53 protein-coding genes (1 of these 53 cut by a window edge) are annotated in these 56027 nt (G+C 69.3%); 25 read left to right on the top strand and 28 right to left on the bottom strand.

The genetic code is table 11. The annotated features are described in order from the left end of the window. Window positions 1-566, bottom strand: the 5' portion of a protein-coding gene (locus Q9R17_RS08300) for a TerC family protein (protein WP_308157939.1). 391 nt of this gene lie to the left of the window's left edge; 566 of the gene's 957 nt are visible here — the first part of the coding sequence; its start codon is at window positions 564-566; its stop codon lies beyond the left edge, outside the window. Between the two features lie 320 nt (window positions 567-886). Between Q9R17_RS08300 and Q9R17_RS08295 the strand changes: the two genes are divergently transcribed. After that, window positions 887-2056 (top strand): class I SAM-dependent rRNA methyltransferase, encoded by a 1170-nt coding sequence (locus Q9R17_RS08295; protein WP_308157938.1) that lies wholly within the window; start codon window positions 887-889, stop codon window positions 2054-2056. Window positions 2057-2116: 60 nt separating this feature from the next. On the opposite strand, the gene Q9R17_RS08290 is transcribed toward Q9R17_RS08295, so the two are convergent. From Q9R17_RS08290 to Q9R17_RS08270, 5 genes are all read right to left on the bottom strand, one after another. After that, complete coding sequence (locus Q9R17_RS08290) at window positions 2117-3001, bottom strand: hypothetical protein (protein ID WP_308157937.1); 885 nt, start codon at window positions 2999-3001, stop codon at window positions 2117-2119. Continuing rightward, the gene (locus Q9R17_RS08285; RefSeq protein ID WP_308157936.1) at window positions 2998-3828 is read right to left on the bottom strand and encodes a protein klaA; all 831 of its coding nucleotides are present in this window, start codon (window positions 3826-3828) and stop codon (window positions 2998-3000) included. The genes Q9R17_RS08290 and Q9R17_RS08285 overlap by 4 nt, the downstream gene beginning before the upstream one ends. Before the next feature lie 163 nt (window positions 3829-3991). Next, the gene (locus tag Q9R17_RS08280; protein WP_308157935.1) at window positions 3992-5419 is read right to left on the bottom strand and encodes an amino acid permease; all 1428 of its coding nucleotides are present in this window, start codon (window positions 5417-5419) and stop codon (window positions 3992-3994) included. Between the two features lie 167 nt (window positions 5420-5586). Further along, on the bottom strand, window positions 5587-6231 hold the full coding sequence (leuE, locus tag Q9R17_RS08275) for a leucine efflux protein LeuE (protein ID WP_308157934.1): 645 nt from the start codon (window positions 6229-6231) through the stop codon (window positions 5587-5589). Window positions 6232-6296: 65 nt separating this feature from the next. After that, window positions 6297-7220, bottom strand: a complete 924-nt coding sequence (locus Q9R17_RS08270; RefSeq protein ID WP_308157933.1) for a LysR family transcriptional regulator — start codon at window positions 7218-7220, stop codon at window positions 6297-6299. Between the two features lie 95 nt (window positions 7221-7315). Between Q9R17_RS08270 and Q9R17_RS08265 the strand changes: the two genes are divergently transcribed. After that, window positions 7316-8323: a zinc-binding alcohol dehydrogenase family protein gene (locus Q9R17_RS08265; RefSeq protein WP_308157932.1), complete on the top strand. Its 1008-nt coding sequence runs from the start codon at window positions 7316-7318 to the stop codon at window positions 8321-8323. A gap of 25 nt (window positions 8324-8348) precedes the next feature. On the opposite strand, the gene Q9R17_RS08260 is transcribed toward Q9R17_RS08265, so the two are convergent. Beyond that, complete coding sequence (locus Q9R17_RS08260; RefSeq protein ID WP_308157931.1) at window positions 8349-8954, bottom strand: glutathione S-transferase N-terminal domain-containing protein; 606 nt, start codon at window positions 8952-8954, stop codon at window positions 8349-8351. A gap of 57 nt (window positions 8955-9011) precedes the next feature. Between Q9R17_RS08260 and Q9R17_RS08255 the strand changes: the two genes are divergently transcribed. The 3 genes from Q9R17_RS08255 to Q9R17_RS08245 all read left to right on the top strand — a co-directional run bounded on the left by Q9R17_RS08255 (window position 9012) and on the right by Q9R17_RS08245 (window position 11818). Beyond that, a complete protein-coding gene (locus Q9R17_RS08255) occupies window positions 9012-10574 on the top strand; it encodes a DNA recombination protein RmuC (protein WP_308157930.1) in 1563 nt (520 codons plus the stop codon). A 75-nt stretch (window positions 10575-10649) separates the two neighbouring features. Continuing rightward, window positions 10650-11069, top strand: a complete 420-nt coding sequence (locus tag Q9R17_RS08250) for a hypothetical protein (RefSeq protein WP_308157929.1) — start codon at window positions 10650-10652, stop codon at window positions 11067-11069. 203 nt (window positions 11070-11272) lie between these two features. Then, the gene (locus Q9R17_RS08245; RefSeq protein WP_308157928.1) at window positions 11273-11818 is read left to right on the top strand and encodes a glutathione peroxidase; all 546 of its coding nucleotides are present in this window, start codon (window positions 11273-11275) and stop codon (window positions 11816-11818) included. Between the two features lie 88 nt (window positions 11819-11906). Here Q9R17_RS08245 and Q9R17_RS08240 read toward each other — a convergent pair whose 3' ends face one another. From Q9R17_RS08240 to Q9R17_RS08215, 6 genes are all read right to left on the bottom strand, one after another. After that, window positions 11907-12899 carry a VacJ family lipoprotein gene (locus Q9R17_RS08240; RefSeq protein WP_308157927.1) on the bottom strand — a complete coding sequence of 331 codons (993 nt, stop codon included), beginning with the start codon at window positions 12897-12899 and terminating at the stop codon, window positions 11907-11909. Between the two features lies 1 nt (window position 12900). After that, complete coding sequence (locus tag Q9R17_RS08235) at window positions 12901-13215, bottom strand: STAS domain-containing protein (protein ID WP_308157926.1); 315 nt, start codon at window positions 13213-13215, stop codon at window positions 12901-12903. Then, on the bottom strand, window positions 13205-13867 hold the full coding sequence (locus Q9R17_RS08230; RefSeq protein WP_308157925.1) for an ABC transporter substrate-binding protein: 663 nt from the start codon (window positions 13865-13867) through the stop codon (window positions 13205-13207). Before Q9R17_RS08230 ends, Q9R17_RS08235 begins: the two co-directional genes overlap by 11 nt. Beyond that, window positions 13864-14388 (bottom strand): outer membrane lipid asymmetry maintenance protein MlaD, encoded by a 525-nt coding sequence (mlaD, locus tag Q9R17_RS08225; RefSeq protein ID WP_308157924.1) that lies wholly within the window; start codon window positions 14386-14388, stop codon window positions 13864-13866. The genes Q9R17_RS08230 and mlaD overlap by 4 nt, the downstream gene beginning before the upstream one ends. Window positions 14389-14472: 84 nt before the next feature. Next, the gene (locus Q9R17_RS08220) at window positions 14473-15222 is read right to left on the bottom strand and encodes an MlaE family lipid ABC transporter permease subunit (protein WP_308157923.1); all 750 of its coding nucleotides are present in this window, start codon (window positions 15220-15222) and stop codon (window positions 14473-14475) included. Continuing rightward, complete coding sequence (locus tag Q9R17_RS08215; protein WP_308157922.1) at window positions 15222-16010, bottom strand: ATP-binding cassette domain-containing protein; 789 nt, start codon at window positions 16008-16010, stop codon at window positions 15222-15224. The genes Q9R17_RS08220 and Q9R17_RS08215 overlap by 1 nt, the downstream gene beginning before the upstream one ends. A 185-nt stretch (window positions 16011-16195) precedes the next feature. Between Q9R17_RS08215 and recC the strand changes: the two genes are divergently transcribed. The 10 genes from recC (at window position 16196) to Q9R17_RS08165 (ending at window position 29170) form a co-directional block, all read left to right on the top strand. Further along, window positions 16196-19540, top strand: a complete 3345-nt coding sequence (gene recC / locus Q9R17_RS08210) for an exodeoxyribonuclease V subunit gamma (protein ID WP_308157921.1) — start codon at window positions 16196-16198, stop codon at window positions 19538-19540. Then, the gene (recB, locus tag Q9R17_RS08205; protein WP_308157920.1) at window positions 19537-23208 is read left to right on the top strand and encodes an exodeoxyribonuclease V subunit beta; all 3672 of its coding nucleotides are present in this window, start codon (window positions 19537-19539) and stop codon (window positions 23206-23208) included. Before recC ends, recB begins: the two co-directional genes overlap by 4 nt. After that, window positions 23205-25094, top strand: a complete 1890-nt coding sequence (gene recD / locus Q9R17_RS08200; protein WP_308157919.1) for an exodeoxyribonuclease V subunit alpha — start codon at window positions 23205-23207, stop codon at window positions 25092-25094. The genes recB and recD overlap by 4 nt, the downstream gene beginning before the upstream one ends. 351 nt (window positions 25095-25445) lie before the next feature. Beyond that, window positions 25446-26015, top strand: a complete 570-nt coding sequence (locus tag Q9R17_RS08195; protein WP_308157918.1) for an AraC family transcriptional regulator — start codon at window positions 25446-25448, stop codon at window positions 26013-26015. A 128-nt stretch (window positions 26016-26143) separates the two neighbouring features. Beyond that, on the top strand, window positions 26144-26638 hold the full coding sequence (locus Q9R17_RS08190; RefSeq protein WP_308157917.1) for a DUF2589 domain-containing protein: 495 nt from the start codon (window positions 26144-26146) through the stop codon (window positions 26636-26638). 86 nt (window positions 26639-26724) lie between these two features. Next, a complete protein-coding gene (locus Q9R17_RS08185) occupies window positions 26725-27363 on the top strand; it encodes a DUF2589 domain-containing protein (protein WP_064239560.1) in 639 nt (212 codons plus the stop codon). 81 nt (window positions 27364-27444) lie between these two features. After that, entirely contained in the window at window positions 27445-27702 is a 258-nt protein-coding gene (locus Q9R17_RS08180; protein WP_308157916.1) for a hypothetical protein, read from the top strand. After that, window positions 27699-28154 carry a hypothetical protein gene (locus tag Q9R17_RS08175; protein WP_308157915.1) on the top strand — a complete coding sequence of 152 codons (456 nt, stop codon included), beginning with the start codon at window positions 27699-27701 and terminating at the stop codon, window positions 28152-28154. Before Q9R17_RS08180 ends, Q9R17_RS08175 begins: the two co-directional genes overlap by 4 nt. Window positions 28155-28156: 2 nt before the next feature. Further along, on the top strand, window positions 28157-28348 hold the full coding sequence (locus tag Q9R17_RS08170; RefSeq protein WP_308157914.1) for a hypothetical protein: 192 nt from the start codon (window positions 28157-28159) through the stop codon (window positions 28346-28348). 36 nt (window positions 28349-28384) lie between these two features. Continuing rightward, window positions 28385-29170 (top strand): hypothetical protein, encoded by a 786-nt coding sequence (locus Q9R17_RS08165; protein ID WP_308157913.1) that lies wholly within the window; start codon window positions 28385-28387, stop codon window positions 29168-29170. Window positions 29171-29229: 59 nt separating this feature from the next. Here Q9R17_RS08165 and Q9R17_RS08160 read toward each other — a convergent pair whose 3' ends face one another. The 12 genes from Q9R17_RS08160 to Q9R17_RS08105 all read right to left on the bottom strand — a co-directional run bounded on the left by Q9R17_RS08160 (window position 29230) and on the right by Q9R17_RS08105 (window position 39488). Beyond that, window positions 29230-29730 (bottom strand): lysozyme, encoded by a 501-nt coding sequence (locus tag Q9R17_RS08160; protein ID WP_308157912.1) that lies wholly within the window; start codon window positions 29728-29730, stop codon window positions 29230-29232. 76 nt (window positions 29731-29806) lie between these two features. Further along, window positions 29807-30994 (bottom strand): hypothetical protein, encoded by a 1188-nt coding sequence (locus Q9R17_RS08155; RefSeq protein WP_308157911.1) that lies wholly within the window; start codon window positions 30992-30994, stop codon window positions 29807-29809. An 88-nt stretch (window positions 30995-31082) separates the two neighbouring features. Continuing rightward, the gene (locus Q9R17_RS08150) at window positions 31083-31877 is read right to left on the bottom strand and encodes a hypothetical protein (protein WP_308157910.1); all 795 of its coding nucleotides are present in this window, start codon (window positions 31875-31877) and stop codon (window positions 31083-31085) included. Further along, the gene (locus Q9R17_RS08145) at window positions 31874-32941 is read right to left on the bottom strand and encodes a 2OG-Fe dioxygenase family protein (protein WP_308157909.1); all 1068 of its coding nucleotides are present in this window, start codon (window positions 32939-32941) and stop codon (window positions 31874-31876) included. Before Q9R17_RS08145 ends, Q9R17_RS08150 begins: the two co-directional genes overlap by 4 nt. A gap of 102 nt (window positions 32942-33043) precedes the next feature. After that, window positions 33044-33220: a hypothetical protein gene (locus Q9R17_RS08140; protein ID WP_308157908.1), complete on the bottom strand. Its 177-nt coding sequence runs from the start codon at window positions 33218-33220 to the stop codon at window positions 33044-33046. Between the two features lie 31 nt (window positions 33221-33251). Further along, window positions 33252-33686: a hypothetical protein gene (locus Q9R17_RS08135; RefSeq protein WP_308157907.1), complete on the bottom strand. Its 435-nt coding sequence runs from the start codon at window positions 33684-33686 to the stop codon at window positions 33252-33254. 155 nt (window positions 33687-33841) lie between these two features. Continuing rightward, entirely contained in the window at window positions 33842-34240 is a 399-nt protein-coding gene (locus Q9R17_RS08130; protein ID WP_308157906.1) for a hypothetical protein, read from the bottom strand. Between the two features lie 54 nt (window positions 34241-34294). Then, on the bottom strand, window positions 34295-36340 hold the full coding sequence (locus tag Q9R17_RS08125) for an FUSC family protein (protein WP_308157905.1): 2046 nt from the start codon (window positions 36338-36340) through the stop codon (window positions 34295-34297). 3 nt (window positions 36341-36343) lie between these two features. Further along, window positions 36344-37801 carry an efflux transporter outer membrane subunit gene (locus tag Q9R17_RS08120; RefSeq protein ID WP_308157904.1) on the bottom strand — a complete coding sequence of 486 codons (1458 nt, stop codon included), beginning with the start codon at window positions 37799-37801 and terminating at the stop codon, window positions 36344-36346. Further along, window positions 37798-38715 (bottom strand): HlyD family secretion protein, encoded by a 918-nt coding sequence (locus tag Q9R17_RS08115; protein WP_308157903.1) that lies wholly within the window; start codon window positions 38713-38715, stop codon window positions 37798-37800. Before Q9R17_RS08115 ends, Q9R17_RS08120 begins: the two co-directional genes overlap by 4 nt. Further along, window positions 38712-38921 carry a DUF1656 domain-containing protein gene (locus tag Q9R17_RS08110; protein ID WP_308157902.1) on the bottom strand — a complete coding sequence of 70 codons (210 nt, stop codon included), beginning with the start codon at window positions 38919-38921 and terminating at the stop codon, window positions 38712-38714. Before Q9R17_RS08110 ends, Q9R17_RS08115 begins: the two co-directional genes overlap by 4 nt. A gap of 111 nt (window positions 38922-39032) precedes the next feature. Continuing rightward, window positions 39033-39488 carry a MarR family transcriptional regulator gene (locus Q9R17_RS08105; protein WP_308157901.1) on the bottom strand — a complete coding sequence of 152 codons (456 nt, stop codon included), beginning with the start codon at window positions 39486-39488 and terminating at the stop codon, window positions 39033-39035. Between the two features lie 609 nt (window positions 39489-40097). Between Q9R17_RS08105 and folE the strand changes: the two genes are divergently transcribed. The 4 genes from folE (at window position 40098) to Q9R17_RS08085 (ending at window position 46388) form a co-directional block, all read left to right on the top strand. Beyond that, a complete protein-coding gene (gene folE / locus Q9R17_RS08100) occupies window positions 40098-40709 on the top strand; it encodes a GTP cyclohydrolase I FolE (protein WP_308157900.1) in 612 nt (203 codons plus the stop codon). Window positions 40710-40833: 124 nt separating this feature from the next. Beyond that, window positions 40834-42303, top strand: coding sequence for a DUF3375 domain-containing protein (locus Q9R17_RS08095; protein WP_308157899.1), 1470 nt, complete (start codon window positions 40834-40836; stop codon window positions 42301-42303). Beyond that, entirely contained in the window at window positions 42290-42991 is a 702-nt protein-coding gene (locus tag Q9R17_RS08090; RefSeq protein WP_308157898.1) for a DUF4194 domain-containing protein, read from the top strand. The genes Q9R17_RS08095 and Q9R17_RS08090 overlap by 14 nt, the downstream gene beginning before the upstream one ends. 16 nt (window positions 42992-43007) lie before the next feature. Continuing rightward, window positions 43008-46388, top strand: a complete 3381-nt coding sequence (locus Q9R17_RS08085; RefSeq protein ID WP_308157897.1) for an ATP-binding protein — start codon at window positions 43008-43010, stop codon at window positions 46386-46388. A gap of 136 nt (window positions 46389-46524) precedes the next feature. On the opposite strand, the gene Q9R17_RS08080 is transcribed toward Q9R17_RS08085, so the two are convergent. After that, window positions 46525-47304 (bottom strand): TSUP family transporter, encoded by a 780-nt coding sequence (locus tag Q9R17_RS08080; RefSeq protein ID WP_308157896.1) that lies wholly within the window; start codon window positions 47302-47304, stop codon window positions 46525-46527. 75 nt (window positions 47305-47379) lie between these two features. Between Q9R17_RS08080 and Q9R17_RS08075 the strand changes: the two genes are divergently transcribed. Continuing rightward, window positions 47380-47784 (top strand): YchJ family metal-binding protein, encoded by a 405-nt coding sequence (locus Q9R17_RS08075; RefSeq protein WP_308157895.1) that lies wholly within the window; start codon window positions 47380-47382, stop codon window positions 47782-47784. Here Q9R17_RS08075 and Q9R17_RS08070 read toward each other — a convergent pair. Beyond that, on the bottom strand, window positions 47766-49067 hold the full coding sequence (locus tag Q9R17_RS08070) for a GGDEF domain-containing protein (RefSeq protein WP_308157894.1): 1302 nt from the start codon (window positions 49065-49067) through the stop codon (window positions 47766-47768). The two genes, Q9R17_RS08075 and Q9R17_RS08070, sit on opposite strands and share 19 nt — an antisense overlap. Window positions 49068-49208: 141 nt before the next feature. Between Q9R17_RS08070 and egtB the strand changes: the two genes are divergently transcribed. The 5 genes from egtB (at window position 49209) to Q9R17_RS08045 (ending at window position 54277) form a co-directional block, all read left to right on the top strand. Then, window positions 49209-50489, top strand: a complete 1281-nt coding sequence (gene egtB / locus Q9R17_RS08065; protein ID WP_308157893.1) for an ergothioneine biosynthesis protein EgtB — start codon at window positions 49209-49211, stop codon at window positions 50487-50489. Next, on the top strand, window positions 50486-51457 hold the full coding sequence (egtD, locus tag Q9R17_RS08060) for an L-histidine N(alpha)-methyltransferase (RefSeq protein ID WP_308157892.1): 972 nt from the start codon (window positions 50486-50488) through the stop codon (window positions 51455-51457). Before egtB ends, egtD begins: the two co-directional genes overlap by 4 nt. A 95-nt stretch (window positions 51458-51552) precedes the next feature. Then, window positions 51553-52800: a lytic murein transglycosylase gene (locus Q9R17_RS08055; protein ID WP_308157891.1), complete on the top strand. Its 1248-nt coding sequence runs from the start codon at window positions 51553-51555 to the stop codon at window positions 52798-52800. Window positions 52801-52859: 59 nt separating this feature from the next. Further along, a complete protein-coding gene (locus Q9R17_RS08050) occupies window positions 52860-53726 on the top strand; it encodes a D-hexose-6-phosphate mutarotase (protein WP_308157890.1) in 867 nt (288 codons plus the stop codon). Continuing rightward, complete coding sequence (locus Q9R17_RS08045; protein ID WP_308157889.1) at window positions 53723-54277, top strand: DUF2628 domain-containing protein; 555 nt, start codon at window positions 53723-53725, stop codon at window positions 54275-54277. The genes Q9R17_RS08050 and Q9R17_RS08045 overlap by 4 nt, the downstream gene beginning before the upstream one ends. A 24-nt stretch (window positions 54278-54301) precedes the next feature. Here the strand turns inward: Q9R17_RS08045 and Q9R17_RS08040 are convergent, their stop codons facing one another. After that, window positions 54302-55483, bottom strand: a complete 1182-nt coding sequence (locus tag Q9R17_RS08040; RefSeq protein ID WP_308157888.1) for a benzoate/H(+) symporter BenE family transporter — start codon at window positions 55481-55483, stop codon at window positions 54302-54304. Between the last annotated feature and the right edge of the window lie 544 nt (window positions 55484-56027).

Genomic DNA, 56027 nt, shown 5'->3' with positions numbered 1-56027 from the left:
CCTTCATAGCCGGGCAGCAGGCGCAGGTGCCTGCGCATCCAGCGCAGGGCGGGGTTGGTTTCCAGGTCCGGCTCCTGGCCGGCGGCGAACCACATCTTCCAGCCGGTGAACAGCAGGAAGGCGCCGAACACGTACAGCAGCCAGTGGAACTGGGTGATCAGCACGCTGCCGGCGAAGATCATGATCGTACGCAGCACGATCGCACCCAGGATGCCGATGATCAGCACCTTCTGGCGCTGCTCCTCCGGCACCGCGAAGTAGCTCATGATCATCAGGAAGACAAAGATGTTGTCCACCGCCAGGGCCTTCTCGACCAGGTAGCCGGTCAGGAACTCCAGGCCGACCTTGTTGGCCACCACCTGGCCGGCGGTCTCGTTCAGGTAGTACCACAGGCCGGCGTTGAACAGCAGGGCCAGCGCGACCCAGCCGATGGACCACCACAGGGCCTCCTTGAAGGTGACCTTGTGCGGGCCACCGTGGCGCATCAACACCAGGTCGACCAGCAGGGCGATGACCACCACCGCCGCGAAGCCGCCCCACAACCACACGTTACCGATCGTCTGCATTGGGAAATATCCGTTGGAAAGATGAATGCCTCGAGCCGTGACGGCGAGGATCTGCAACGGAGGATCGGGAGGGGATCCAGGGGACAGAGCTTCGCCGGTACGGCGAAGGTCTCGCTCGCAGTCCCGGTCGGCCGGAACTGCCGTTGCACCGGAGCCTGCGGGCTCGAAATGACGGCGACAACGTCTGGGAGCTACTCCCCTTCTGGCCCCGATTCTGCGGCCTGGCCGGGCCGCCGTCAAATGCAGGCACGCGCGCTGCCTGCCATGGGGGCAAGGCCCCTGCGGGGATCTGACCCCGGCCCCCGGTTTACAATAGGTGGATGAATACCCCCCTTCCCGTTGTCCGCCTCAAGAACGCGTGGCGCTCCAGCCACCCGTGGATCTTCCAGAAACTGGTCGAGAAGCCGGCTGTCCGGCCCAAGCCCGGCACCATCGTCGATGTGGTCGGCATCGACGGCGAATTCATCGGCCGTGGCTTCTACAACGGACACTCGCGCATCGCTGTGCGCATCCTGGAAACCCGCCAGGACGTGGCCGTGGACGCGGGCTGGTTCGCCGACAAGATCGCCCAGGCCGTGTCGCTGCGCCGTGAGGTGCTCAAGCTCGATGCGGTGTCCGATGCCTGGCGCGTGGTGCACAGCGAAGGCGATGGCCTGTCGGGCCTGGTGGTGGACCGCTACGGCGACCTGATCGTGGTCGAGTTCTTCGCCGCCGGCATGTTCCGCCACCGCGAATGGGTCTACGACGCCCTGCGCGCGCAGTTCCCGGGCTGCCGTTTCCACAGCTTCGCCGACGAACACGTGCAGAAGCAGGAGAGCTTTGATTTCCACGGCAACACCGGCACCGAACCGGCGGTCATCACCGAGTACGGCATCCGCTTCCGGGCTGACCCGGCCGGCGCGCACAAGACCGGCTTCTTCGCCGACCAGCGCGAGAACCGCCAGTGGCTGAGCCAGCAGGTGGAAGGCAAGAGCGTGCTGGACCTGTGCTGCAACACCGGTGGCTTTGCGGTGTATGCCGCCGCCCGCGGGGCCAGCGAGGTGCTGGGCGTGGACATCGACCAGGACGTGATCCAGATCGCCAAGGGCAACGCCAAGCTCAACAACGCGCGCCCGAAGTTCGTCCAGGCCGACATCTTCCCGTGGCTGCGTGATGCCGCCAACCGTGGCGAGCAGTACGACGTGGTGATCCTGGACCCGGCCAAGATGACCCGCGACCGCGACCAGGTCATCACCGCGCTGAAGAAGTACCTGGACATGAACAAGCTGGCGCTGGGCGTGGTCAAGCCCGGTGGTCTGTTCGCCACGTTCTCGTGCACCGGCCTGGTGGCCGAGGACCAGTTCCTGGACATGCTGCGCCGTGCCGCGTTCTATTCCGGCCGCACCATCCAGATCCTGAAGGTGGCCGGCGCCGGCCCGGACCATCCGTTCATGGCGCACGTGCAGGAATCGCGTTACCTCAAGGCGGTGTTCTGCCGCGTGCTGGACTGAGCCAGCGCCCGTCGTACCCCGGGCCGGCCGCAGGGCCGGCACCGGTGGCCGGCCATCGCATCACGCCGGTGCAGGCACCGGTATCGCCGGTGGCAGCGGCGGGGGCTGCAGCTGCTGCAGCAGTCCGTTGATGACCCGGGCGCGGCCACGCACGTGGTAGCCCAGCACGGTCAGCGCGATGCCCAGCACCAGCATGACCAGTATCAACCCGCCTGCCAGCGATCCCAGCAGGCCCACCACCGCCAGATGCGTGCGGTGCGCCTGCAGCCAGGCCTGGCTGCGGGCCGAATGGGGAAGCCCCGCCTTGGTCTCGAACCGGACCTGCATCGTGGTCGGCACGGCGATGCCGATGTCCTGGCCGCGGGCGATGGCCAACCCCGTGTCCGTCAGCGTGTGTTCGCTGATGTCCAATGACCGCTGGGCCTGCAGGTAGGCCTGCCAGGCCGGCGTGAAACGTGAAAAGTCCGGGCTCTGGACCAGCGCTTCCAGCTTGGTGAAGCTCAGGGCGGCCCCTTCGCCGCTGGCAGTGGGGGACTCGTCCGGGGTGACGACGCCGCTGGTGCCGATGATGCCTGCCAGCACCGTGCCGCCGATCAGGGTCGAGAAGGTGAAGTGACGCACGCCACGGTTGCGCAGCACGTTGCGCAGGCCGAAACCGATCCACACCAGCGCCAGCACGCCGGACATCAGGCTGTACAGCGCCGCCTGCATCGGGCTGATGCTGTCGCCGAAACCGGCCGGCACATGGGCCAGCGGCGGCGTACCGCTCATCTGCCCATCCAATGTTGCCACCAGCACCAGCAGGGGCAGCAGCAGCGGGAAGCAGGCCAGCCCCAGCGTGCGTGCGAACGAGCCGCGCCGGTACAGCGCGCGCAGGCCGGGCACGGCTTCGACGCGGGCCTGCAGCCCGGGCACCTTCAGCGGATCGTCGATACGGGTCTTCATGCGGCCGCTCCGGTGGGCTGCAGCAGCTGCTGCAGTGCCTGCATCAACTGGTCCTGTGCCTGCGCCGCGCTGGCCACCATCTGCGCGCTGGCGTCGTCGGCGTTGTGCAGCGCCAGGATGGTCTGGCGCCAGATCGGCAGCAGGATCTCCACGGTTTCGCTGTAGCGGTCCAGCAGTTCGATGGCGTTGCGGCGCGCCAGCTGCAGCTGCATGCGGCTCATCGCATGGCTGCCCTGCAGGGCAGTGAGGTTGGCCACGCGGCGCTGCAGGCGTTCGACCGGGCGGTCCAGGCGCAGCGGGTCGCTGTCATCGGCGGCATCGGCGGGCAGTTCCTGCAGGAACTGCAGGCCGGCATCGATGTAGACCTGCAGCTGGGCGGCAAGCGCATCGTGGTGTTTCAGGCGTGCCTGCAGCAGCTCGGCATTGGCGCGCACCGCCACGGCCTGCTGTTCGATGTCGCCCATCAGTACGGTATTGCTGCCCATGGCGATGCGGCGGCGCAGGCGCGCTTCGATATCCGCACCGGTGAAGCGCTGCCACCACGTACCGGCCTGCAGCAGCGCGCGTGGATCATGCTCGGGCAGGCGCGCCACCAGTTCACCCAGTGCCTGGGCCAGCGCGGTGGTGCTGCCGTCATGCCACGACGGTTCGACGCTGGCCTGCGCCAGCCCGGGCGGACCATAGCGGCCGATGTCGATGCGCCCGGCGAACAGCGCCGGCAGCACCTCGTGCTTGAGCTGGGCCAGCGTGGCCGGCGCGGCGTCCGGCGCCGCGGTCGTCTGCGGTGTTGCAGGCAGGGGAATAGCGGGGGGCAGAGGCGTGGACATCGGTGCTTCCGTTCGTGGCGTACTGCCGCGTGCGCTGCAGTACGCCGGGGGCTGCGGCGAGTGTAATGGACGCGGCAGGCCAACGCGTGGCACTGCCGCCATGTGCCACGCCAGCGTGGTGCGTTCCCGGGTTCGACCGCCCCGCCCAGGCCTGGTGGCCTGGTTACTTCCCGATCAGCGCGTGGCGGCGGCTGTAGGCGAAGTACAGCACCAGGCCGGCCACGTTCCACACCAGGAAGTACAACTGGGTGGTGTGCGGCAGGCTGATGAACAGGTAGATGCAGCCCAGCGCCGCCAGCGGCCCGACCACGAAGGCCAGCGGGGTGCGGAAGGTGCGCGCACGGTCCGGTTCGCGCACCCGCAGCACCACCAGGCAGATGCCCACCGCCGTGAACGCGCCCAGGGTGCCGGCGTTGGCCAGGGCGGCGATCTCGTCCAGGCGGGCCACGCCGGCCAGGGCCGACACCACCAGCGCAGTGAACAGCGTGGTTGCCACCGGCGTGCCGGTGCGGGCGTTGACCTTGGACAGCCCGCGCGGCAGCAGGCCGTCGCGGCTCATCACGAAGAAGATGCGGCTCTGCCCGTACAGGAAGGCCAGCAGCACCGTCGGCAGGGCGATGATCGCGATCACGCCGATCACCATCGCCGCGGTCGGGTGGCCCAGCTGGCGCATGATCAGCGCCAGCGGCTCGGCGCTGTGGCCGAACACGGCGTAGCTCATCGCGCCCACGGCGGCCAGCGCCACCAGCACATAGACGATGGTGCAGCCGACCATCGAGCCGATGATGCCGATGGACAGGTCACGGCCCGGGTTCTTGGTTTCCTCGGCGGCGGTGGAGATGGCATCGAAGCCGTAGAAGGCGAAGAAGATGATCGCCGCAGCAGCCATCACGCCGCGTTCCACCCCGTCCGGGCCCAGTGATTTGGCAAAGCCATAGGGCATGAACGGCTGCAGGTTGCTGCTGTCGAAGGCGGGCAGGGCCACGGCCACGAAGATGGCCAGGGCGATCAGCTTGAACACCACCAGGATGGCGTTGAGGGTTGCGCTTTCCTTGGTGCCGGCCATCAGCATGCCGGCCACCAGCCAGGTGATGACGATCGCCGGCAGGTTGATCATGCCGCCTTCCACATGCGGCCCGGCCGCCAGGGCCGCGGGCAATGCCAGGTTCCAGCCGAACTGGGTGTGGGTCCATTCCAGGAAGCCGACGAAGTAGCCGGACCAGCCGACCGCTACCGTACTGACCACCAGCGAATACTCCAGGATCAGGCTCCAGCCCACGATCCAGGCGAATACTTCGCCCAGCGCGCTGTAGCTGTAGGTATAGGCGCTGCCGGCCGCCGGCATCATGGTCGACAGTTCGGCGTAGGACAGCGCGGCGCAGGCGCACACCGCACCGGCCACGGCGAAGGAGATCAGCACCGCCGGGCCGGCCAGGTTGGCACCCACGCCGATCAGCGTGTAGATGCCGGTACCGACGATGGCGCCGATGCCCAGCGCGATCAGGTGCGGCCAGCTCAGGGTGGGGACCAGCCGCCGTCCCTCTTCGTGGACGGTGACGGAATCTAGGGACTTGCGCCGGAGCAGGGACATGCAGGCCTCGGGGGAATGGCAAAGAACGACAAGTCCCCGAGTGTGACCGAATGCGGCGCAGCAATACTACTGACGGTGGTCACAGCCGCTGGACCGCACGCCGCCAGCGATCGTTGCTGCCGGAATCGGCACAATCGCGCCGCCCTGCCGCGTACCGGTCGGCGGTCTCAGCCGTTCAGGCCCAGGCGGATGCCGAAGCCCACCAGGAACAGGCCGGCCACGCGGCGCAGTGCATCGCTGACCCGCGGGTGCTGGATCAGGCGGCGGCGGGCCAGGTTGCCGACCCAGATCAGCAGCGAGCAGTACGCCACGCTGACCACCAGGATGATCGCGGCCAGGGCGGCGAAGGTGGCGATGCCCTGGTGCGCCCTGGGGTCGATGAACAGCGGCAGGAAGGCCATGTAGAACAGGATGGCCTTGGGGTTGAGCAGGCTGACCATGATCGCCTGGCGGAAGTAGTGCCCCGGGTGCAGGCGGATGCCGCCCGGGCTGGCCGTGTCATCGCCGTCCCCGGTAGCCTTGCGGGTGCGCAGCAGGCCGATGCCGACCCACACCAGGTAGGCCGCGCCCAGGTACTGCACCGCGTGGAACACCAGCGGGTTGGCCTTGAGCAGTGCAGCCACGCCGGCCAGCGCCAGCCACATCAGGATCTGGTCGCCGACGGCCAGCCCGGCCAGCGCGGTGTAGCCGCCGCGGACCCCACCCCGGCCGGTCGCGGTGAGCAGGGTGAAGGTTCCCGGGCCCGGCAGGGCCAGGAACACCAGCACAGCGACCAGGAACGTCCACAGGTCCTGGATGCCCATCCACGGCATGGCAGCGATCTCATCGGCAACGGAAGACCGCCATTGTGCTGCACCGCCGCACGTGGCGACAGAGGTCAGCCCGCGTGGCCCGGCAACCCGGACAGCAGCGGTTGCAGGTGCTGCACCAGCTGCGCGTGCAGCTGCCGCACGGCGGGGGAGAACTGCTTGCGGTGCGGGCAGACCAGGTTCAGCGGCAGCTGCTGGCCAGCGCCGCCCAGCAGCACCTGCAGGCGCCCGGCCAGCACGTCCTCGCGCACGTCCAGCCAGGATTTGTAGGTGATGCCTTCGCCGGCCACCACCCAGCGCCGCACCACGTCGGCGTCGTCGCATTCCAGGTGGCCGCGCACCGATACCACCACCTGCCGGCCCTCCACATCGAAGCCCCAGCGGTCATAGGTGCGCCCGCCCAGCTGGAACAGCACGCAGGCGTGCTCCTTCAGCGCCTCCAGGCTGGCTGGCGTGCCGTGCCGCTGCAGGTAGGACGGTGCGGCCACCAGGACCCGCCGGTTGTCCTCCAGCAGGGGCAGGGCGACATGGCTGGCGTCATCGAGGCGGCCCAGGCGGAAGGCGATGTCCACCGGGTCGCGGAACACGTTGGTGACCTGGTCGGACAGCTGCAGGTGCAGGCGCAGTTTCGGGTGCGCGGCGCGGAAGGCGGTCAGCCAGGGCAGCAGCACGTTGCGGCCCAGGTCCGACGGGGCCGCCACCTGCAGCGTGCCGCGCAGTTCGGCGTCCTCGCCCTGCACGCGGGCCTGGCCCTCGCGCAGGGTGGCCAGCACGTCCTGCGCATAGGGCAGGTACAGCGCGCCCTCGGCGGTCAGGCGCAGGCTGCGGGTGGTGCGCGCGAACAGGCGCAGGTCCAGCTCGCGCTCCAGCCGCGCCACCGCGGCGGCGACCTGCCCGGGCAGCAGGTCGGCCTCCCTCGCGGCCTGGGAGAAGCTGCCCAGCGCGGCGGTGCGGGCGAACAGGTGCAGATCGTCGAAGCGGACCATTTTCATTGCTGGAGTGAAAGTGATGCCCGATTGTGCGCCTTTGTCGCGCCTGCCGCAGCGGCCACGATGGGCCTCCTTTCTTTCCCCCCTGGAGTTTCCCGATGCGTGCCATTGCCTATACCCACGCCGGCCTGCCGATCGACGACACCACCGCGCTGGTCGATCTGGAGCTGGACAAGCCCACCCCGGGCCCGCGCGACCTGCGCGTGGCCGTGCACGCGGTGGCCGTGAACCCTGTGGATACCAAGGTGCGCCGTGGCGTGGCCACCGATGGCCCGCGCGTACTGGGCTGGGATGCCGTCGGCGTGGTTGATGCCGTCGGCAGCGAGGTGACCCTGTTCCAGCCCGGCGATGCGGTGTACTACGCCGGCGTGATCGACCGCCCGGGCAGCAACGCCGAATACCACCTGGTGGACGAGCGCAGCGTCGGCCGCAAGCCGGCCAGCCTCGATGACGCCGCCGCCGCGGCGCTGCCGCTGACCGCGCTGACCGCCTGGGAGCTGCTGTTCGACCGCCTGCGCATCGCCGAAGGTGGCGGCCAGGGCCAGGCCCTGCTGGTGATCGGCGCCGGTGGCGGCGTGGGGTCGATCCTGGTGCAGCTGGCGCGCCAGCTGACCCAGCTGACCGTGATCGGCACCGCCTCGCGCCCGGAAACCCAGGACTGGGTCTATGCGATGGGCGCGCACCATGTGATCGACCACCACCAGCCGCTGGCCGACAGCCTGGCACGGCTGGGCATCGCCCAGGTCGACCATGTGGCCAGCCTGACCCACAGTGGCGACTACTTCGCGCAGATCGTGGAGGTGCTGGCACCGCAGGGCCAGTTCGGCCTGATCGACGACCCGGGCCAGATCGATGTGATGGCGCTCAAGCGCAAGGCGCTGTCGCTGCACTGGGAATCGATGTTCACCCGCCCGCTGTACAAGACCGCCGACATGCAGCAGCAGCACGTCATCCTCAACCGTGTGGCCGAGCTGATCGACCGCGGTGTGCTGCGCACCACGCTGGGCGAGCACTTCGGGCGCATCAACGCTGCCAACCTGCGACGCGCGCACGCGCTGGTGGAAAGCCACCGTGCCAAGGGCAAGATCGTGCTGGAAGGCTGGTGAGGCAGGGGCCCCGCAGCGGGGCCCGCTAGGCCACGCCGTTGTCCACGTACCCGGCAAAGCCGGGGCGTGGACGCAGGCGTTCGAACCAGGCCTGCAGGTGCGGCAGTGCCGGCCGGTTGCCCGGTGTGCTGCGCCAGCGCTGGGTGGACAGGCCCAGCACGATGTCGGCCAGCGTGAAGGTCTCGCCCACGACGCAGGCGCCGGTGGTGGCCAGCTGCGCATCGAGGATCGCCATCAGCTGGTTCCAGTGGCCCAGGCTTGCCTCGGCGCGCGCATCATCCGGCCACTGCGGGTGCTGGCGTACACGGGCCATGAAGACATGCCGCCACGCGCCGTTGAGGTCGGTGGCCTGCCAGTCCATCCACTGTTCCACCCGTGCACGCGCCTGCGGCGCGCTGGGCAGCAGGTCATGGCGCCCTTCGCGCGCGGCCAGGTAACGGCAGATGCTGTTGGATTCCCACAGGATGAAGTGGCCATCACGCAGCACCGGCACCTGCGCATTGGGATTCAGACCGGCCAGCTGCGCCGGCGCGGGGTCGGGCACATGGGCCGGTGACAGGCCCAGTTCCGCGCACAGCCACAGCACCTTGCGCACATTGATGGAGGTGGGCTTTCCGTACAGTTCTAGCATGTGCTGGCAGGAGCGTGCAGTGGCCTGTGCCCAGCGTAGCGGAGATACACTGGCGGCATGAACATCGAAGTCCTCACGACGCTGGCCGTCGTCCTGTTGATTGCCGCGCTGGTGGTGCTGGTCCTGCTCTGGCGCAGGACCGGGCACGCGGCGGCCCCCGACGATGCGCAGGCCCAGCTTGCGCAGGAACGCGAAGCCCACCGGCTTGCCCTGGTCGATGCCGGCCAGCTGCGCGGCCGCCTGGAGACGCTGCTGGCCGAACTGGAAGGCGAGCGTGGCCGTGGCCTGCAGCAGGCACAGGTGGTGACCAGCCTGACGGGCCGCATCGAGCGGGAAACCGCCCTGGCCGCCGGCCGTGATGCACGCCTGGCCGAGCGCGAATCCTTGCTGCTGCAGGCCCAGCAGGCGCTTGCGCAGGCCCGGCAGGAACTGCAGCAGGAACAGCAGCGCTACCAGCAGCTGCATGGCGAGCATGCGCGCGCGGTGGCCAACCTGCAGCACTCCGAGCGTGCCAGCGCCGAGCTGCGCGTGTACCTGGACACGGCCAGGGAGAAGCTGTCCGGCGCCTTCGCCGAGCTGGCCGGCAAGGTGTTCGACGAGCGCGGCCAGCAGTTCGAGAAGAACGTGCGCGACGCCACGGTGCAGTCGCGCGCGGACATCGAGGTCCTGCTCAAGCCGTTCGCCGACAAGCTGGGCGACTTCCGTACCCGCGTCGATACGCTTTACGGGGAAGAGGCGCGCCAGCGTGCCAGCCTGCTGGGTGCGGTAGGCGAGCTGAAGACGCTCAACCAGGACATGGCCGCCCAGGCGGCCGCGCTGACCAACGCACTCAAGGGCAGCGCCAAGGTCCGTGGCGACTGGGGCGAGCTGATGCTCGACAACGTGCTGCGCGGCTCGGGCCTGGAAGAGGGCGTGCACTACCAGCGGCAGAAGCACGCCGTGGACGATGACGGTGCCCGGTTGCGCCCGGACGTCGTGGTGCGCTTCCCCGATGACCGCAGCGTGGTGATCGACAGCAAGGTCAACCTGATCGCCTGGCAGGAAGCGATGAATGCCACCACGCCCGAGGTGGCCGAGGATGCACTGCGCCGGCATGCCGTGGCGCTGCGGCAGCATGTGAAGGACCTGGGGGACAAGAACTACCCCAAGGCACTGGGCAGCGACACGCTGGACATCACCATCGCGTTCGTGCCGATCGAAGGCGCGTTGTCGGCGGCGCTGGGCGCCGATGGCGCGCTGCAGTCCTATGCCTTCGACAACCGCGTGGTGTTCGCGTCGCCCAACACGCTGATGGCCCTGCTGCGCGTGGCCGAGCGGCTGTGGACCCGCGACAAGGTGCAGAAGCAGGCACTGAAGATCAGCGAGGCCGGCGGCCTGGTGCTCGATGCCCTGACCGGCTTCCTGCAGGAGTTCAATGCCATGGGTCGGAAGCTGGAGGATGCAGGCAAGGCCTATGGCGAGGCCCGCAACCGCCTGCTGGATTCACCGCAGTCGGCGATCAACCGCGCGCGCCGGTTGGCCGAACTGGGCAGCAAGGGCAAGCGCGCGCTGCCACCGGAACTGGCACCGGACCCGCTGCAGCAGCTGGCCGCCCAGGAAGGCGAGGAAGACCGTGGCTGACCCGCAGGGCTGACACGCGGCCTGCATCCCCGGGCGCGTATGCTGGCGGCCTTTCCGCCGCCCCCAGGAGTTTCCATGCGCGTCCATCACCTTGCGGGCCTGTGCCTTGCCCTGCTGCTGGCGGCCTGCAGCAGTACTCCGGCGGCCGAAGACACTGGCCATATCGCGGCCAGCACGCCGGCCGCCGCGACGGGCCCGGCCGGCAGCGAGGCCGCACAGGCCTACCAGGACGCGCTGGATGTGGACTGCCAGGCGGCCGGTGGCACCTTGCAGCCGCTGGGCCGGCTGCAGCGCGTGCAGTGCGTGATTCCCTATGCCGACGCCGGCAAGGCCTGCAGCACCGGCAGTGATTGCAGCGGCCAGTGCCTGGCCAGCGGCGAGGTGGTGCCCGGCAGCAAGGCCACCGGTACCTGCCAGCGTGACATCAGCGAGAACTTCGGTTGCCGCCAGCGCATCGATGGTGGCGTGGCGCAGGGCACGCTCTGCGTGGATTGAACCGACTGCACCACACCGCAGCCAGGCCGGGCTCTACCCGGCAGGTCCACGCCAAGCGGGGGTACCCCGCCACCGCGCCGAGCGCATGCGGCCATCCATCATCGCCAGGCCATCGCCGGATGAATCCCTCACCGTGCCTGTCACCGGGAACATCATCGGCACGGGTATGCTGGCAGCCCATTCCCGTTGCGGCCACAAGCCCCATGAGCCAGTCGATCCAGGATGTTTCCCTCACCACCATCGACGGCCAGCCGTCCTCGCTGGCCGATTACCGCGGCAAGGTGCTGCTGGTGGTCAACGTCGCTTCCAAGTGCGGGCTGACCCCGCAGTACGAAGGGCTGCAGGCGCTGTATGCGGAAAAGCAGGGCCAGGGCCTGGAAGTGCTGGGTTTCCCCGCCAACAACTTCCTCGGCCAGGAGCCGGGCAGCGAGGCGGAAATCCAGCAGTTCTGCCAGCTGACCTATGACGTCAGCTTCCCGATGTTCGCCAAGATCAGCGTGGCCGGCGATGACATCCATCCGCTGTACGCGCAGCTCACCGCCGCGCAGCCGCAGTCGGTGGGCGAAGGCCCGCTGCGCGAGCGCCTGGCCGGCAAGGACATTCCGATCCATGCCGCGCCGGCGGTGCTGTGGAACTTCGAGAAGTTCCTGATCGGCCGCGATGGTGCGGTGATCGCCCGCTTCGCCCCGGATGTGGCCGCCGATGACGCGCGCCTGCGCGAGGCCGTGGACGCAGCGCTGGCGGCCTGAGCAAAGAGGTGTGCCAACCAGGGTTGGCACCTACCGTAAAAGAAAAACCCCGCACAGGCGGGGTTTTTTCATGCCGTGCCGGGTGACCTCAGTGGCTCCACTGCGGCATCGGCATGGCGTCGACCGGGATCGGCGAATTCGGGTCGTCCTTGCCACGGTGGTGCTTGCCGCGCAGGTCGTTCTCGATCTGGTAGTTGCGGCGCTGCAGCCAGGCATCGCGCACCAGCGCGTACTCGTCCACCGCCGAATCACGCAGGTCGTCCACCGCCAGCAGCTGCGCGCGGGTATCCACCAGCTGCAGGCCCTGCAGGCCGATGCGGACCTTGTCTTCCTCGACCGTGCGGATCGGCGAGAGCGGGATGTCGCCGGCCAGGCCGAACACATCACGCACGGTACGCGGGCCGAAGAACGGCAGTTCCACGTAGCGCGAGTTGCGCCAGCCCCAGGCCCCCAGGGTCTGGCCGAAGTCTTCGCGACGATTGGCGACCATCGCCTTGCTGGCCGGGTCGAACAGGCCGCCGATGCCCAGCGTGGTGTTCATCAGGAAGCGGCCCAGGCTGTCCCAGGCATCATCCGGGCGGCCCTGCAGCAGCTGGTTGACGATGGTTACCGGCGAGCGCAGGTTGTTGAAGAAGTTGCTCACGCCGGTGCGGGCGAAGCGCGGCACCACGTGGGTATACGCGGTCGCCAGCGGACGGGCGACGGTGTTGTCCACCGCCACGTTGAAGCGGTGCACGCGGCGGTTGAACGGTTCCCACGGATCGTAGGCCGCGCTGGAGGCGCCGCTGTTGCCGTACAGGGCGTCGAAGTCGGCATCGCCGCCGTCGTCGCCCGGGGGAGCCGTCGTTGCGGCCGTCGCCGTGCCGACGTCGGCGGCCGGTGCCGGTGCGCTGACCGTGTCGGCCGCAGCCACCGGCGTGGCGGCTGGGGAAGGGGCGGGGGTGTCGGCCGGTGCCGCAGCCGCATCGCGGGCCGGCACCAGGGTGTCGGCCACGGGCGCGCTGTCGCGGGCCGGTTTGCCGGCACACGCGCTGAGCGCGGCAGCCAGCACGATCAGGGGGAGGGTGCGTACGACGTTCATGTCAGCTCGCGGCAGAGGTACCGTTGAAGTCCAGGTCCGGGGACAGCCGGTAGGCGGCCCCCAGTTCGTTGTAGCCGGCCGGTGCGCCATCGATGGCCAGCGTGCGCCCGGCGGCACGTGCGCGTGCGGCCAGTTCGGCCAGCAGTGCCAGCCCGGCGCTGTCCACGCGCGGCACCTCGGCCAGCGCCACGCGCTGGATGCCTGCCGGCAGGGCGCGCAGCTGCGGCCACAGGGCGATCACCGCTGCACGGTCGAGCACGCCACGCAGGTGCAGCGTGTCGCCGTCCAGCTGGGCGGTGGCGCTGTTACTTGCCATTGCCCGCCGGTCCGGCCTGCATGCTGCCGCTGCGCAGGTCGGCGGCGACCTGCTTGATGCCCTTCTGGCGCAGCGGGGCATCGAACTGGTTGCGGAAGGTCTGCACGTAGGAGATGCCTTCGATGTTCACGTCGAAGATCTTCCACTGGCCGCCTTCATTGCGCATCCAGTACTCCACCGGGGTCGGTTCGTTGCCGGCGCGCACCAGTTCGGTGCTCACGCGCACGCCGCGGTTGCCCGGCAGCGGGCTTTCACCCTTCAGGCGGAAGCTGGGCTTGCCCTGGATGTTGAGCAGGGTCGAGCCGTAGCGCTGCATCAGGTTGTCGGCCATGGCGTCGGCGAACAGCTTGATGTCCGCATCCGAAGCGCCGCGGGCGTGGGTGCCCAGCACCAGCCGGGCCGCGTAGTCGCGGTCGAAGGTGCGGTTGAGCTCGCTGTCGATGAAGGTGCGCAGGCTTGCCGGGTTGCTGGTGAACTCGGCCTTGCGCTGCTGCAGCGTGGTCAGGATGCGGGTGCTGGCATCGATCACCACCTTGCCGGCCTGCCCCTGCGGGGCGGCGGCGGCAGCGGGGGTGGCCTGGGCCAGCGCCAGGGCCGGGGTCGCGGCCAGCAGGGCCGAGGCGAGCAGGACCGGGAACAGTTTCAGTGTCATGGGTGCGATTCCGTTGCGGGCGCCTTCGCGCCGTCAGGGGCGTCCTGGCCGGCGCCGCCACTGGCGCCGCCACCGAACATGTATTTGCCAACCAGCTGGATCAGGTCCACGGCCGGCTGGGTGAAGACGATCTCCTCACCGGGCTTGAGCACGTCCGGATCACCGCCCGGCTGCAGTCCGATATAACTCTCGCCCAGCAAACCGCTGGTGAATATGCCCGCGGAGGTGTCGGCCGGCAGGTCCTTGACGTTGCTGTCCAGGCGCAGGGTCACCACCGAATCGAACTTGACCGGGTCCAGCTCGATCTTGGCCACCTGGCCGATGGTCACCCCGCCGATCTTCACCGGCGCCTGCTTGCGCAGCTGGCCGATCTGGGAGAAACGGGCCTTCAGCTCGTAGCCACCGCCGCCCAGCGCCCAGCGCTGGTTGGTGGAAGCCACGGCCAGCACCAGCAGCGAGGCCAGGGCCAGCAGCAGGAAGGCGCCGACGGAGAATTCAAGTCTGGGACCGCGGATGGCCATGGAGGGTCTCACCTGTTCTTTGTCTGGTGCCCCGGCGGGTGCCAGGGCGGTGTTGTCATCTGTGTATCGACCGGCGGCCGATGCTTACGTGAACATCATTGCCGACAGGACGAAGTTGAACATCAGCACCAGCAGCGAGGCATTGACCACCGCGCGGGTGGTAGCCACCGAGGTGCCCTCGATGGTCGGCTCGGCATGGAAGCCCACATAGGCGGCGACCAGGGCGGCGGTACCGCCGAAGATCGCCGACTTGAGCATCGACACGCCGAAGTCGTCCCAGAAATCCACGCTGTTGCGCAGGGCCGACCAGAACACGCCGTTGTCCAGGCCCAGCACGTGCACCGCTTCGAAGTAGCTGGCGCTGATCGCCAGCGAGCAGAAGATGCCGGTCAGCAGCGGCACGGTCAGCACCGCCGCCCAGAAGCGTGGCGCCACTGCCTTGGCCACCGGGTCGATGGCCATCAGTTCCAGCGCCTTGATCTGGTCGGTGGCCCGCATCAGGCCCAGTTCGGCGGCGATCGAACTGCCGGCACGGCCGATGAACAGCAGTGCGGTCAGCACCGGGGCCAGCTCGCGGTACAGCGACAGGCCCAGCAGGGTGGACAGCGCATCGGCGGCGCCGAAGGTGGTCAGCGTGCGGTAGCCCTGCAGGGTCAGCACCAGGCCGACGAAGGCACCGCCAACGGCAATGATCGGCAGTGAACGTGCACCGATCTTGTAGATCTCGCGGGTCAGCTCGGCCAGGAAGTCCCGGGTCGGCAGCGAGCCGCGCAGCACGGTCAGCGAGAACAGGCCGGCGCGGCCCAGCGAGCGGGTGGCTTCAACGAGCGGCATCAGGCCACCTTCGCGCGGGGCGCGGCGTCGAACGGGATGGGGCCATCGGGCTGGCCGTGCAGGAACTGGCGCAGCAGCGGGTCCTGGCTGTCCTGCAGGGCCTGCGGGCTGCCCTGGAACACGATGCCGCCATTGGCGATGGCGATCACCTGGTCGCAGATCGGCAGGGTCTCGTGCACGTGGTGGCTGACGATGATGCTGGTCAGCCCCAGGCTGTGGTTCAGGCGCTGGATCAGGCTCATGATCACCCCCGAGGCGATCGGGTCCAACCCGGTCAGCGGCTCGTCGTAGATCATCAACGGCGGGTCCAGCGCCAGCGCACGGGCCAGCGCCACGCGGCGGGCCATGCCACCGGACAGTTCGCGCGGCCAGGCATCGGCGGCGGCCAGCAGGCCCACCGCGTGCAGCTTCATCTGCACCAGGCGCTCGCGCACCGGCGCCGGCAGGCGGGTGTGGGTCCGCAGCGGCAGCGCGACGTTCTCGGCCACGGTCAGGTCGGTCAGCAGGCCATTGCCCTGCAGCAGCACCCCCACGCTCCGGCGCATTTCCAGCAGGTCGCTGGAGCGGGTGGGAATGGCCTTGCCGAACAGGCTGACCTCGCCTGCGACCGGACGCAGTTCGCCGGTCAGCGCTGCCAGCAGCGTGGACTTGCCGCTGCCGGAGGGGCCCAGCACGGCCGTGATGCTGCCTTGGGGAACCTGCAGCGAGACATCGCGCAGGATCGTGCGTCCGCCGCGGTCGATGCGGACGTTGGACAACTGCACCAGACTGGACGGAGATGCCGACATGGGCGCCATTAACGTTATTCCAACGTTCAAGAATCGGGTCAGGCGGCTGAACATAACCGAACTGCACCGTGCAGTATTGTGGCACGGCAGGGGCCGGGCCGGTGCGGGACAATCCCCGGGGGGGCCGGAACAATCCGTGCCGGGAAGCGCGCAGACGCGCGCGCGGTGCTGCACACTTGTCGGCAATGAGTGACCCCGCCGGCGATTTCCGCCTTTACCATTCCAACGCTCTGGACGTGCTGGCCGCCCTGCTGGCGCGCAACGTGCGCACGCCGGTGGCGGGCCAATCCCTGCTGGCACCGGAAACGGTGCTGATCCCGCAGGTAGCGATGCGACGCTGGCTGCAGGCAACGCTGGCGGCCGAGTATGGCGTGGCCGCGAACCTGGAATTCCTGACCCCCGGCGAATTCGTCGCGCGTGCGCTGAACGCCAACGTCGAGGGCGAAGCGGACGACCTGGATGCCGCTGCGCTGCACTGGCGCCTGTACCAGGCGCTGCGTGACCCGGTGCTGCTGGCGCAGCCGCCGCTGCGCGCGCTGCAGTCCTACCTTGCCGGTGGTGATGCCCTCAAGCCCTGGGCACTGGCCGGCGAGCTGGCCTCGGTGTTCGAGAAGTACCAGGCCTGGCGCCGCGACTGGCTGCTGCGCTGGGAAGCCGGCGCCGACCCGGCCGATCCCCAGGCTATCCTCTGGCGCGCCATCGCCGCCAATCGTGGCTACCGCGCCCGCCGCATCCAGGCCTACCTGGACCGCTTCGAAGGTGCCGGGCAGCCGTTGCCGCAGGGCCTGCCACGGCGCCTGTCCGCCTTCGCAACGCTCAACATCTCGCCCGACGTGCTGCGGGTGATGGCCACCCAGGCACGGGTGGGCGAGCTGCACTTCTACATGCCCACCCCGGTGCAGTCGTACTGGGGTGACCTGCAGACCCTGGCCGAGCGCCTGCGCAGTGGTGCGCCGGACCCCTTCGGCCAGGCCGCCGGGGAAAACCGGCTGCTGGAAGCCTGGGGCGCGGCCGGCCGCGACTTCATGGCCGTGCTGGGCAGCTACGAAGTCGTGCATCCGGCGGGCGAGATCGCCGCCTACTCCGACCCGGAAGACGATACCCGGCCGACCCTGGACGAGGGGGGGCTGTCGGACAGCCTGCTGCACCGCCTGCAGCGCGACCTGTTCCACCGCCGTGCGCTGCCCTCCGGCGCACGGCGCGAGGGCCTGCGCAGCGACGACCCGAGCCTGCAGGTGCATGCCTGCCATACCCGCCTGCGCGAGCTGCAGGTACTGCACGACCAGCTGCGCAGCCTGCTGCAGGACCCGCGCTTCGATCCGCCGCTGCAGGCGCGCGAGATCGCGGTGCTGGCACCGGACATCGACCCCTACGTGCCCTACCTGGAAGCCGTGTTCGGCGGCCGCGGCGATGAGGACGAGCACATTCCGTATGCGCTGGCCGACAGCAGCCCGCTGGCCGGCGAACCGCTGGCCGATGTGTTCGTGCACCTGCTGGGCCTGCCGGTATCGCGCTTCGGCCTGAACGAGGTGCTGGACCTGCTGGCCAGTGCGCCGCTGTCCGAAGCGGCGGGCCTGGACGCGGCGGATTTCGAGCGCCTGCACGGTTGGCTGCAGCAGGCCGGCGCGCGCTGGGGACTGGATGCCAAGCACCGCGGCCAGCACCAGGCCCCGGCCGACGACGCCTACACCTGGCAGTTCGCACTGGACCGGCTGGTACTGGGCCATGCCACCGGCAGCGAGACCGACCTGGCCGGGGTGGCACCGTGGATCGAACTGGAAGGCGGCGCGCTGGATGCGCTGGACCGGCTGCTGCGGCTGCTGCGCGTGCTGGCCATCTACCAGCGTCGCCTCGGCGAGCTGCTGACCCCGGCGCAGTGGCGGCAGCGCCTGCTGTCGCTGCTGGACGCCCTGTTGCCGACCGCGCCCAGCTCGCCCAACAGCCAGCGCGCGCTGGAGCGCCTGCGCAAGCTGCTGAACCAGTTCGCCGAAGATGCCGCCAAGGCCGGCTTCGGGGACGGCGTACCCCCGGAGGTGGTGCGCGCCCATTTCGCGGGTGCGCTGGGCGAGGCCGATACACGCGCGCCACTGCTCACCGGTGGCATCAGCTTCGGCCGCATGGTGCCGATGCGCCTGCTGCCATTCCGGGTGATCTGCGTGCTGGGCCTGAACGATGGCGATTTCCCGCGCCGCGACCCGGCCGCCGGCCTCAACCAGCTCACCGCCGAGCTGGACACGCCGCGCCGCCGTCCGGGCGACCGCTCGACCCGCGAGGACGACCGTTTCCTGTTCCTGCAGCTGTTCGCTGCCGCGCAGGACGTGTTCTACCTCAGCTATCTCGGCGCCGATCCGCGCGATGGCAGCGTGCGCGAACCATCGGTGCTGGTCAGCGAACTGATCGATGCCGCCGCCGCGTATCACCTCGATCCGGCGGCGGCCGTCCGCGACTTCACCGTGCGCCATGCGTTGCAGCCGTTTTCCCCGGCTGCGTTCGGCGAGGGCGATCCGCGCCGCTTCAGCTATCGCCGCCAGTGGCATCCGGCGGCGGGCCGACTTACCGGCCAGCGCGGCGGCCTGCTGCCCTGGTTCGACGCGCCGTTGCCTCCACCGCTGGATGATGCGGTGGAGGACGAGGTCGCACTCGATACCCTGCGCCGCTTCCTGTGCGATCCCGCCGGGCAGTTCCTGGCGCAGTCGCTGGGCCTGCGCTTGGCCGAGGAGGTCGAGGAGGTCGACGACCTGGAACCGCTGGTGCTGTCTTCGCGTGGCCCGGAAAAGCGCAGCGTGCAGGCCGCGGTGGTACGCGCCACGCTCAATGGCGATACCGAGCCGCTGTACCCGCGGCTGCGCGCGCGCGGCCTGCTGCCGTCCGGTGCCCTGGGCGAGCGGCAGTTCGACGTGGAGCAGCAGAAGACCCGCCCGTATGCCAATGCGCTGCTGGGCTGGATGCAGGGCGAACCGCTGCAGAGCCGCCGCTATGAGGTGGAGATTGACGGGGTGCGCGTGCATGGCCGGGTCGCCGACCGCCACCCGGGCGGACTGGTGCGCCTGCGCGCCGGCAGCCTCAACGGCAATGCGGTGATCCGCCAGGGCCTGGACTGGCTGCTGGCCAATGCCGCCGGTGATGCACTGCCGCTGGTGCAGTTCCATGACGGCGGTGATGCCGGTCCCGGCCCGCATGTGCAACCGGCGCTGGACGTGCCCACGGCACGCGCGGCGTTGCGTGCACTGCTGCAGCTGCGCCAGCGGGGCCTGCGCGAACCGTTGCGCTTTGCCCCGTACACCGGCTGGGTGCTGTACACCACCGCTGGCGAGAAACAGCGCAGCGAAGGCTGGAAGCAGTGGCATGGCAGCGACCGCAGCTGGGGCGAGTCCAGCAGCGATGCGTGGCAGCTGCTGCTGCGCGGTGCCGACCCGTTCGCCACCGAGGCCGGCTATGCCGACCTGCTGCGCAACAGCCAGGTGGTCTTCGGGGCGGTGCGCGACGGGCGCATTCCCGGTGCCGATGCGAACGCGGAGGGCAGCGTATGAACACCGCCATCGCAGGTGACGGCATCGGCAGCGACCCCTACCTGGCCCTGCCGCTGGAGGGCATCGGCCTGATCGAGGCCAGCGCGGGTACCGGCAAGACCTTCACCCTGGCCACGCTGTTCACCCGCTTGGTGGTGGAACAGGGCCTGCGCATCGGCCAGGTGCTGGCGGTGACCTTCACCGATGCGGCCACCCAGGAGCTGCGCAAGCGCATCCGCGAGCGCCTGGCGCTGGCCGCGCGCCTGGTCGATCTGGCACCTGCCGAAGGCGAAGCACCGGATGTGCGGCTGACCCGCGAGGTGCTGCAGCGTCATCTGCAGCATGGCAGTGAAAGCGCGGCGGCATTGAAGCGCCGCCTGCAGGTTGCCGCTGACGAGATCGATCTGGCCTCCATCTTCACCATCCACGGCTTCTGCACCCGCGTGCTGCGCGAACATGCGCTGGAAAGCGGCCATACCTTCGATCCGCCGGAACTGCTGGCCAGCGACCGTGAGCTGCTGGAGGAACTGGCGGCGGACCTGTGGCGGGTGCACGCCAATGACCCGGCGACGCTGGAACCGCTGACCTGGCTGTGGTCCACCCCGGAGGCGCTGGCCGCCGACCTGCGCGCGCTGCTGGCCGCGCCGCCGTTGCACCCGTTGCCGCAGCCGGTGGCGCAGGCCGATCAGTCCCCGGCACTGCAGGTGACCGCTGCCGAACTGCAGCAGGCCGTGCACGCGCACGGTGCGGCGTTTTTCGCCGACCTGTGCACGGCGGTGGAGAACAAGTGGCTCAACGGGGTGTCGTACAAACTGAGCTGGCTGCAGCCGTTGTCGCGGCAGCTGCAGGCCTGGGCCGAGCGCGCCGATCCGCGTGAGCTGCTGGCCAGCGAGCGCCTGCCGGCACTGCTGCCGGACATGCTGGCCGACAAGACCAACAAGAAATTCCCCGACCGCACGCCATCGTCGCCATTGCAGGTGCCGTTGGCGCGCTATGTCGCGCTGCTGGCCGAACGCGATGCCTGGCTGCGTGCCACCGCGTTGAACTTCCTGCACGCGCTTCGCGACGAAGCCACGCAGCGCCTGCAGGCACTGAAGCGCACGCGCCGGGTGCAGACCTACGACGATCTGATCGACGGCGTGGCGCAGGCGCTGGAAGGCCCGCAGCGGCTGGCGCTGGTCAGGCAGCTGCGCGCGCAGTACCGCATCGCGCTGGTCGATGAGTTCCAGGACACCGACGATCGTCAGTGGGGCATCTTCCATACCGTGTTCGGTGATTCGCCGGAGGTGCGTGAACTCGGCCTGGCGCCGGCGCTGTTCCTGATCGGTGACCCGAAGCAGGCCATCTACGGCTTCCGTGGCGGCGACATCCATACCTACCTGAAGGCCAAGCAGGTGGCGCAGCAGGCGCCGGCGCTGGACCAGAACTTCCGCTCGCGACCAGCCGTGCTGCGTGCATTGCAGGCGCTGTATGACAACGGTGGCGAAGATGCCTTCCTCGAACGCGACATCCAGTTCGAACCGGTGCGTCCCGGTGGCGTACGTACCGATGACGATTACCTGCGTGATGGCCATGCCGCCGCCGCATTGACCCTGCGCGTGCTGCGCAGTGGTGGCGACAAGGCGATGAGTGCCGATGCTTCGCGGGACGCGGCGACGCGGGCCTGTGTCGCCGCCATCCACCAGACGCTGGTGGATGCACGTGCCGGCCGCGCCGTGCTGCACGGGCAGCCTGTGCAGCCGGGTGACATCGCGGTGCTGGTGCGTTCGCACCGCGAGGCGACCCTGGTGCAGCGCGCACTGGCGGCGGTGGGGATTCCGGCGGTGGCGGCCGGCAAGCAGAGCCTGTTTGCCACCAGCGAGGCGCGGGACCTGCGCGCGCTGCTGCTTGCGCTGCTGCAGCCGGCCGATGAAGGCCGCCTGCGCGCGGTGCTGGCCACCGTCCTGCTTGGCCAGCGCGCCAGCGCGATTGCGGCGATGGACCATGAGGGGGGCCTGCAACAGCGATTCCAGGCGCAGCTGCTGCACTGGCGCGAGCGCTGGCAACGCGGCGGACCGTTCGCGGTGGTCGCCGATGTGTGTGCCGCACAGGGCGAGCGCCTGCTGGCGCTGATCGATGGCGAGCGCCGCCTGACCAACTACCTGCAACTGGGTGAGCTGCTGCAGGAAGCCTCGGCGCAGGCACTGGGCATGCATGGCCTGCTGGACTGGCTGCAGGGGCAGATGGCCAGCGCCGACCAGGATGACGAGCAGCAGCTGCTGCGCCTGGAATCGGACGCACGCCGGGTGCAGATCATCACCCTGCACAAGAGCAAGGGGCTGGAGTATCCGCTGGTGTTCCTTCCGTTCGTCGGCATCGATGGCGGTGCACCGGGCACGGCCTCGCACTGCACCGTGCATGTGGGGGGGCAGCGCCAGCTGCACTGGAAGCTGGACAAGGACGAGGCCTGGGAAGCGGCCAGCACCCAGCGCGAGCGGGAGCAGCGCGCCGAGGACGCACGCCTGCTGTATGTCGGCCTGACCCGTGCCGAGCATGCACTGTGGATCGCCATCGGTGACCTTGCCGGCCTGGGCAGGACCCGGTTGGCACCGTTGCTGGGCGACCTCCAGGCGCTGCGTGCGCAGGCCGATGTGCACATCGATGACAGCGAGGTGCCCACCGCGCTGCCACAGCTGCCGGCCGACGTGGAAGGCGAGCTGCCGGCGGTGCGCGCACTGGCACGGCGCGTTCCGCATGACTGGTGGGTGTACAGCTTCACCCAGCTGGCCCATGCCGATGCCGGCGCGGACGGCGATATCGACGCGGCTGCCACCGAACTGCCGGCCCCGGCGGCCGATGAACCGGCCGGCCCGGAACTGCCGCTGGAGCCGGCCTTGCCGGAACCGGCCGCCGCCACTGAAGACAGCATGCCGGTCGATCCGCGCTTCATGGGCAGCCGCTTCGGCAACGTGCTGCACGAAGCGATGGAGAACGTCGACTTCGCCGCATGGGGGGGATGGCAACCCGGCCAGCAGGCGCCGGAAGGCCAGGCCGGGGTGCTGCGCAAGGCGCTGCACGACGAAGGCTATGCCGACGTCGATCTGGACGATGGCGTGGCCGTGCTGGTACCACTGGTTGGCCACACGCTGACCGTGCCGCTGCCCGAAGGCGGGGCGCTGCACAGCCTGGCCGAAGGCGAGCGCCGGGCGGAAATCGACTTCCATTTCGCCATCGAACCGACCACCGTACCGGCGCTGCTGCAGGTCCTGCACGCGTATGGCATTTCCGCCGCGCGTCGTGGCTTTGGCCGGCGCCGGCGGCTGGAAGGGCTGATGACCGGCATGATCGACCTCACCTATGTGCGCGATGGCCGCTGGTACGTGCTCGACTACAAATCCAACCGCTTGCCCGGCTACAGCCCGGACCTGCTGGCCATCGCCATGCGCCACAGCGAATACGACCTGCAGGCGCTGATCTATACCGTGGCGCTGCACCGCTGGCTGCGTTTCCGCCTGGGCGCGGCCTACGACTACGAGCGCGACATGGGCGGCATCCGCTACCTGTTCTGCCGTGGCCTGGATGGCACCGGCAACGGCGTGCATGTGGACCGCTTCCCGCTGGCACTGGTGGATGCACTGGACGCGCTGTTCGCCGGTGGCGGGCAGGCCCAGGCCGAACTGGCCGCGCGTGCCCGTGGAGCCCACGCATGAGCCTGCTGAAGGAGCTGCACCAGAAGGGCCAGCTGCGCACCCTTGATCATGCATTGGCGACCAGCCTGCAGCGGCTGCGCGAGGACACGCCGGACAGCGTGGCGCTGGCGGCTGCGCTGGCGTCGCTGGCGGTGTCGCAGGGGCATGCTGCTTTCGACCCGGCGCGACCGCAGCGCCTGCTGGAAGGCGTGCCGGAATGGCCGGAGGCGGAGCACTGGCTGGCACAGCTGCGCACCTCGCCATGGGTGGCCACCCCGGACCAGGCCGAGGCTGTCGCCGAAGACGCACCGCTGGTGCTGGAAAACGGCCTGCTCTACCTGCGCCGCTACCGTGAGTACGAGCGCCAGCTGGCGGTCGGCCTGCAGCGCATCGGCCGGTATCCGCTGCCGGCGCCGGACATGGCGGCGCTGGCACCGTTGTTCGCGCAGCTGTTCCCGCAGGCATTGGGCGGCGAGGATCACCAGGCCCGCGCGGCCGGCGTGACCCTGCGCCATCCGCTGGCGCTGGTCACCGGCGGCCCCGGCACCGGCAAGACCACCACCATCGCCCGCCTGTTGCTGCTGCTGGCGGCACAGGCCCGGCAGGCGGGGCAGCCGCTGCCGGCAGTGGCGTTGGCCGCACCTACCGGCCGTGCCGCCGAGCGCATGGCCGAGAGCCTGCGCCTGGCCGTGCAGCGCCTTCAGGCGCAGGGGCTGGAGCCGGCGCTGTGCGCGGCCCTGCCCAGTACCGGTACCACGCTGCACCGCCTGCTTGGGGTGATCCCGGATTCACCACGCTTCCGCCACGATGCCGACAACCCGCTGCCGGTGGAGGTGGTGGTGGTCGATGAAGCATCGATGATCGATCTGCCGATGATGGCCAAGCTGGTCGATGCCATCGCCAGTGGCACCCGCCTGATCCTGCTGGGCGACTCCGACCAGCTGCCTTCGGTCGAAGCGGGCAACGTACTCGGTGCGATCCTGCAGGCCAGCGGTGATGGCATCGGTACCCGTACCGACGATGCGCAGGCCCTGCGCGACCTGCTGGCTCCGCCCAGCCTGCAGCCACCGGCCGCACCACGCGCCTTTGCCGGCCGCCGCGTGCAGCTGCAGCGCGGCTACCGGCAGAGCGCTGCGCTGGACCTGGCACCGCTGGCGCATGCCGTGCGCAGCGGCGATACCGCGACGGCCCTGCAGCTGCTGCGCGATGGCGGGCTGGCAGGCGTGCAGTTCCACGAAGGTGAGGCCGACCCGCTGCGCGGCCAGCGCGAGCATCTGCTGGGCCACTGGCGCGCACTGGCCGATGCCACCGATCCAGCGCTCGCGCTGCAGCAGGCCGGCCGCGTGCGCGTGCTGACCGCATTGCGTGAAGGCCCGCAGGGAGCACGTGGCCTCAACAGCCGCATCGAGCAGCTGCTGGCCGGCACCACGCCGGGCTACTTCCAGGGCCGGCTGTTGCTGGTGACCGAAAACAGCTATCGGCATCGCCTGTTCAACGGTGACATCGGCATCTGCCTGCGCGACGAGCGCGGTGCCATGGTCGCCTGGTTCCCCGGCGACGCGGCGGGCCTGCCGCGTGCCTTCCACCCGGCGGCATTGCCCGCGCATGAAAGTGCGTTCGCGATGACGGTGCACAAGGCGCAGGGGTCGGAGTTCGACGAGGTGTGGCTGCAGCTGCCGCGGCAGGACAGCCGCGTGCTGTCGCGTGAACTGGTCTATACCGGCCTGACCCGCGCACGCCAGCGTCTTCACGTGGCAGCCAGCCATGCGGTGCTGGCCGCAGCGCTGGCGCGCCATGCCAGCCGCATGGGGGGGCTGGCGTGGCGGCTGGGTGCCGATGATGCCGCAGCGCCGGCCATGCTGGCGCCGGCCTTAGCCGGTGCCGCTGTGCAAGGCCAGTTGTTCTGATCCAGCGCCTGCCGCTGTGACAAAACCAACTGCGGTGCAGACCTCGTCAACACAGTGAGGCACATCACAATCGGCCGGCGTCGGGGACGCCGGCAATCCAGCAGGGGCGTTGCGCTGCCGATACGACAGCGCACTGCAACGTCCTGCCAAACATCTGCAACGTGATGCCAAATCCGCGCAGGCGGCACCGGTTACACCGGTAGCAGGATGCTGCGGTGTCGTTCCCGACCTTTCCGCAGCGGGGGATCCTGAGCCGTCACCACCGTCATGCCGGCCCTACAGCCGGCGGTCTGCGGGCGGGATCCGCTGATGCATCGGACCGGCATTTCAGCAGAAGGAGGCGGCACGGCTATGGAGTTCTTCCAGCGAAGTCTTGAGCTCATCCCCCCGCACACCGGGCAATCGCCCGAGGGCGCCGATGGCCATGACGATGGCGATGGGCAGCGCCTGGCATGGAGCCTGGCCCTGTTCTCGCACATGCACCACTGCAGCTGCGCTGGGATGGACCCTGCTTCGGCCGACGATGCGTGGGAGGCGCTGCTGGCACGTACGCGCATCCGTCCGCATGGCACGGCAGCGGCACGCCTGGTCGAACGCGCACGGCACTGGATCGAAGGCCATGCCGATGATGAAACGCTGTCGGTGGACCAGCTGGCGTCGGCACTGAACATGTCGCGCACCAGCCTGCACCGCAAGCTGGTGGCCAGCATCGGCCATCCGCCCGGCGAACTGATCCGGCTGGTGCGCCTGCAGCTGGCGCGTCGCCTGCTGTGCGAAGGCGAAGGCAACGTATCGGATGTGGCCTATGCGGTGGGCTTTGTCAGCCTGTCCGGCTTCAGCCGTGCCTACCGCCACCACTACGGTGAGCCGCCATCGAGCATGCGCGGCAGCCCACCCCGTGCACCTGCAACCCGGCGCTAAGCGGTTGCAACACCACGCCGGGTGGCCCGATCGCTCCCCGGCTATCAATGACCACGTGGCACCAGGCACATCGCCGCGCCGCGTCAGGCACACCCAACACCAGGAGCGCAGGCGACATGAGCGGCACCATGACTTTCCACAGTTTGATCGAAGCACTGGCCGGGGCCGTCATCGAAGCCCAGGACAGCATCGAGATGCACCAGCTTTCCAACCTGCGCGACTTCTTCGATGAAGACAACCGGCCCAGGAGCGTCACCATCCGTTTGCCCTCGCAGCACCCCCAGGCCGAGGAAGGCGATGAAGACCTCTACCGCGCCCCGCTGTTGCCCCTGGTCTCCACCAACAACCTGCGCATCCGGGAAGTGGAGATCAGTTTCGACGCGGACCTGGCGGACCTGGGGACCGAGGATCCGGACGTGCCTGCGCCGGGCGCGGCGGATGCCTGGGAGTCGCCGCGGCCGGCGGCGCGACATGTAGGACTGGATACCGGCCGCGGCAAGGGCGTGGGCAACGTACACGTGCAGCTGCGCGTGGAAGGCACCGAGCCGACCGATGGCGCGGCGCGGTTGATGAACCACCTGGCGCAGAGCCAGGGGGTCTTCAAGACCATCAAGGCAACCTGATCCATCCCGGTTGTTGCACCCCCCGCGTATGCCCCCGTGCCGCATCCGGCGGCCGGCTGTACGCCAACCCACAGGAGTAATGCGCAATGAGCGAATTGGTCAACATCTCCAGCCAGTTCAAGGGCCTGCCGATGAGCGATCTCATCGGTGGCCCGTTGACGGCCGCCTGCGACTCGCAGATCAAGCTGGCCCAGGCCACCGCCAGCTTCATCCGCTCGGTCGGCTTCCTGCCGCCGGACCCGGCCAATGCCGATCCCAACGCCGTTGGTGCCACCCGTACCGCACTGTTCCGCTTCAAGCGCCCGGTCGACAACCTCGACCCGGCCACCAAGGCGGCGCAGCCGTTCGCCGAAGAAGAAGTGGAACTGGAAGTGCCGCTGCTGGCCATCGTCAAGGTGCCCAACCTGAGCATCCAGAAGGTGGACATCAACTTCGAGATGGAAGTGAAGTCCTCGTTCTCGGCCAAGGAATCCAGCGACTACTCGGCCAGCCTGCAGGCCGAGATGAAGGTCGGCTGGGGCATCTTCTCGGCCAAGGTGAACATCCAGGGCTCGGTGGCCTCGCACAAGGAAAACGCGCGCAGCTCGGACAACTCGGCCAAGTACACCGTGTCGGTGCTGGCCGAGGACACCGGCATGCCCGAAGGCCTGGCACGCGTGATGGACATCCTGCAGACCGCTACCGCACCGCGCAAGGTCAGCGCACCGGTGCCCGTGGCCGCATAAGCCGGTCCGTCACTTCGCAGCACGGACCGCCGCGCCGGCATGGCGTGGCGGTTCCGCACATCCAACGCAGGGGAGCGCTTCATGTTCGACCTCAACGACGTCAAGTTCGTCAAACGGATCGTGGTGGGCAGCAACAACCCGACGCAGATGCTCACCGATGACGACCTGGCCCAGGCCCAGTCATTGCTCAACCGCTGCCTGAGCGATACGCCCAAGGGCGCGATCCTGGGCATCGAGCGCAGCTTCACCATCCTGCAGATCGGTGAACACCAGGTCGTGCTGCAGTGGCTGGCCTACCACGTCGGCTTCCCGCGCCGGCCGGTGTGGATGAGCGAGTGAAGCGCGCACGCGACCGGCGGGACAGTACCGATCCGCATCTGGACGACCTGATCGCGACCCTGGCCCGTGCCCTGGTGTGCACGCGCCAGTCCTGCGCGCAGGCGCACCTGCAGCGCCTGCAGGCCCGCCTGTACCGCGGCCAGGCGCTGTGCGTGCAGCACTGGCAGGACGGGCACTGGCAGCCGCTGCAGGTGCCGCTGCATGAGCTGGTCACACCGGCGGGCATCGTGGCCTCCACGCTGGAAGTGCAGATCGACTGCGACGTGGAAGAAAGCGATGCGGATGCGCACGGGCAACCGCCGGCACTGGCCCTGCTGCCGACCCATCACCAGGCCCCGCACCGGCTGACCATCGTCCTGCACGGGGGCAACCCGCTGCGTGGCGAACTGCTGCTCGATGGCCAGCTGTTGCGGCCATTGCGGATCGATCCCTTCACCGGCCGGGAGGCATGACCATGGCCCGACGCGCGCGCCTGCGCCTGTGGTTGTCCGATGACGATGCACACCAGGTCCGGCAGTGGCTGGCACCGGTGCTGGCACTACGCCGCCAGCAGGCGGCAGAACGCCGCCGCCGTCGCCGCCGCCGTCTGCTCACCACGCTGTGGCTGCTGGTATTCGCCATCGCCTTGTTGACCCGATACCTCTGAGCGGCGGCTGCCGCTTTCATCCGACAGGAGATTCCAATGCATCCCCAGCTTTCCATCCACCGCGCGCCGGCCGTGCTGCTGCTGGCTCCGCTGCTGGCCTGTGCCGGGCCGCATCCTGACAGCGCGGTGGCTGCACCGCGCCCGCCCGACACCGCTGCGGCCACATCGCCCGCCACCTGGGTGGGCAGCAACGCCGGCAGTGGCCGTCCCTGGTCACTGCGCCTGAGCGACAGTGCCGATGGCCGCACCGCCACGCTGGAATTCGGTGAACCCTACAACTGCCGGGTCCAGGCCACGCGCAGCACCGCCGCCGCTGGCAGCGTGCGCCTGGCCATCAACGACGCCAACGGCGGCTATCGCTGCAATGCGCTGGTGGGCGAGACCGCCGTGCTCCAGGTGCAGGGTGTGCAGGCGACGCTGCAACTGCCGGGAACCACGCCGGTCACAGTCGTGTTGTGGAAACCGGGACAGGCCACCGACGGGGGGGCCGATGCCGTACAGGGCCGCTGGGTGGGCACGGTGACCGGCAGCAACGGTCGCCCCATCGCGCTGCGCCTGCGCCTGGCGGCGCGCGATCCCGGTGACCGCGGCAGCGAACTGGCCTACGACAGCCCACGCAGCTGCCGTGTCCCGCTGCGCTATGAAGGCACCACCGCCCAGGGCAGCTGGTTCAGTGCGTTGCCCGGGCCCGGCGGGCAGGCCTGTGATCGCCTGCTGGGCCACTGGCTGCAGGTGCAGGCCGATGCGGATGCCACGCGGCTGCAGATCGAACCGGGCATCGGCGAATGCGTGCCCAGCTGCAGCCTGCAGCGCACGCCCTGAGCCGCGCGTCGTCCTCCAGCGCCCCGCGATGCCCGGCCCGGCATCGCGGGGCGTTGCCGTTACCAGTGGTCGTAGCTGCCGTTGCTGTACATGCGCCATTCGGCGCCCCGGCGGTTGACCAGTCCTTTCATCACCTTGCCCTGCGAACGCGTCCAGGCCATCCAGGCGGCCTGCAGGTTGGCATAGGGCGTGGCCACGTGCGGGTCGTTGACCAGCTTGAGTACCGACGAGCGGCCGAAGTTGCCACCGCCGATGTTGAAGCACAGGATCACCAGCGCATCGAACTGGTGCTGGGCCAGGCTGGCCTTCACGCTGCGGTTGACCGTCTGCTCGAACGGTGCCAGGTCCTTGCGCAGCAGCTGTTCGGCTTCGGCCAGGGTGACGCCCCGGCCCAGGGTCGCCCATTCCTCGCGGGCGATCAGGTGCCCGTAGCCGACGGTCGCGCCGGTCACCCAATGGTCGATCGCCTTGCCGTTCTGGTCGTCGTAGGGTTGCAGCCGCTGGCCTTCCACCTGCTTGAGCCAGTCGATGCCCTGTGGGCTCAACGTCATTGCATTCATCGCGTTTCCTCGTTGGTCTGGGCGCATCCAGGAGAGGTCGCCGTGCGGTGCGTGCACGGCCGGGCATCGGTGGCCTTCATCGCCGCTCGGGCAGCTTGAAGCCGATGTAGGTACCCGAACTGAGGCCCATCAGGCCCAGCAGGGTCGGGCTGAGCTCGGGCATGCTCAGGTTGTTGTAGACGCCGGACAGGAACACCACGCCCAGGATCAGGGTGAAGGCGAAGATCTGGAACCGGTCGAAGCGGTAGCCGTGCGCATCGGACAGCAGGTCGTGCAGCAGCCCGCGCGATGTGGCGCTGGCCAGCTCGGTATCCGGATCGGGGCTGCCGTGCTCGGCCAGCTGCCGGCGCGCGGCATGCAGGCGGCTGCGGCTCTGCCCGATCGCGGTGCGCTCGGCCGGCCATTGCCCATGGGCGTCCGCTGCCGGTGCCTCCGCTGCCGGGGGTGGCGCGGTGCCGGGTGCGGGCCCACCGGCATCGATCACGGCTTCGCTCAACGCCGTGCCCGCGCTGATGCCCAACAGGGCCAGCAGCGAGGGATGGATGGTGTCGGTGTCGTCGGTCACCAGCCAGATGGCCGTGTAGGACAGGTAGATCAGGAAGAACCACACCGCCATCTGGAACCGGCCCAGGTCGTAGGGCCCCAGCCCGAAGGGCACCGGTTTGCGGATGATGCTGGTGGTGCGTGCCAGGTGCACGAATACCAGCAGGGTTACCACCACCACAGCCAGCGCAATGCCGCCGTAGATCGGCGAGATCACGGTCAGCTGCACGCGCCCGTGCTCGTCATGCACGCTGGCGAACGGCGAGCCATCGACCGGGCCGACACTGAAGGTGACCGCACGCTGCATGCCTTCCGGTGCGCCCAGCAGATCCGTCCACACGCTGCGGCTGTCGTCGTTGATCCGCGGGTGGTAGACCAGCAGGCCGTTGCCCAGGTCGATCGATTCGGGAAACGTGCCGGGCAGGGCGCGGCCGTCGATGAACGGCACCAGCCGGCGCGCGTCGTTGTGCGCCGCCCAGGCCGCCAGCCCCTGCACGCGCACGGTGATGCTGTAGTCCAGTTCCAGGTGGCCGTGCAGGCCGAGCACGCGCGGCGGCACCGGTTCGGCCGCGGGCAGCCGTGGCGACAGCAGGCTGCCCAGCAGCGCGGCCAGCAGCAGGGCCACGATGCGCAGCACCGCCGCGCGCTGGAAGTGGCGGCGTTGCCGCGCCTGCGTCGGTGGGCAGGCCGGGGAGCGTGGGGACGGGCGGGGGCAGGGCATCGATGGACTCCGTGCTGGTGGCGCGGGGCGCATCGGCCCCGCCCCACAGGTATAGGGCGCCCCTGTGCGGCCCACCGCGCGCGGTGTTTCAGTGGTTTGCCGTGCCCTGCCAACGCGCGGCACGGCGTGCCGGCATGCGTTCGGCGGCAGCGCGCCCGGCACCGGGCACGATCACCGTGGTGGCCGCGGTGTAGGGATACACGCCCAGGTCGGATACCACGTCCATGCCGGATTCTTCCGACACATGGCGGATGCGGCCGGCCACCACACGCTCGACGGTCATCTGCTCACCCATCGCGGCCATGCGCAGCGGCTGGGTGAACACCTCGGCACGGATGCCCAGGCGCCCGTGGCCCTGCAGTGGCTGGGCGAACACCAGGTCCACCGAACGCCCCGGGTCGATCACGTGCCAGCCGGCGGTCTCGGTGCGGAACCCGAAGCGCGCGCTGCGGCCATCGCCGGCCACTTCCATGTGGAACGGGCGCAGCCCGATCGGCAGCACCGCCGGGTCCTGCAGCAGCGTGTTGCGTGTCCAGGGCACGCGCAGCCCTTCCTGCGCCGACAGCTCCAGCTGGATGTCCAGCACGGCGAAGCTCAGCTCGCCCACGTTGGTGATGGTCAGTGTGTGCAGGCTGTCCGCGGTGCGCTTGCCGTGGCTGTCGACATCACTGCTGATGGACAGCGAGGCCAGCGCGCGCTGGTGCTCCCACTGCACCGGCCGCGCCGACAGCCACGCATCCAGGGCGATCACGAACGAGACACCGGCGATGGTCAGCGGCAGTGCCTGTTCGGCCACCATGTGCACCAGCTTCAGCAGCCGGTCGCGCCAGCCCGACGGCGCTGGCACCGACGGGCGTGTTTCGCGTTTGCGGCGCAGGCTCATGCGGCACCTGCCGGCAGCACATGGATGTCCAGGCCCAGGATCATCCGCTCGCCCCCGGCGTCACTGTCGGCATGGATGGCGGTCACTTCATGCCACAGCGGTGAGCCTTCGTCGGGCTGGAACAGGCCCTGGCCTTCCACCAGCGTGTGCGACAGCAGCAGGCGGCCGCCGTGGCCGTGGTAGACCCGCGAGTTGCCGCCGCCGATGTTGCGGCGGCGGATCACCAGCGCCGACACGATGTAGTCGGCCCCATCCTGGTGCACGCCCTCCGGTGCCGGCTCGGCCATGCCATGCGGGCGGGCCAGGGTCAGCATCTGGTGCAGCGATACCGCCAGCCGCACCGCATCGCAGCGCTGGTGCACCGTCTCGGCGATGCCGGCCAGCAGGCGCAGCAGGTCCGGATCGCAGGCCAGCGCCGTCGGCAGCAGCGCGAAGGTCCGGCGCGGCGGCCGGTCACCGCTGGCGGGCTGTTCGAAGTGCGCATCGTCCAGCGGCTGCACCTCCCAGCAGGCCGGTGCCACGCGGTGCAGCACGTACTTGCGCAGGGCACGCCGTCGGTGCGGTGCCACGCGCAGCACGGCCGCACGCAGCATCGAAGGCAGGGCGTCCAGCAGCAACGGCCACGCCGCGTGCTGCTCGCTGCCATCCCAGCTGTCCAGCAGGGTGCGTACCGGTGCTTGCAGGATGCCGTAGTGGCGTTTCAGCAGGCGCCGGCGGCGTTGCCCCACATCGTAGACGTCCCAGCTCAGGGCATCGGCATGGGCAGCCAGCGTATCCAGCAGGCACGGTGACAGGCCGAGCTGGTCGAGCGTGAACAGTTGTGGCCATGGGCTGCGCTGGCGGGGCAGTGGCAGCGGTTGGCCGTGGCAGTGCAGGGCGTGCAGGGTCGGGGGCGGCGCCGATGCGGGCAGCGCATCGGACGCGGCGGCAGCAATGGCCATGGTGGTCTCCAGGAACGGAAGGCAGCGCGCCGTCAGTGGCGTGTGCGTGTCCTGTATAGCCAGCGCCTGCGCACGCTGCGGTGCGTGGTGTTGCAGCCGCTTGTCCGCGTGGCGCAGCTGCATGCCGGTGTCCTGCCCCCATCAACAGCACGGCCACCGCAGGGCATGCGGTGGCCGTGAGGGGTGCCGGTGGCTGTCCCGTATCGCCGCGTGTGCGGCCGCCGGTCAGTCCTGGGTGCCCACCAGCGCCTGGTCCAGACGTGCGTGCAGCGCCTGCATCTGCGCCTGCGCCAGCCCGGTCAGGGTCTGGCAGGTATCGGCATCGACGGCATGGCCGAAGTAGTTCAAGGCGTTGAGCAGGCCGATGGTTTCGTCGTGGCTCAGCGGCGGCAGGGGGGACATGGCAGGCTCCGGAGGCTGCGGCGGCAGGAACTTACTTCAGGGCAGTGTAGTACGCCTGCCCATTGGTCGGACGGAACGCGGTGCCGCAGTCACCGGCGCCCGGGTTGAAGATCACCACCGTGCCGGTGGCCGAATCCCAGAACGCATGGCGGTTGCTGGACAGCGCCTTGTTGGTGCCACCACTGCTGATGATCGGCTGCAGGAACACGCCGAAGGCGCTCTTGGTGGCGATGGTGGGATCCGGGAAGGCCAGGCCGGCGATCACCACGCCCTTGACGAATTCGTTGCCATGCTTGGTGAACGCATGCCCGTTGCTGATGCTGGTGGCGATGGTCGCGGCATTGCCGGCCGACGGCGGGCCGGTCACGGTGCAGGCCAGCGCCGGCAGTGCGAGGGCAAGCGACAGCGACAGGGCCGACAACAGGGTCAGCAGCGGACGGCGCAGGCGGTGCAGGGTCTGGAACATGGGTGTTCTCCAGGAAGCAATGCAGGACGGCAGCGCGGGAGGCGCGCCGACGGCATGGCATGCCGCGCTCCCTGTATAGGAGGGCAGGCACGCGCGCTCTGGTCGAGATGTTCCGCGTTTGCGACGGCGTGTTGCAGCCGCAGGTACGTGCCCGCTCAGTCGGGAATCAGCACCAGCCCATCCGGGAACACGATCGCCGCTTCTTCAGCCCCCACGTCGAAGAAGCCCACGCCGTGCTTCTCGGCCAGGTCCTGTACCAGGCCGTGTGCCTGCTCGGCCACGCTGAAGGCGAAGGCACCGTAGATCACATGCTGGCCAATGCTGTAGTCGGTGACATGCGCACCGCTCTGGCCGGCGTCGGCCATCGGTCCTTCCGAGGGCGGAAACACCTGCGCGATGTCGGCAAACCACGCCTGCAGCGCCGGTGCGCTCAGGGCGGGATCGTCGTACCCATGGTGTTCGTCCCATCGCGCCTGGCGCTCGAACCAGGCGATGAACGCCACCGCCTCGCGTGGTGCAACGGTGGCATCGAAAACCATCATGTCGTAGCTCATGGAACCGTCCTGTTTCGGTATTCAAGGGCCGCCGGGCGCCACCCGGCGGCGGGATCAGGCGGAGGTCGCCCCGGCCGCCGGCAGTTCCGGCGCCAGCAGTTTCGCCTCCGGGAACAGGGCAAAGCGCAGACCGACCAGGCCCATCAGGGCTTCGTCGCGGGCCTTGCTTGCCGCCACGCTGCCGACGCGGCCCAGCGAGGCATCCAGGCGTTCGCGCAGCCCCTCGCTGCCCGGCAGCGGGCGACGCGCGGCCACCTGCCGGCGGTAGTGGGTGGCCAGGTCGTCCAGGATGTGCTCGACCGCCTCGCGACTGCGCTCGGGCAGGTCCAGCCGCGCGCGGCGCAACTGCAGGATGTTCAGGCCCACCCGCGCCTCGGTCAGCATGTCCACCGAAGCGATGTCGCTGCCTTCCGGTGTTGCGGCCAGCCGCGGCGCCAGCAGCCCCAGCAGATCGAGCATGCGTGCGGCGAAGCGCTGGCGGTCCTGCTGGCCACGGCCCTCGGCGGCCTCGGCCAGCGTCGTCCAGCCCTGCCGCACCAGCCGGCGTGCGGTCCACTCGGCGCCGACCGAACGGAACAGCCGCGTCATCACCACCGCAAAGCCGATGCCGATGAAGATCGACATGGCCGAATTGACGAAGCTCTGGATGTTGGCGCTGTAGCTGTTCTGCACGTTCAGCAGGGCCACCAGGTTCACCGTCAGCGGCAGCGCGAACAGCGCGGTCTTGGGCTGGTGCAGCAGCGTACCGACCGGCAGGAACACCACGGCCAGCACCAGCACCAGTGCACCGAAATCATGCACGGCCGGGAACACGCCGAACAGGTAGATGCCGGCGACGAAGCCGGCGACGATCGCCCAGACCAGGAACGAGATCATGCTGGGGGCCGGATCATCCTGCGCGGCGAAGAACGCGGCGGCCACCGCGGCCATCATCGCGCCGCTGCCGCCCCCTTCCCAGCCCAGGCCGATCCACAGCACGCAGTAGCTCATCAGCGCCACCCCGGCGCTGATGGCCGAAAAGAGCGCCATGCCGTAGTCCACGTGCCGGCTTTCGGCCATGCCGCGGGTGCGGATGCGGTAGTGCGGCGGGTCCAGCGGTGCGGTGCCCTGCACGATGGCATGGTGCAGCGTGCGGCAGTCCTGCCACAGGTCCACCAGCTCCTCCAGGCGCAGCAGCAGGCTGGCCAGCTGCTGGCGCTGCAGGTCGCCGTCCACCTGCGGCTTCAGTGCGCTGATGCGGGCGCGCAGCTGTGCGTAGCCCGCCAGCGGCGCGGTGCTGTCCTGCTCCAGCCAGTGGCGGATGTCGTCCACCAGCGCCTGCAGGCCCTCCGGCAGCGCGTGACCCTGGCCGCGCAGCGCGGCCAGCCGGTCGGCGATCGACGACAGCACCGGCAGCATCAGCAGCATGCGTTCGCGCAGCCGTTCCATCGACACCGCCGCGCCGGCATGGCGCGGATCATCGCGGCGCAGGAACTCGATCAGTGCCTCGAACTGCACCAGGTCGGCGGCCAGCCGGTTGCGCGGGCCATGCGCGCGGCCACGTTCGAGGATCTGCCGGCACCACTGCGCGGCATCGTCCATCCAGGTGCCGATGCGGCTGGTCAGCATCGGCCGCACCGAGGCGGGAAACACCAGCGCGGCGAACAGCACCGCCACCACCGTGCCCAGGATGATCTCTTCGCTGCGTGCCACCACCGCATCGAAGATCTGGTCCGGCGCGGTCACCGCCGGGAAGCCGATGAACGCGGTGGTGTAGCCGGCCAGCAGGAACGCATAGCCGCGCGGGCCGCGGTTGAGCAGGGCCAGGAACAGGCAGCCGGCCAGCCACAGCGACATCACCGCGCTGAGCAGCAGCGGGGTCTCCACCAGTGCCGGCAGCATCACCAGCGTGGCCACGCCGGCCACCAGCGTGCCGATGATGCGGTACAGGCCCTTGGCCCGGGTCGGGCCCAGCAGGGGCTGGCTGACGATGTACACCGTGCCCATCGCCCAGTACGGGCGCGACAGGTTGCCGGCCATGGCGATGTACAGCGCGGCCACCGCGGCCAGGTAGGCCTTGATCGAGAACAGCCAGCCCTGGCGGTCCAGCAGCGCGTTCATGGCTTACCTCGCTGCCGTGGGCGCGGTGGCAGCATGCGCCGCGTCTTCCCAGCCACCGCCCAGCACCAGGAACAGGTGCACCTGGTCGCGTGACACCTGCGCCTGCGCCGCGGCCAGGGTGGCATCGCTGCTGGCCAGGCTGCGGTCGGCATCCAGGCTGGACAGGAACGGCGTGCGCCCGCCCTGGTACAGCCGGCGGTTCTGCGCGGCCGCCAGCGCCGCCTGCTGCTGCGCCACCTGCAGCGACTGCAGCCGGCGCAGGTCCTGCGCATAGCGGTCCAGTGCGGTCTGCGTTTCGCGCAGGGCCTGCAGCACGGTGTGGTCGAACTCGGCCAGGGCCGCATCGGCGCCGGCTTCGGTGGCGTGGATGCGCGCGCGGGTGCCGGACGACGGCAGCGTCCAGGAGATCAGTGGACCGATCGACCACTGCTGGGTCAGCGGCTGGCCGAAGTCCTCCAGCAGGCCGGCCGCGCCGATCGAGGCGCCCAGGCGGATGTCCGGGTACAGCTCGGCGGTGGCCACGCCGATGCGGGCAGTGGCGGCGGCCAGGCGGCGCTCGGCCTGGCGCACGTCCGGGCGTCGTGCCAGCAGTGCGCGGCCATCGCCCACCGGCAGCGGCTGGGCCAGCTGCGGTGCATCGGTGCAGTCGATCACCCCGGCCGGCAGCTGGCCCGGGGTCTGGCCCAGCACGGCGGCCAGCGAATAGGCCGCTGCCTGGCGCTGTGCCCGCAGCGGTGGCAACGCGGCATCCAGCAGCGCCACCTGGGCATTGGCACGGGCCAGGTCCGGCGGCGTGCCACGGCCGGCGGCGATCAGCCGGGTGGTGATGTCGCGGCTGCGTTGCTGCAGCTGCAGCGAGTGTTCGGCCACATGCAGTTCGTGGTTGGCGTGGCAGATGTCCAGGTAGCTGTCGGCCACCTGCGCCACCACCGTGATGCGCGCCAGATCGCGTGCGGCGGCCACCGCCTGCTCGTCGGCATGCGCCGCTTCGGCACCCCGCTTGAGCTTGCCGAACAGGTCGAACTGGTAGCTGACGCCGAACTTGCCATCGGCCAGGTTGATCGGCGGCAGTTCGTGTTCGAGCAGGAACGACTCGGCCGACAGCTGCGCGCGGCTGACACCGGCTTCGGCTTCGCCTTCGAAGCCACCGGCATCCAGCGCCTGGTCGTAGACCGCAGCGGCACGGCGCAGGTGCGCATCGGCTGCCTTCAGTTCCAGGTTGTCACGCAGCGCCTGTTCGATCAGCCCGTCCAGTACCGGGTCGTTGTACAGCGACCACCAGCGCGGCGGCAGCGCGGCGGCGGCCACCTGCGGATTGCCGGTGTCGATGAAGGCGGCATTGGCCTGCGGGCGCTTGAACGCCGCGCTGTCCGGCAGTGCGTAATCGGGGCCGACCGTGCGGCACGCGGCCAGGCTGGCCAGCGCGACGATCAGGCCGAGGCGGGGCAGGGGGGTGGTCACAGCGCCGCCTGTGTCGGCGCGGCGCCGGCCTTGTCATCGTGGGCCGCGTGCCCGGTCTCCACGGTGACCGTGGCGGTGCGCCCGGCGATCAGCTCCACCCCCGGCGGCACCGCATCGATGGCGATGCGCACCGGAATGCGCTGCGCCAGCCGCACCCAGTCGAAGGCCGGGGTCACATTCGGCAGCAGGCTGCTGCCGTTGCTGCGATAGCGGTCCTCGATGCCGGCGGCGATGCTCTCCACATGGCCCCGCAACGGCGTGGATTCGCCCATCAGGCGGATATCCACCGGCTGGCCCGGAGCCACGCCGCGCAGGCGGGTTTCCTCGAAGTAGCCATCCACGCGGAACGAGGCGGTATCCAGCAGCGCCAGCACCGGCTTGCCGGCTACCACGTAGTCGCCCACGCGCATCGTGCGGTCGTTGACCCGGCCATCGGCCGGCGCGCGCACCTCAGTGCGGGCCAGGTTCAGTTCGGCCAGGTCCACCGCCGCCTGGGCCGTGGCCAGGGTCGCCTGCGCGGCCTGCAGCTTGGCCCGGCGCACTTCGGCGTCCTCGGCGGCCACCAGGTCCTGCAGGCTGCGGTCGCGGCCGATCTCGCGGCGCAGCTGTGCCACGGCGGCCTGCCGTTCGGCCAGCGTGGCCTGCGCCTGTTCCAGCGCGATGCGGTAGCGCGCGCGGTCCACCACGAACAGCAGCGCGCCCTTCTTCACCGCCTGGTTGTCGGTCACTTCCACCGCCTCGACCAGCCCGGACACATCCGGCGCCACCTGCACCACGTCCGCGCCGATGTGCGCATCGCGGGTCCAGGGCTCATCCATGTAGTAGACCCACAACTGGCGCAGCACCAGCAGGGCCACGACCACCGCCAGCACGGTCAGCAGTACCGGCACGCTCTTCTTGATGATCTTGTTCACGATTGCATCCAACGCAGGAGGTGGAACAGCAGCCCCAGCACGATGCCGTACAGGGCCAGGTTGAACAGCGCCGGATGCCACACGTGGCGGTAGGCACCGGTGCGCTGCAGCAGCACGCGCAGTCCGCTGTTGGCCAGGTAGGCCACCAGCATCAACCCGATCAGGGTCGGGACGAACACACCATGGAGACTGAATTCACCGGGCATCGGCAGGTCACGGGGCAGGGCGGGGAGGGGGGAGGCACAACAGCAGCAACAGCAACGGCAAAACGCCGCTGGCGCAGGGACGGCAGCGGCGTCATCGGTTCCTTGGAAAACTCACGTGATCCGGTCGGCAGCCTCGGCCAGCAACTGCCATGCCTTCAGCACCGCGCGCAGCTCGTCCGTGGACAGCGCGCCGAACACTTCCTGGCGCAGGTCGATCAACCGGTCTTCCAGTTCACTGACCAGCGCCTGGCCTTCCCCGGTCAGCCACAGCAGGTTGGCGCGGCGGTCGCTGGCATCGCTTTCGCGGCGCACCAGGCCACTGGCCGAGAGCTTGTCCAGCAGGCGCACCAGCGACGGCCCTTCCATGCCCAGCTGCTGCGCCAGCGCCACCTGGCGGATGCCGCCGCCGGAGCGGCCGATCATCAGCAGGGGCATGGTGCAGGCGGTGGAGATGCCGTAGCTGCCGAGCGTGCCGTCGGCCAGCCGCTGCCACTGCCGCCCTGCGTACAGCAGGCCGGAACTGAGCTGCATCTGCAGCAGGGTGCGCTCGTCGAGGGGTCGGTCCATAAGAGATAGATAGGATACTACTAATTTCCTCCCTATCAATAATTCCGGCTGAATGGGTGGGGGCGGGGGTGCTGAGGAAAGCGTTGCGCCTCGTGTGCTGTCGGTTGGGGTGGCGCAGGGCCGGATGGGCCAGGACACGCCGTAAACCCATCCATGGGGGCTCGTAGGCGCCATCCATGGCGCCTGCGGTCCTGGCCCATCCGGCCCTGCGCCACCCATCCATCACCCCGCAGGCGCGGTGGGTTGGTTCTTTAAAGGCAAAGGCAGGAGCAGTGCGGACTCACGGCCCGCACCCACCACAGCAGTGGCGCGTGGTGCTTCCGAAGCCATGATTCCCAGCGTTTGACCCCGCTTTCGGGCGGTCCGGCCGCGCCCGCAGGAAACTGTCGGAGAGGGGGAGGGACAGGCAGGGCAGGACCGTGAGGCGCATGGATGCGCCGACCGAGCCCCCATGGATGGGTTTACGGCGTGTCCTGCCCTGCCTGTCCCTCCCCCTCTCGCTCAGCAGCAGCTACGCGCCAACAACGCCCCCCGATGAACCGTCCCCACAGGACGACCCACCCGCCTGTCAGGTACGATGCTCGCCCCCCGTTCGGGACGCTGTACGTAATGAGCAAGCACAACGAAAAGGCCGCCCCGCAGGGCGACGTGACCCAGGACCAGGCCGAGGATGCCGTGCGCACCCTGCTGCGCTGGGCCGGTGAGGACCCGTCCCGCGAAGGCCTGCTGGATACCCCCCGCCGTGTCGCCGAAGCCTACGGCGACTGGTTCAGCGGCTACCGCGACGACCCGCGCGCCTACATGGAGCGCACCTTCGAGGAAGTGGCCGGCTACGATGAACTGATCGTCCTGCGCGACATCGAATACGAAAGCCACTGCGAACACCACATGGCGCCGATCATCGGCCGTGTGCATGTCGGCTACCTGCCGGCCGGCAAGGTGGTGGGCATCAGCAAGCTGGCCCGCGTGGTCGAAGCCTACGCCCGCCGCTTCCAGGTGCAGGAAAAGATGACCGCGCAGATCGCCCAGTGCATCCAGGATGTGCTGCAGCCGATCGGCGTCGGCGTGGTCGTCGAAGGCGCCCATGAGTGCATGACCACCCGCGGCATCCACAAGCGCGGCGTCAGCATGGTCACCTCCAAGATGCTCGGCAGCTTCCGCGAGGATGCGCGCACCCGCGCCGAGTTCCTGCGTTTCATCGAAGTGGGCAGCAAGCGCTGAGCCGCGCGGCCCCGTACTGCCGGCCCACCGTGGCCGGCCGGCCCATGGCTGCCCCCGTGGTGGCCATGCGTGGCGGCGTGCTGCCGCCTGCTTCCCTCCGTCCTGCAACCTGCCCAGTCGCTGCATGAAGCACCGCGAACGCATCACCCGTTACCGCCACCTGCGTGAACAGCCGCAATGGAAGCTGCTCGCCGCCGACCACGCCCCGGAAATCATCGGCCTGCTGCAGGGCCTGCTGATGGACGGCGAGCGCACCCTGCCGGCCGGCGTCCTGCACGACCGTCTGCAACGCGCGCTGGACCAGCTCAACAGCGATGAACTCGTGCGTGACCTGCCGCGTACCGCGCAGGCCTATGTCGCCCACTGGCTGGCCCAGGGCTGGCTGGAACGCCGCCTGCCCGAAGGCGCCGACCAGGAACAGTACGAGCTCTCCACCCAGGCCATGCAGGCGATCCGCTTTGCCGACAGCCTGGAACAGGCCCGTGCGGCAGCCACCGAAAGCCGGCTGGCCCTGGTCATCGAGCAGCTCGCGCAGCTGGCCGCGCAGACCGAGGCCGACCCGGATGCACGCCTGCTGGCCCTGCGCGATGAACGCGAGCGCATCGATGCGGAAATCGCCCGCGTCAGCGCCGGCCGGGTCATCGCCCTGGACGGCAAGCGCGCGCTGGAACGCACGCGCCAGATCATCGGCCTGGCCGACGACCTGACCGAGGATTTCCGCCGCGTCCGCGACGATTTCGAGAAGCTCAACCGCGATTTCCGCGAACGCATCATCGATGATGAAGGTGAGCGCGGCGATGTGCTGACCAAGCTGTTCGAAGGCGTGGACATCATCGGCGAGAGCGACGCCGGCCGCAGTTTCCAGGCCTTCTGGCGGCTGCTCAACGATGCCGAGCAGAGCGCCCAGCTCGATGCAGCGCTGGAAACCGTGCTCGCCCGTGGCTTCGCCCGCCGCTTGGACCGCAACGAACGCAACTTCCTGCGCGGCTTCACCAGCACCATGCTCGAGCGCGGTGGCCAGGTGCATGACGTGCTGCAGAATTTCGCACGCAGCCTGCGCGGCTTCGTGCAGAGCCGCGGCTACCTGGAACAGCGTCGCCTCAACCAGCTGCTCAAGCAGGCCCAGTCCGAGGCCCTTGCCCTGCGCGATGAATTCCCGGCACAGCGCTCGATCGGCCGCGACCTGCAGCTGACCACCAGCCGGCTGCGCTCGCTGTCGCAGTGGAAGCTGCATGACCCGCGCACGGTCGATGTCGATGGCAGCGTGGAGTACAACGATGCTGCGGCGATCAGCCTGGAAAGCGTCGGCGACCTGGTGGCCTCGTCGGAAATCGACTTCCGCACCCTGCGCATGGACCTGCATGACCTGCTGGGCACGCAGCCACGGTTGAGCATCGCCCAGGCACTGGCGCAGCGCGAAGCGCCGCAGGGCCTGGGCAGCGTCATCGGCTACCTGTCGCTGGGTACCCGCTTCGGCACCGTCATCGACGGCGAACAGGAACTCGCCACCTGGCGCGGCGGCGATGGCCAGGTACGCCGTGCCCGCATTCCGCTGGTCTGGTTCACCCAGGAGAAACGCCATGAACTGGCATGAAGATCCCATCGAGGCCGCGCAGGCCGATCTGGTTGAAGACCTCTATGAGGCCGAGCCGGCCGTGCCTGCAGCGCAGCCCAAGCGCGGCAACGACGTGTACTACATGGGCGATACCGGCCGCCTGCCGCTGGATGCGCGCCGCGCGCTGTGCCAGCTGCTGATCGGCCCGAGCATCGACCAGCTGCGCCACGCCAAGCTGTGGCCAGCGCTGATCCGCAGCGAAGCCGGCATCCGCACCGCGTTGTCGGACCTGTTCCTGGAACTGGTGCTCGACCGTGACAGCGGTGTGGCCTTCACCCGCCAGGCCGACACCGAAGACGTCGATGCGCCGGTACTGCTGCGCACCTCGCCGCTGACCTTCATCGACTCGGTGCTGCTGCTGTACCTGCGCCAGCAGCTGGGCGAAGCCGATGCGCGCGGCAACCGCGCCGTGGTGGCCGATGCCGAGATGGCCGAAGCCCTGGCCGTCTACGAGAAGAACCTGTCCACCGACCGTGCCGGCTTCAACCGCCGCGTGGCCAGTGCCGTGCAGAAGATGAAGGACAACCACATCCTGACCCGCCTGGCCGGCCAGGAAGACCGCCACGAAGTGTCGCCGGCGCTGAAGCTGCTGTTCTCCGCCGAAGATGTGTCCCAGCTGTCGGCGGTCTACCGCCAGCTGCGTGAAACCCCGGCCGCCGAAGCCTGAGAAACGAATCGACCGCATGGCCATTTCCAAGCACACCCCCGCCCTGTTCAACGACGGCCTGCCCGACCCGCGCCAGCAGCAGTTCCGCATGCGCCGGCTGCAGGTGCACAACTGGGGCACCTTCAACGGTCTGACCGAAGTGCCGATCGCCGAGCGTGGCTTCCTGTTCGTCGGCCGCTCCGGCTCGGGCAAGTCGACCCTGCTCGATGCGATGTCCGCGCTGCTGGTGCCGCCGGCCATCGTCGACTTCAATGCGGCCGCCCGCGAAGCCGAGCGCAGTGGCCGCGACCGCAACCTGGTGTCCTACGTGCGCGGTGCATGGGCCGACCAGCACGACAGCGGCACCGGTGAAATCGCCACCCAGTACCTGCGCAAGGGCGCGACCTGGACGGCGCTGGTGCTGGAATACCGCAGCGGCGATGGCCGCGTGGTCAGCCTGGTGCGCCTGTTCTGGATCGCCGGCAACGGCACCGCCGCCGCCGATGTGCGCAAGCATTACCTGATTGCCGAGCGCCCGTTCGACATCGCCAAGGACCTGGGCGGTTTCGACCTGGACCTGCGCAAGCTCAAGCAGAAGCTGGCCGACGTGCATCACTTCGATGCCTTCTCCGGCTACGCCGAGCGCTTCCGCCACCTGCTCGGGATCGAGAACGACATGGCGCTGCGCCTGCTGCACAAGACGCAGTCGGCGAAGAACCTCGGCGATCTGAACGTCTTCCTGCGTGACTTCATGCTGGATACGCCCAAGACCTTCGACGCCGCCGAGCGCCTGGTCAGCGATTTCGCCGAGCTCGATGCCGCCCACCAGGCGGTGGTCACCGCGCGCCGCCAGGTCGAAACCCTGCTGCCCGCGCGCTCGCACTACGGTGAACTGCGCGCGATGACCCGCCAGCGTGGGGATGACGAGTCGCTCAAGCTCGGCATCGACAGCTTCCGCGAAACCCGCCGTCAGCAGCTGATCGACGCACGCCTCAAGGAAATGGACGTACGCGACCGCGGCCTGCTGGGCGAAGAATCGCAGCGCCGCGCCGCGCTCGACAACCACCAGGCGCGCCTGGCCGAACTGGAACTGCAGCGCCGCCAGCAGGGCGGTGAGCGCATCGAGGAACTGGAACGCGAGCAGGGCCGCGCCGAGGCCGAGCGCGACCGTCGCCTGGCCAAGCGTGATCAGGTCCGCGACGCCGCCGAAGAACTGCAGCAGGCGCTGCCTGAGAACGCGCACGGCTTCGCCGAACTGGTCGAGGCCGCGCAGGCCGAACTGCAGGACCGCCAGCGCGCATCAGCGGCGCTGGATGAAGCCATCACCGAACGCCTGGGCGGCAAGCGCGATGACGAGCGCCGTTTCGGTGACGTGCGCTCGGAACTGGAAACGATGCAGCGCACGCCGTCCAGCATTCCCGCCCCCCTGCAGAAGCTGCGCGCCCGGCTGGCCGAGGAAACCGGCATTTCCGAAGCCGCGCTGCCGTTCGTCGGCGAGCTGATCCAGGTCCGCGAGGAGGAAAGCGGCTGGCAGGGCTCGATCGAGCGCGTGCTGTCCGGTTTCGCCCAGTCGCTGCTGGTCGACGACCGCCATTACAACGACGTGGCCGAGTGGGTGAACCGCACCCACCTGGGCATGCGCTTCACCTACTACCGCGTGCGCCGCAACGACGAGGCCTTCGCCCGCGATCCCTCGCCGCGCTCGCTGCTGCACAAGCTGGAACTGCGCGACCATGTGTTCGAGCCGTGGCTGCGCCGCGAGCTGGGCAAGCGCTTCGACTACGAGTGCGTGGATGCCAAGCAGCTGCGCAACGTCGATCGCGGCATCACCCGCGAAGGCCAGGTCAAGCATCCGGGCGACCGCTTCGAGAAGGACGACCGCAATGCCGTCGGCGATCGCCGCCGCTGGCTGCTGGGCTTCAACAACCGCGACAAGCTGGCCGTCTACGAAAAGGAAGCGCAGGAACTGGCCAAGCGCATCGCCAGCTGTGACACCGACATCGCGCGCCTGCGCAGCCAGCGCGACCGTGACAACGATCGCCGCCTGGCCTGCCACCAGCTGGTCGGCATCAGCTGGAACGAGATCGACGTCGCCGCACCGCTGCAGCGCCTGGCCGACATCGAGGCCAACCTGCGTGAGCTGCGCGAAGGCAACGCCGATCTGGAGCGTCTGGCCAAGCAGATCGACGCCGCGCGTGCTGACATCGAGCAGGCGCGCCGTACCTACGAAGACACCCGCGTGGAGCGCGGCCAGCTGGTCCGGGAACGCGACCGCCTGGATCGCGCCCGCCAGCAGAGCCGTGCCCTGGTGCTGCCTGCCCTGGGCGAAGAACAGGAAGCCGGCCTGGCCGCGCGCCTGCAGGAACAGGGGCCGCTCAGCCTGGAAACGCTCGAAGCGCACATGCGCCAGGTCAGCAACGCGCTGAACGAGCAGCTGTCCTCCTCGCAGCAGGACGTCAACCGCATCGAGAACCAGCTGTTGGGTTGCTTCCGCCGCTTCGTGCAGCAGTGGCCGGAGGAATCGGGCGATTTCACCGTGTCGGTGGCCTCGGCCGATGATTTCCTGGCCCGCCTGGAACGCCTGGAGCGCGATGGCCTGCCGCAGCACGAAGAGCGCTTCTTCGACCTGCTGCAGAACCAGAGCAAGAACAACCTGCTGGCTCTGCAGCGCCACAGCGCCGAGGCCCGCAAGTCGATCGGCCAGCGCCTGGACGAAGTCAACGCCAGCCTGGAGCAGGTGCCGTTCAACCGCGGCACGCTGCTGACCATCGAACTGAACGACCGCCGCCTGCCGGAAGTGCTGGAGTTCCACCAGCAGCTGCGTGAAGTGCTGTCCCAGCAGCAGACCGAGCAGCGTGACCTGGCCGAAGCGCAGTTCGGCGTGCTGCGGCAGCTGGTCAACCGCCTCGGCTCGCAGGAAGGCGAAGACCGGCGCTGGCGTGAGAACGTGCTCGACGTGCGCCTGCACGTGGAGTTCATCGGCGTGGAACTGGATGCGGACACGCGCCAGCAGGTCGAAATCTACCGCAGCGGTGCCGGCAAATCCGGTGGCCAGCGGCAGAAGCTGGCCACCACCTGCCTGGCGGCCGCACTGCGCTACCAGCTGGGCGGCGCCGACAGCCAGCTGCCCAGCTATGCCGCCGTGGTGCTCGATGAAGCCTTCGACAAGGCCGACAACGAGTTCACCGCCCTGGCGATGAACATCTTCGACAACTTCGGTTTCCAGATGGTGGTGGCCACGCCGCTGAAATCGGTGATGACGCTGGAACCGTTCATCGGGGGGGCCTGCTTCGTCGAAATCAGCGGCCGCCACGATTCGGGCGTGCTGCTGATCGAATACGACGAGGAAGGCAAGCGCCTGAAGCTGCCCGAGCGCAGCCGCCAGCAGGCGGCCGAACCGGAAGACGCCGAGGCCTGAGTGCCTCGGCGGCACGCGGTGGCGCCGGGTCCTGCCCGGCGGTGTTCCCTGTAGCGCCGAGCCACGCTCGGCTGCGCTTCGCGACCGGAACCCACGTGCCAACCAGGGTTGGCACCTGCCAGGTCATGACGCCCGATCACGAACCGCGGAAGGTATCCCACCCCATCCGCGCGATCAGCACCACCACCAGCGCCACGAACAGCTTGCGGATGAACGGTGTGCCGCCCTTCAGTGCCAGCCGCGTGCCCACCACCGAACCCACGATGTTCGCCGCCGCCATCGGCACCGCGAACAGCCACAGGATGTTGCCGGTCGGGATGAAGAACGAGATGGCCGCCAGGTTGGTGGCCAGGTTGACCACCTTCGAGGCCGCCGAGGCGCGCAGGAAGTCCAGTCCGAAGAAGCGCACGAACAGGAAGATCAGGAAGCTGCCGGTGCCCGGCCCGAAGAAGCCGTCGTAGAAACCGATCGCCGCCCCGATCGCCAGCGCCACCAGCAGCTCCCTGCGGCCGATCGCGCGCGGGCGGTGCAGGGCGCCGAAATCCTTCTTCCACAGCGTGTAGCCCAGCATCGCCACCAGCAGCACCAGCACCAGCGGTCGCACCGCATCCTTGGGCAGCAGGCTCACCGCCGTCGCCCCGGCGAAAGAGAACACGAAGGCCGTGGCAGCAGCGAACAGCACCGGCCGCCACGGGAAGCGCACATTGCGTGCATAGCGCCACGCCGCGGCCCCGGTGCCGAACATCGAACTGAACTTGTTGGTGCCGAACAGCAGGGCAGGGCTCTGCTGCGGCAGCACGGTGAACAGCCCGGGCAGCTGCACCAGCCCACCGCCACCCACCGCGGCATCGACCAGGCCGGCGATGAAGGCGATGGCCACCAGCCACCACAACTCAGGGGGAACCAGTTCCAGCACGGCAGCCAACCAACGGGAGGGCGCGACAGCATACGCCTGTCGCCCCGGCCCGGCGCGGGCGACAATGCCCGCATGATGAGCCCTTCTTCCCGTGATGCCGCCAGCGCGGCCTGCCCCTGTGGCCTGCCGGCCCGCTACGAGGCCTGCTGCGGCCTGTTCCATGCCGGCGCCCCCGCCCCGGATGCCGAGCGTCTGATGCGGTCGCGCTACAGCGCTTACGTACTGCAGCGTGCCGACTACCTGCTGGCCACCTGGCACCCCGATACACGCCCGGCCGAGCTGTCACTGGACGATGCGCCGGGCCAGCGCACGCAGTGGCTGGGGCTGTCGGTGCACGCGCACACGGTCACCGGCATCGACAGCGCCGAGGTCCGCTTCACCGCCCGCTACCGCATCGGCGGTGGCAGTGCCGTGCGCATGGCCGAGCACAGCCGCTTCCTGCGTCTGGACGGCCGCTGGTACTACCTCGACGCGGTCTGAGCGTCCGTAGCGCGTACGTCCGGCTGCCGCGCGCCGGCGTCGGCCTGCACGCGGTTGCGGCCCTGCGCCTTGGCCGCGTACAGCGCCTGGTCGGCGGCCTTGACCACCGCCGCCGGGGAGCGCCCGCCGCGGCTGTCGGCCAGGCCGATGCTTACCGTCACCTGCACCTTCGCTCCGTTGCCGCCGTGCCCGCGCTGCTGCTGGCCCAGTGCATCGTCCTGGCTGCGCGTGCTGCGGTCGCGCAGCTGCATCGGGCAGGCGGCAATCGTCGCCCGCAGCTGCTCCACGGCCCCCGTGCAGGCCTGTGCGGGCCGGTCCAGGAAGACCAGCGCGAATTCCTCGCCGCCGTAGCGGAACGCCTGGCCACCATCGCCCACCCGTGCCAGGCGGGCTGCCACCAGCCGCAGCACGTCATCGCCCGCGTCATGGCCATGGGTATCGTTGAAGTGCTTGAAATGGTCCACATCGACCATCGCCACGCTGAAGGTACCGCCTGCCCGCTGCAGGCAGGCATTGAACGCACGCCGGCCTGGAAGCCCGGTCAGTTCATCGCGGAAGGCCATGTGGAAGGATTCCTGCAGCATCGCCGCCAGCACCAGCAGCAGGGCGGCCACGCTTGCGGCCGGCAGCAGCGCCGGTTGCAGGAAGATCCGTGGCAGCATCCACCACAGGCACAGCAGCGCCAGCAGCATCGCCGTGTGCAGGGGCCGCGGCCGGCGCCAGGCCTGCCAGCCCAGCAGGCCGGTGGCCAGCAGGAACAGCAGCGCCGGCAGCTGCGCCAGCGCGCTCCAGCCGGCCGGCAGCCACGCCAGGTGGCGGTTGGACAACAGATCGTGCATGGCCTGCGGCTGCTGGCTGGCCAGCAGCAGGAACAGGCCCAGCGCCGCACCGGTGATGACGGTGCGCAGCAGCAGATCGCGCCGGCGGCGGCCCCGTTCGGGCCACACCGCATGCCCGGCGAACAGCAACGGCAACCAGGTGCTGACCGCATGGAAGCGCAGCGGCGTCAGCGCGGCCACGTCGCCATGGCGCAGGTAATGACCGACATCATCGTGCAGGACCGCAGCACTGGCCGCCATCACCAGCAGCAGGCACAGCGCACGCATCTGGTGGTAAGCGATGGCCAGGCCGACGCCCAGGCAGGCCAGCAGCCACGGCAGGATGTGCTGGCCGGCGCTGCCCACTTCGGTCGCCGGTGTGGCCGCCCACAACGCCAGCGCCACCGCCAGCGCAGGAAGGGTGAACAGGTAATGGGCAGGCTGGCGTAACGGGTGCACAGGCAAGCGGAGATCCAGCGCAGTGGCGATGCGTCTGCAGCACAGCCGTTAGCGGCCTGCATCGGCCCGACTTGAACGCACCAATGTGAATGCGTTGCGGCCCTGCCATGACATCGTACTCACCTGCGCTGGCCGATCCTGCGCGGCATGGACAGCGCTTCCGTCGCCCCGCTTTCGCCCTGGTTGCGCAGCCTGCGTGACCACTATGTACAGGTACGGGCCCGCAGCCTGCAGCTGGTCGCCCCGCTCAGCCCCGAAGATGCCATGGTGCAGAGCATGGACGACGCCAGCCCGGCCAAATGGCACCTGGCCCACACCACCTGGTTCTTCGAACGCTTCGTGCTGGGGGCGGTGCCCGGCTACCGGCCGGCGCATGCGCAGTGGGACTACCTGTTCAACAGCTACTACAAGAGTATCGGCCCGGCCCACGCGCGCCCGCAGCGTGGCCTGCTGTCCCGGCCGAGCCTGCAGGAGGTGCACGACTACCGCCGCCAGGTCGATCACCATCTGCTTGACCGGCTGCAGGCCGGTGATGTGCCGGCGCATGCCCTGCCACACCTGGTCCTGGGCCTGCAGCACGAGCAGCAGCACCAGGAACTGCTGCTGACCGACATCAAGCACGCCTTGTGGAGCAACCCGCTGCAGCCCCCTTACCGCGAGGATCTTGCCGCAGCCCCGTCACCGGCGGGCGAGGCAGCCCTGCGCTGGCAGGACGTGGGCGAACAGATCATCGACATCGGCGCACCGGCGTGGCCCCAGCAGGCGCGCTTTGCCTACGACAACGAATCCCCGGTGCACCGGGTGCTGGTACCGGCGCATACCCTGGCCGAACGTCCGCTCAGCAATGCCGAGTTCTGGCAGTTCATCGACGATGGCGGCTACCGTGACCCGCGCTGGTGGATGAGCGAAGGCTGGGCACTGCGCGAAGCGCAGGGCTGGCAGCATCCGCTGTACTGGGATGATGCCCTGCAGCGCGAATACACCCTGGGTGGCTGGCGTGACCTCGATCCGCAGGCGCCGGCCAGCCACCTGAGCTATTTCGAAGCCGACGCCTGCGCCCGCTGGTCCGGCGCCCGCCTGCCCACCGAGTTCGAATGGGAAGCGGCCGCCGCGGGCCGCCCGCCACAGGGCCACTTCGCCGACGATGACCGGCTGCACCCGCAGGCCGGTGCCGGCGAAGGCCTGCGCCAGCTGTTCGGCGATGTATGGGAATGGACCAGCAGTGCCTACGGTCCCTATCCGGGGTTCCGCACCTTCGCCGGCAGCCTGGGCGAATACAACGGCAAGTTCATGTGCGGGCAGTGGGTGCTGCGTGGCGGCTCCTGTGCCACGCCGGCCGGCCATGTCCGCGCCAGCTACCGCAACTTCTTCGCCCCACCCGCACGCTGGCAGTTCAGTGGCCTGCGCCTGGCACGGGATACCGAATGAGCACCGTACAGACCGCGCGTGATGCGCTGACCGACCTTACCCCCAGCCGCGAGCGCATCCTGGCCGATGTGGTGGCCGGCCTGTCACGGCAGCCGCGCCAGCTGCCCTCCACGTATTTCTACGATGCCGCCGGCTCGGCATTGTTCGAACAGATCACCCGCACCCCCGAGTACTACCCCACCCGTACCGAACTGGCCCTGCTGCAGCGTTGCCTGCCTGCGGTGGCGCGCGCGGTGGGGCCGAACGTGCACGTGGTCGAACTGGGCAGCGGCAGCGGCCGCAAGACGGCGCTGCTGCTGGCCGCACTGGTCGATCCGGTGGCCTACACGCCCATCGAGATTTCCCGCGCCGCGCTGCTGGCCAGCATTGATCGCCTGGCCGTGGCCCTGCCGGAGGTGGAAATGCTGCCGGTCTGCGCCGATTTCACCCGCCCGGTCACACTGCCCGAACCGGAACGCGAACCGGCGCGCCGCCTGCTGTTCTTCCCCGGCTCCACGCTGGGCAATTTCGAACGCGAGCAGGCGGTCAACCTGCTGCGCGCGATGCGCCGGACGATGGGCGACGACGGCCTGGCCCTGGTCGGCATCGATCTGGACAAGGATCCGGTGCTTGTGGAAGCGGCCTACAACGATGCCGATGGGGTCACCGCCGCGTTCACCCTGAATCTGCTGCGCCGGCTCAACCGCGAGATCGGCAGCGATTTCGACCTTACCGCGTTCCGCCACCGCGCCCGCTACAGCACCAGCGCCCTGCGTATCGAGACCGATCTGGTCAGCCAGCGCCTGCAGGAGGTGCGCATCGGCGGCCAGGTGTTCGTGTTCCAGGCCGGTGAACCGATCCGCGTGGAGTACAGCCACAAGTACAACGATGCGGTGTTCGACGCGTTGCTGGCCGAGGCCGGCCTGGCCATCGCTGCACGCTGGGATACCGCGCCCGCCTATGGCCTGCGCCTGCTGCGCGCGGTCTGATGCGGTCCGCGCAGTGGCATGCCGGCGGGGAAGGGCTGCAGGCCCCGGTGGCCTGGCCTACCATGGTCCTCGCAACGGCTGCACGGAGGACGCCAATGCCCCGCCTGTTCCGCCCCGGCATCGCCCTGGTACTGATCCTGCTCGCTGCATCACCGGCACCGGCGGCGCCGGCCGATCCGGCGTTCACGGCCTGCCTGGCCCGGTTGCAGGCCAGCGCCGCGAAGCAGGGCATGCCCGCCGAACGCTTTGCCGCACTCACCGCCGATCTGGTGCCCGATCCCAGCGTGCTCGGCCTGCTCGACGCGCAGCCGGAATTCACCACGCCCATCTGGGATTACCTGGCGGCGCTGGTCGATCGGCAGCGGGTCGACGACGGGCGGGCCATGCTGGTACAGCACCGTGACCTGCTCACGCAGGTATCGGCGCAGTATGGCGTTGATCCTGCGACCATCGTCGCCGTATGGGGTGTGGAGAGCGATTACGGCCGGGTGTTCGGCAAGCGCCCGCTGCTGCAGTCGCTGGCCACGCTGTCCTGTGCTGGCCGCCGCCAGCCGTTCTTCCGCGGCGAACTGCTGGCCCTGCTTGCGCTGATCGATGCCGGCCACCTGCAGCCGCAGGGGTTGGTCGGTTCCTGGGCCGGTGCGTTCGGGCATACCCAGTTCATGCCCAGCACCTATGCACGCATCGCGGTGGATGGTGACGGCGATGGTCGTCGCGATCTGGTCGGCAGCGTTCCCGACGCACTGGCTTCCACCGCGAACTACCTTGCCCGCGCCGGCTGGCGCAGTGGTGAACCCTGGGGCGTGGAAGTCCGTGTGCCGCCCGGTTTCGTTGCCAGCCAGGCCGGGCGCACCCAGCGCAGGCCGCTGTCGCACTGGCGCGGGCAGGGCATCACCCTGCTCGATGGCAGCACGCTTGCCGTGCCGGGCATCGTCGATGACGCCCGCAGTGCCCTGTTGCTGCCGGCCGGCGTGACCGGCCCGGCCCTGCTGGTGTTCCGCAACTACGACGCCATCTACAGCTACAACGCGGCCGAAAGTTACGCCCTGGCCATCGCCACCCTGGCCGACCAGCTGCGCGGTGGCAGCGGCCTGGCCACCGCCTGGCCCACCGATGATCCCGGTCTCGGCCGTGATGGCCGCCGTCAGTTGCAGCAGCAGCTGCTCGCGCGTGGTCATGCGATCGGCGAGGCCGACGGCATGATCGGTACTGCCAGCCGCCGTGCCATCCAGATCGAACAGCGTCGCCTGGGCTGGCCCGACGCCGATGGCCGCGCCGGCCAGCGCATCCTGCAGGCCCTGCAGCAGGAGGCCGCCGCCGCGCCCGCCAACGGCACCCGGTAAGCCTTGCCGCCACCCCGCATCGCACGACATCATCGGCGGCGATATCACGGAGCCCGCCCATGCAGTTGATCCCGGAAGTGACCACCGGCCTCTACCACGGCCTTGAGGCCTGGCAGGTACAGACCGCTTCGGCGACGGCGGTGATCAGCGTATTCGGTGGCCAGCTGCTGTCCTATGTGCCTGCCGGCCAGCCGGATCTGCTGTGGTTGTCACCGACGCGGGCGGCGCTGCCCACGCCCATCCGTGGTGGCGTGCCTATCTGCTGGCCGTGGTTCGGTCGCCAGGGCCAGCCGGCTGACGCACCCGCGCATGGCCGGGTGCGTACCGCGCGCTGGCAGCTGCAGCAGGCCAGCCGCCTGCCCGATGGCGATGTCGAACTGGAACTGGTGCCGGTGCGTGCCGACGCGGCGGCCCTGCGGTTGTCCATGCAGCTGCGCATCGGCGCCCGGCTGCACCAGCAGCTGCACAGCCACAACACCGGTGCCGACCCAGTCACCCTGACCCAGGCACTGCACAGCTATTTCCGTGTGGGCGACGCCACCCGGGTGGAGGTCGACGGTGTCGATGGGCTGCATTACCTGGACAAGTACGAGGACTATGCCCAGCCGCGCCTGCAGCAGGGCCCATGGCATCTGCGTGATCCACGCGATCCCGGCCGCAGCGACCGCATCTATCCCGGCACGTCCGGGCACTACGTGCTGCGTGATCCGGTCCTGCAGCGCCGCATCGACATCCACAGCGAAGGCAGTCATACCCTGGTCGCCTGGAACCCCGGTGCCGAGGCGGCCGCGCAGATGGCCGATGTCGGCGAAGGCTGGCACGACTATGTCTGTCTGGAAGTGGCCAACGCCGGACCGGACGTGATCGAGCTGGCACCCGGGGCCAGCCACCGGATGGACCAGATCCTGTCGAGCAGCGCCCTGTGAACCCGCCGCCGGACCTGCCGGGCATCAACCCCTACGCGGCTCCGGCCGAAGGGGACGAGCAGCGACAGCTGGACGAGGCGATGGCCGTCTATGACCGGCACCCCCGGCTGGCGCGGATCGTCGACAACAACTTCGCGGTGTACGTCCAGCTGTGGCGTCTGGATCGCGTTCCGCCCGGCTGGCCGCGCCTGTGGCACTGGCCGGCCTTCCTGTTCGACTTCCACTGGCTGCTGTACCGGCGCATGTACCTGCTTGCGGTGCTGTATATCGTGCTCGGCTACATCGGGGGCATCGTGATCGGGCTGGCCGGCGTCGCCAACGCCGCGGTGTGGTGGGTGGTGCTGGCGATGAAGCTGGTGCTGGCGCTGGCAGCCAATGGACTCTACCTGCGGCGTTGCCGCGCGGTGATCGCCCGAGCCGAGGCGCTGCATCCCGGCGATCCGCCCCGCGTCGATGCCGCCATCGACCGTCGCCGCGGCGTCAGCCTGTATGCCCTGGCCATCGGTATCGGCTGGAGCGTCCTCAACGAGCTCTTCGTCCGCTTCGCCTGAGGCCGGTGGTGCCGCCCGTCGGCATCACGCCCGTGGCCGCAGCACCAGCAGGCAGGCCACGCCGGCCAGCAGTCCCCAGAAGGCCGAACCGATTCCGGCCAGCGACACGCCCGAAGCCGTGACCAGGAACGTGACCAGGGCCGCCTCGCGGTCACGCTCGGCCGCCAGCGCCGTGGCCAGGCTGTTGCCGATGGTGCCGAACAGGGCGATGCCGGCCACGCAGGCCACCAGCTCCTTCGGGAACGCGGCGAACACCGCCGCCACGGTCGCACCGAACAGGCCGATCAGCACATAGAAGGCACCCGCCGCCATGGCGGCGGTGTAGCGGCGGGCCGGGTCCTCATGGGCATCGCGGCCCATGCAGATCGCGGCGGTGATCGCCGCCAGGTTCAGTGCGTAGGCGCCGAACGGTGCCAGCAGCGTGTTGACCACGCCGATCCAGCCGATCACGGGCGAGACCGGCGCGTCATAGCCGGAGGCCCGCAGCACGGCGACGCCGGGGATGTTCTGCGATGCCATGGTGACCACGAACAGGGGCAGGGCGATGCCGGCCACGGCTGCCCATGACAGCGCCGGCGGGGTCCAGACCGGGTGTGCCAGCTGCAGCTGCACGCCCTGCCACTGCAGTCGGCCCTGCACGGCCGCCACCACGATGCCGGTCAGCAGGGTGGCGATGACCGCATAGCGGGGAAACAGCCGGCGACCGGCCAGCCAGACCGCGAACATCGCCAGCGCCATGCCCAGTGCGGTGTTCATCGCCAAGAACACATCCAGCCCGAAGCGCAGCAGCACACCGGCCAGCATGCCGGCGGCCAGCGCCATCGGCACCCGCTGCATCAGCCGCGCGAACAGGCCGGAGAAACCCACCAGCATGCCCAGCACGGCGGCCAGCAGGAAGGCACCGATGGCCTCGGGCAGCGGCACACCGCTGGTACCCACCACCAGCATCGCTGCACCGGGTGTGGACCAGGCGGTTACCACCGGCACGCGGTAACGCAGCGACAGGCCGATGCAGGTCACGCCCATGCCCAGGCCAAGGGCCCACATCCACGAGGCGATCTCCGCCTGGTTGGCGCCCACCGCCTGTGCCGCCTGGAACACGATCACCGCAGAGCTGGCAAATCCCACCAGCACGGTGATGAAGCCGGCAACGATCGCCGGCATCGAAAGGTCACGCCACCAGGGCTGGCGTGGTGACATCTGCATTGCGCGTTCTCCGGTGTGCAACCGTCTATAGATACCGCCTGCGCCGTTGACCGCGCAACGCGCGGGCAACGGCGCGCTGATGCGTGCATGCATGCCATGCCGGGCGAAACCGGTGGTGTTGTCATCAGCGTTGAAGAAAGGTGTTGACGAATCCGTCAGGATCTCTAGAATTCGCTCCCTCGCTGCAGCACGGCGGCTTCTTCGGAAGCAGTCACGCAGGCAGCAACGCCACCACCGACGAACGAGATGATCGAACGAAGGTGTTGACGGACTCGAAAAGTCCGGCATAATAGGCGGCTCGCAACGACGAAAGACCTTCGGGTCCAACGACGAAGCAGCATCGGCAACAACGTCCACCTCGGTGCGACGGCCTTGAAAAAAGGTGTTGACGAAGCGGAAAAGCCGGCTATAATGGGCGGCTCGCTACGAAGGAAACTTCGCAGCACACGGGAACGGCGCTGAGGCCACTTCCCCCGATCTTTGAAAGTATGCGCAGGTATCTTGTGAAGGCGCCTGCAGGAAGGATGATTGTCCATCTTGCAGA

Origin of the sequence: Stenotrophomonas sp. 24(2023) (assembly GCF_030913365.1) — a bacterium.
Classification (GTDB): domain Bacteria; phylum Pseudomonadota; class Gammaproteobacteria; order Xanthomonadales; family Xanthomonadaceae; genus Stenotrophomonas.
Note: the sequence above shows the minus strand (reverse complement) of the source record. Positions and strands in the feature narration are given on the sequence as shown.

Excerpts from the sequence above, each read along its gene's own strand:
- Q9R17_RS08250 (WP_308157929.1), top strand. The coding sequence starts at position 10,650 with ATGCGCGTCCATCACCTTGCGGGCCTGTGCCTTGCCCTGCTGCTGGCG.
- Q9R17_RS08235 (WP_308157926.1), bottom strand. The coding sequence starts at position 13,215 with ATGGCAAGTAACAGCGCCACCGCCCAGCTGGACGGCGACACGCTGCAC.
- recB (WP_308157920.1), top strand. The coding sequence starts at position 19,537 with ATGAACACCGCCATCGCAGGTGACGGCATCGGCAGCGACCCCTACCTG.
- Q9R17_RS08295 (WP_308157938.1), top strand. The coding sequence starts at position 887 with ATGAATACCCCCCTTCCCGTTGTCCGCCTCAAGAACGCGTGGCGCTCC.
- Q9R17_RS08245 (WP_308157928.1), top strand. The coding sequence starts at position 11,273 with ATGAGCCAGTCGATCCAGGATGTTTCCCTCACCACCATCGACGGCCAG.
- Q9R17_RS08195 (WP_308157918.1), top strand. The coding sequence starts at position 25,446 with ATGGAGTTCTTCCAGCGAAGTCTTGAGCTCATCCCCCCGCACACCGGG.
- Q9R17_RS08265 (WP_308157932.1), top strand. The coding sequence starts at position 7,316 with ATGCGTGCCATTGCCTATACCCACGCCGGCCTGCCGATCGACGACACC.
- Q9R17_RS08090 (WP_308157898.1), top strand. The coding sequence starts at position 42,290 with ATGAACTGGCATGAAGATCCCATCGAGGCCGCGCAGGCCGATCTGGTT.
- Q9R17_RS08140 (WP_308157908.1), bottom strand. The coding sequence starts at position 33,220 with ATGTCCCCCCTGCCGCCGCTGAGCCACGACGAAACCATCGGCCTGCTC.
- Q9R17_RS08280 (WP_308157935.1), bottom strand. The coding sequence starts at position 5,419 with ATGTCCCTGCTCCGGCGCAAGTCCCTAGATTCCGTCACCGTCCACGAA.
- recD (WP_308157919.1), top strand. The coding sequence starts at position 23,205 with ATGAGCCTGCTGAAGGAGCTGCACCAGAAGGGCCAGCTGCGCACCCTT.
- Q9R17_RS08220 (WP_308157923.1), bottom strand. The coding sequence starts at position 15,222 with ATGCCGCTCGTTGAAGCCACCCGCTCGCTGGGCCGCGCCGGCCTGTTC.
- Q9R17_RS08190 (WP_308157917.1), top strand. The coding sequence starts at position 26,144 with ATGACTTTCCACAGTTTGATCGAAGCACTGGCCGGGGCCGTCATCGAA.
- Q9R17_RS08185 (WP_064239560.1), top strand. The coding sequence starts at position 26,725 with ATGAGCGAATTGGTCAACATCTCCAGCCAGTTCAAGGGCCTGCCGATG.
- Q9R17_RS08170 (WP_308157914.1), top strand. The coding sequence starts at position 28,157 with ATGGCCCGACGCGCGCGCCTGCGCCTGTGGTTGTCCGATGACGATGCA.
- leuE (WP_308157934.1), bottom strand. The coding sequence starts at position 6,231 with ATGCCGTGGATGGGCATCCAGGACCTGTGGACGTTCCTGGTCGCTGTG.
- folE (WP_308157900.1), top strand. The coding sequence starts at position 40,098 with ATGAGCAAGCACAACGAAAAGGCCGCCCCGCAGGGCGACGTGACCCAG.
- egtB (WP_308157893.1), top strand. The coding sequence starts at position 49,209 with ATGGACAGCGCTTCCGTCGCCCCGCTTTCGCCCTGGTTGCGCAGCCTG.
- egtD (WP_308157892.1), top strand. The coding sequence starts at position 50,486 with ATGAGCACCGTACAGACCGCGCGTGATGCGCTGACCGACCTTACCCCC.
- Q9R17_RS08215 (WP_308157922.1), bottom strand. The coding sequence starts at position 16,010 with ATGTCGGCATCTCCGTCCAGTCTGGTGCAGTTGTCCAACGTCCGCATC.
- Q9R17_RS08290 (WP_308157937.1), bottom strand. The coding sequence starts at position 3,001 with ATGAAGACCCGTATCGACGATCCGCTGAAGGTGCCCGGGCTGCAGGCC.
- Q9R17_RS08040 (WP_308157888.1), bottom strand. The coding sequence starts at position 55,483 with ATGCAGATGTCACCACGCCAGCCCTGGTGGCGTGACCTTTCGATGCCG.
- Q9R17_RS08165 (WP_308157913.1), top strand. The coding sequence starts at position 28,385 with ATGCATCCCCAGCTTTCCATCCACCGCGCGCCGGCCGTGCTGCTGCTG.
- Q9R17_RS08260 (WP_308157931.1), bottom strand. The coding sequence starts at position 8,954 with ATGCTAGAACTGTACGGAAAGCCCACCTCCATCAATGTGCGCAAGGTG.
- mlaD (WP_308157924.1), bottom strand. The coding sequence starts at position 14,388 with ATGGCCATCCGCGGTCCCAGACTTGAATTCTCCGTCGGCGCCTTCCTG.
- Q9R17_RS08180 (WP_308157916.1), top strand. The coding sequence starts at position 27,445 with ATGTTCGACCTCAACGACGTCAAGTTCGTCAAACGGATCGTGGTGGGC.
- Q9R17_RS08050 (WP_308157890.1), top strand. The coding sequence starts at position 52,860 with ATGCAGTTGATCCCGGAAGTGACCACCGGCCTCTACCACGGCCTTGAG.
- Q9R17_RS08130 (WP_308157906.1), bottom strand. The coding sequence starts at position 34,240 with ATGAGCTACGACATGATGGTTTTCGATGCCACCGTTGCACCACGCGAG.
- Q9R17_RS08150 (WP_308157910.1), bottom strand. The coding sequence starts at position 31,877 with ATGAGCCTGCGCCGCAAACGCGAAACACGCCCGTCGGTGCCAGCGCCG.
- Q9R17_RS08230 (WP_308157925.1), bottom strand. The coding sequence starts at position 13,867 with ATGACACTGAAACTGTTCCCGGTCCTGCTCGCCTCGGCCCTGCTGGCC.
- Q9R17_RS08270 (WP_308157933.1), bottom strand. The coding sequence starts at position 7,220 with ATGAAAATGGTCCGCTTCGACGATCTGCACCTGTTCGCCCGCACCGCC.
- Q9R17_RS08110 (WP_308157902.1), bottom strand. The coding sequence starts at position 38,921 with ATGCCCGGTGAATTCAGTCTCCATGGTGTGTTCGTCCCGACCCTGATC.
- Q9R17_RS08135 (WP_308157907.1), bottom strand. The coding sequence starts at position 33,686 with ATGTTCCAGACCCTGCACCGCCTGCGCCGTCCGCTGCTGACCCTGTTG.
- Q9R17_RS08075 (WP_308157895.1), top strand. The coding sequence starts at position 47,380 with ATGAGCCCTTCTTCCCGTGATGCCGCCAGCGCGGCCTGCCCCTGTGGC.
- Q9R17_RS08125 (WP_308157905.1), bottom strand. The coding sequence starts at position 36,340 with ATGAACGCGCTGCTGGACCGCCAGGGCTGGCTGTTCTCGATCAAGGCC.
- Q9R17_RS08105 (WP_308157901.1), bottom strand. The coding sequence starts at position 39,488 with ATGGACCGACCCCTCGACGAGCGCACCCTGCTGCAGATGCAGCTCAGT.
- Q9R17_RS08240 (WP_308157927.1), bottom strand. The coding sequence starts at position 12,899 with ATGAACGTCGTACGCACCCTCCCCCTGATCGTGCTGGCTGCCGCGCTC.
- Q9R17_RS08085 (WP_308157897.1), top strand. The coding sequence starts at position 43,008 with ATGGCCATTTCCAAGCACACCCCCGCCCTGTTCAACGACGGCCTGCCC.
- Q9R17_RS08285 (WP_308157936.1), bottom strand. The coding sequence starts at position 3,828 with ATGTCCACGCCTCTGCCCCCCGCTATTCCCCTGCCTGCAACACCGCAG.
- Q9R17_RS08160 (WP_308157912.1), bottom strand. The coding sequence starts at position 29,730 with ATGAATGCAATGACGTTGAGCCCACAGGGCATCGACTGGCTCAAGCAG.
- Q9R17_RS08145 (WP_308157909.1), bottom strand. The coding sequence starts at position 32,941 with ATGCAGCTGCGCCACGCGGACAAGCGGCTGCAACACCACGCACCGCAG.
- Q9R17_RS08055 (WP_308157891.1), top strand. The coding sequence starts at position 51,553 with ATGCCCCGCCTGTTCCGCCCCGGCATCGCCCTGGTACTGATCCTGCTC.
- Q9R17_RS08095 (WP_308157899.1), top strand. The coding sequence starts at position 40,834 with ATGAAGCACCGCGAACGCATCACCCGTTACCGCCACCTGCGTGAACAG.
- Q9R17_RS08255 (WP_308157930.1), top strand. The coding sequence starts at position 9,012 with ATGAACATCGAAGTCCTCACGACGCTGGCCGTCGTCCTGTTGATTGCC.
- Q9R17_RS08155 (WP_308157911.1), bottom strand. The coding sequence starts at position 30,994 with ATGCCCTGCCCCCGCCCGTCCCCACGCTCCCCGGCCTGCCCACCGACG.
- recC (WP_308157921.1), top strand. The coding sequence starts at position 16,196 with ATGAGTGACCCCGCCGGCGATTTCCGCCTTTACCATTCCAACGCTCTG.